Here is a 57,671-nt window from a genome sequence, read left to right as displayed (position 1 = left end):
TGGAACCGGCCGTCCGGGGCGAGCAGCGTGATCGAGACCAGGTCGGCGGCAGGTACCAGCGACGCCGCCGCATCCACGATGTGCTGCAGGACCGCGCCGACGCTCGGCGCGGCGAGCAGCCGTTCGGTGAGCGACCGGAACGCCACTCCGGACGGCTCGAGCGGGTCATCCTCGTCGGCCAGCGCCGCGGCGACCGAATCGGCGACGCGCACGCCTTCCGCTTCGAGCACCCGCCGTGCCACGCCGTCCGGCCGGCAGGCGAACACGGCCCGGCCCGCACCGGCCGACTCCCGCAGCATCGTGAGGTCTTCGCACGCGAACGCGGTAAGCCCGCTCAGCTCGAAGATCACCACTTTCGGCGCGGACGCCGACAATGCGGCCAGTTCGGCACACGACCCGGGGCAGTCGCCGCTCAGCCGCACGACCACCGAATACTCGATAGTGGTTCCGGTCTCGGGTTCCACTACTCCCTCTCCGCCGACGCCGCCCGCTGCCAACGTACCCCCCTCTGGACAGGATGGCGGTCTGTGAAGGGGCCCTTCACGGACTCTGAGTCCGTGAAGGGCCCCTTCACAGCCATAACTTGCGGACGGGGCGGGGCGGAGCGCGACAGGGCGGGACGGCGCGCGGGCGGAGCTAGCCCACCTCGATGGCGAGCTGGTGCGCGGCGGTCACCCGTTCGAGGGCTTCGGCCAGGCTGTCGGCCATCGCCAGCTCGGGTTCGAGCCCCAGCACCCGCAGCGGCCGCAGCACCGCGCGATGGCAGGCTACGACAAGGAAACCGATATTCGCGGCGGCGGCGATCCGGGCGGCGTCGGTCAGCACGCCCACGCCCCCGGCCGAGCAGAACGTCACCCGGGTGAGGTCGACGATCAGCCCGCGCGGCCGCAACGCCAGTTCGCCGGTGATGCGTTCCTGCAGCCGGCCGGTGGATCGTAGGTCGAGTTCGGCCGCCACGGCGACGACGGTCTCCGTCGCCGTGGCGGTGACCAGGATTCTCGCCGGGGTTCCCGGCAGGTCGAGGTGCGATTCTCGCGTCATGGTGCCCTCCTCGCGACACGCGAGGCCGGACCCGATGTGCACGGCCCGGCCCGGGACCCGCCGAAACGGGCCTCTCTGGGTCGGGCAACGGCACGTGGGCTGAACCGCTCCCGATCCGACCGTAGCGCAGTCCGCCCGCGGATGCACGGCATTCGGCAGGTGTGGGCCACCGCGGACCGGGGTAGCCGGATCCCCGATCGCTACGCACGGGAGGACTGCCATGACCGAAACCGTCGGCGACCACCTGCTCGCCCGGCTGCGCGACTGGGGTGTCGAGCAGGTGTTCTCCTACCCCGGCGACGGCATCAACGGCCTCGTCGCCTCGTTCGGCAAGGCGGGCAACAAGCCGCGGTTCGTCCAGGCCCGGCACGAGGAGATGGCCGCGTTCTCCGCCGTCGGATACGCGAAGTTCAGCGGCCGCGTCGGCGTCTGCATGGCTACTTCCGGGCCCGGTGCCATCCACCTGCTCAACGGCCTCTACGACGCGAAACTCGACCACGTCCCGGTCGTCGCGATCGTCGGGCAGACCGCGCGCACTGCGATGGGCGGCAGCTACCAGCAGGAGATCGAACTCCAAGCGCTGTACCGGGATGTGGCCAACGAGTACTGCATCGAGGTCAACGTCGCCGAACAACTGCCCAACGCGCTCGACCGCGCGTTCCGGGTGGCACGCTCCTCCCGTACGCCGACCGCGCTGATCATCCCGGCGGACCTGCAGGAAGAGCCTTACGAACCACCGCAGCACGTGTTCAAGCAGATGCCGTCGAGCCCGCCCGGCGCCTTCTGGCCGAACCCGGTGCCACCCGAAGCCGGCCTCGCCGAGGCGGCCGAGGTGCTCAATGCCGGTGAAAAAGTCGCGATCCTGGCCGGGCAGGGCGCGCGCGGCGCCGCCGAACAGGTGCGCCAGGTCGCCGACGTCACCGGAGCCGGCGTGGCGAAAGCGTTGCTGGGCAAGGACGTTCTCTCCGACGAACTGCCGTACGTGACCGGCGCGATCGGGCTGCTGGGCACCCGGCCCAGCTACGAGATGATGCGGGACTGCGACACCCTGCTGATCGTCGGTTCCAACTTCCCCTACAGCCAGTTCCTGCCGGAGTTCGGGCAGGCCCGCGCGGTCCAGATCGATCTCGACGGCCGGTTCATCGGCATGCGCTATCCCACCGAGGTCAACCTCATCGGCGACGCCGCCGCGACCCTGCGTGCCCTGCTGCCCCAGCTGCGACGGAACGAAAACCGTTCGTGGCGTGAAAAGATCGAGAAGAACGTCGCCGAATGGTGGGACACAGTGGACCGGCAGGCGAACGTCGACGCGACGCCGGTCAACCCGATGCGGATCGTGCACGAGCTGTCCCGGCGCATTCCGGACAACGCGATCGTCACCGCCGATTCCGGCTCCTCGACCAACTGGTACGCCCGTAATCTCCGCATCCGCGGCGACATCCGGGCCTCCCTGTCGGGCACGCTCGCCACGATGGGTCCGGGCGTGCCGTATGCGATCGGCGCCAAGTTCGCGCACCCGGACCGGCCGGCCGTCGCCCTCGTCGGCGACGGCGCGATGCAGATGAACGGGATGGCCGAGCTGATCACCATCGCCCGCTACCACGGCCTGTGGCCGGACCCGCGCCTGATCGTCTGCGTGTTCCACAACAACGACCTCAACCAGGTCACCTGGGAGCTGCGGGCGATGGGCGGCGCGCCGAAATTCGAAGAGTCCCAATCGCTGCCGGACGTCGACTACGCCGGTTTCGCCCGCAGTCTCGGACTGGCCGGGGTCTCCGTCGACGAGCCGGGCGACCTCGGCCGGGCCTGGGACGCCGCGTTCGCCGCCACCGGCCCGACCGTGCTGGACGTACGCTGCGACGCCGAGGTCCCGCCCATCCCGCCGCACGCGACCTTCGAGCAGATGAAATCCGTGACCGAGGCGGTGCTCAAGGGCGACCCGGAGGCCTTCCACCTGGTGACGCAGGGCGCCAAGACGAAGATGCAGGAGTTCCTTCCCGGACGCGCCCGATGACCGTCACCCCGGCTCCTCCGCCACCGCGCCGCTCCGCCGCGGGATAGCAGGCTACGGAAGGGCATGAGTCGGTGGTGACTCGGCGACGGCACACCGCCGCCGGCCCGCGCCCGAGGCCCGAGGTTCACTCGTCCCGCGGCCGCAGGCGCCACGGGAGCACCAGCCACAGCAAGCCGAACCCGAGCAGGGAGACTCCACCGACGACCGCCATCGCGACCGTCCCGTAGACCACCTTCGCGATCAGCGAAACGGTCACCGTGATCGCCAGCGCCAGGCAACACAGTCCGGCGATGACCGTCCGGTTGCCGGCGCGGAGAATCCAGTCCCGCGCACCGCTGCGGAACAGCACCCGATGCCACGCCGCGGGCGCGGTGAGCAAGATGGTCGAGGCGACAGCGAGCAGTACAGCGGTCAGGTGCAGGCCCTTCTCGAAACCGTCCGCCCCGCGGAACTGGGCGGTGAACACGACCGAAAGCAGGAACCCGAACAGGATCTGCACCCCGGCCTGCGCGACCCGCATCTCCTGCAGCATCTCCGCCACGTTGCGGGTGAGCCGATGCTCGCGCGTTTCCCCGGTCGATTCCGTCATCCGGCGAGTGTAGGCAACCGCGCGCCGACTGCGGTCACCCCGGGACAGGGCAGGCAGGGGCTCGTGGTGTGCTCCAGACCTGTTCTCAGGTCCGTGAAGGGCCCCTTTACGGACCTCCGCGGTCGCACCGCGGTCGACCGCATTGGCCGCCGATGGCAAGCAGCCCGTCTGAGCGCGTACCCCGCCGGCCGGTATCCGGGCGAAGCACGGTGGTCATGCGGACGCGCGGCCAGGTGAAACCGGGGATGCCCGCGGAATTCCCGGACCTCGTCCGGCGGCAGGCAGGGCGCCGCGAGAGGCCGGGACCGCACTGCTCGCCGCGGCCGAACTGCCGTGATTGCCCGGCCCCGCAGCGGGTACCCGATGCGGGAAAGGAGGGCCGTGCCATGCGCATCGTGATCATCGGTGGCGGGTTCGCCGGCTACCACGCCGCGGAGACGCTGCTGCGGACGCTCCGCGACCGCGCCGAAATCGTCGTGGTCAACCCCACCGACTACTTCCTCTACCTGCCGCTGCTGCCCGAGGTGGCGGCCGGGATCGTCGAACCCCGCCATGTCGCGGTGTCCATTCCGGACACCCTGCACGGGGTACGGCTGGTACTGGGCACCGCCACCTCGGTCGACTTCGACGCCGGTGCGGTCACCTACGTCGATCCGGAGTACCGGGAACGGAAGCTGAGCTACGACCGGCTGATCCTGGCCGCGGGCAGTGTGACCAAGCTGCTGCCCATCCCGGGCATCGCCGAGTACGCGCACGGATTCCGCGGCCTGCCCGAAGCGCTCTACCTCCGTGATCACGTGACCCGGCAGATCGAACTCGCCGCCACCACCGACGATCCGGCCGAGCGCGACGCCCGGTGCACGTTCGTCGTGGTCGGTGCCGGTTACACCGGAACGGAGGTCGCCGCGCAGGGTCCCGCGTTCACCGCCGCGCTCGCACGACGGCACCCCGAACTCGACGGGCAGCCGATCCGCTGGCTGTTACTGGACGTCGCCGAACGGGTGCTGCCCGGCCTGGACCGGCGGCTCGGTGAGACGGCGGACCGGGTACTGCGCGAACGCGGCGTCGACGTCCGGATGAAAACCTCCGTGGACGAGGCCGGCAGGGGCGGGGTCACCCTCACCACCGGTGCCGCGGTGCCGACGCGGACGCTCGTGTGGTGCGTCGGCGTCCGGCCCGACCCACTGGTCTCCGAACTCGGCCTGGAGACCGCGCACGGCAGGCTGGTGGTCACCCCGGAACTGAACGTACCGGGCCGGGCGGACGTCTTCGCCTGCGGGGACGCCGCGGCGGTGCCCGACCTCGCCCGCCCCGGCGAAACCACCCCGATGACCGCGCAACACGCGCAACGGCAAGGAAAACTCGCCGCCCGCAACGTCGCCGCGTCGCTCGGCTCCGGCCGCCTGCGCCGATACCGGCATCACGACCTCGGCTTCGCGGTCGACCTCGGCGCCGGGCAGGGCGCGGCCAACCCCCTGCACGTGCCGCTGGCCGGCCTGCCCGCCCGTCTCGTGACCCGCGGTTACCACCTGCTCGCCCTTCCGGGGAACCGCCTGCGCACGGCCGCGGACTGGGCTGGGGAGGCGATCGGCCGGCGGCAGACCGTCCAGCTCGGCCTCGTCCGCTCCGGCGCGGTCCCGTTGGACACCGCCTCGCCCGAACTGCCGCGAACCCGCTGAAGAACGGCCGTAAACCGGAGGAGGAATCCAGAATGGACACAGCCGACCTACGCACTTTGCTGACCGGCGGCCCGTTCGCCTCGGTACACTTCGACGAAACACACGACACCGAAGACGCCGGCCAGCAATTGCGCTTGCATCTCAAGGAAATCACCGCAGCGCTCAACGAGCAGGACGCCGACCGGCCGACCGTCGACGCCGTCCTGCACGCGGCGGAGACCGGGCAGCCCCCGGTCGGGCGCGCCGGACGCAGCCTCGTCGCCGCCCGCGGCACGGTCCTGCTCGACCAGCGGCTCGCCGCCCCACCACCGGCCGGGGAAACGCGATACTCGGCACTCCCGTACTTCCTGCCCGCCTTGACCCATGCCGAGGACGCCACCACGCACCTGGTGGTCCTCGTCGACCGCACCGGCGCCGACATCGAGACGCATCGGCCCGACGGCAGCGTGGAAACCGAGACCGTGCGGGGGCGGGACCATCCCGTGCACAAGGTCCGTGGCGGCGGCGCGGGACACCGGGACGTCCAGTCGCGCGCCGAGGAGACCGCGCACCGCAACCTCGCCGAGGTCGCCGACCGGGTCTCGAAGGCCGCCGAACGCCTCCACCCGCGGGTGATCGTACTGGCCGGCGAAGTCCAGGCACGCACCGAACTCCACGACCGGCTGCCCGCACCCGTCCGCCCGCACACCGCCGAAGTGGACACCGGCAGCCGAGCCCCGGGTGCCGGGCGGGCGGAACTCGACCGTGCGATCCGCGAACTGCTCGCCGGGCAGTATCTGGCCGAACTCGACGACCTCGCCGAACGCTTCCGCGCGGAGGCGGCGCGCGAGCCCGGCCTGGCCGTCGCCGGCCTACCGGCCGTCACCGCAGCGCTGGTGGAGGCGAACGTGACCACCCTGCTCGTCGGCGATCCCGGGGACGCCCGGGTCTACACCGGCGCGGAACCGGGCCAGATCGGAGTACACCGGTCCCGTCTCCGGGCACTCGGCGCCGACGACCCGGTCGAGCATCGCGCGGACGAGGCCCTGCCCTACGCCGCCGTCGCGGCCGGCGCGGATGTCGTCGTCATGGACGAACGCCTCGATCTCGCCGACGGTTTCGGCGCGCTGTTGCGACATTCCTGAGCCTGCCGCCCGACCGGCCGCGGGCCACGGCCGGTCAGCGAGCCCAGCATCCCCTTCCCCGACCGGCCCGCATCACCGAACCGCGAAAGGCCTGCCGACCGGGACGCACCTTCGGGCTGCGGCAGGCACGCACCCGCCGGGCCGTGGCAAGCCCACCGCCCGACATACGTTCGGACCGCGGCATTCCTGCACCACCACCCCGCGACAGGCCCGCTGACCGACACACCCTCACACCGCAGCACACTCGCACCACCACCCCCACGGCAAGCACGCCGGACCGCGGCAGGCCTGCCTGGTTCGCCACGCGTTCTCGGGGCCGCGGCAGACCAGTCCGATCCGGCATGCATCATGCGTGCCTTCCCACCGGCTCACCGACTACCGCGGCGGGTTTATCACCGCCGGACGCCGGGAACTGCGGGACAGTCGTGCGAAAGGAGCAGTCATGCCCGGATCACTCCCCCCGGATCCCGTCCGCGCCGGAGGACCACCGCTGGTCACAGCAGGCCGTCCCGGGGCGCGCCGGCTGATCGTGCTCGATCCGGCCGGCTCGGCCAAGCACGATGGCCTGCCCGCCACCTGGAGGCCGCTGGCCGACCGCCACGAGATCCTCTGGTGCCGCCTCCCGGCCGCGGGTGCCTGGGCCGCCTGCGTCGAGGCACTCGCCGCGCCGGCCGGCCGGCTGCACCGGGGCGACCTGGTCGTGAGCGGGCCGTTCGCGAGCGAGGCTCTCCGCTTGGCCGCGCGATTCCCGGGCACGCTCCGATCGGTCCTGCTCGTCGACCCCGCCGCGGAGGGCACGATCAGCCCCGGCGACGCCCAGAGCGCCGACGAGACGTGGTTCGTCCGGCACGGCAACGAAATCGCCGCGCTCCGGGAGCAGGGCATCGACGTCGAGATGATCGCGCACAGCACCGACGAGACCGACGACCAGCTCCCGCTCGGCCACGGCCGCGTCGTCGAGGCCCTGCGCAGGACCCTCGACAGCCTGCCCGCCGCCGGGCGCGCCGAACTCTGAACGGCGCGCGTCAGGGCGCCCGGTTGATCGTGGAATCCACGCTCACCTCCCACGTGATCAGCCCGGCAGCGTCGGCCCAGGTCTGCAACGCCGCCAGGAACAGCGCCCACACACCGGCGCGCTGCCAGCACCGGAACATGCCACAGACGGTTTGCCAGCCCCATACACGGGCGCCACGGAGAACCGACACGAACCCGCCATCGGATGCCGTCCAGGAGTTGGCGTTTGGGTCCACAGTGGTCGGCGGCCGGGCTTCTTGCCGACGGGCAGCAGCGGTTCCACGACCGCCCACTGAGCGTCGGTCATGTCGGCTCGCCCCGGCCCCGCCAGGCTGGACACGAGGTCTCCGGTGTTCTTGATCAGCTTGGCCGTTGATCGGTCTACCGGAGACCTCGTCTATCCGATCCACGACACGCCACACCCACGACACTGCTCGACAACCTCGCAGGCCAGCACATCGAAACAGGCTCTAGCCAGGCAGCAGCGGGCAGCGAGGGCGATCGCGTCGCAGACGAGACCGGCGCGCGTTTCGAAACGCGGTCACAGTCGCTCCCCGCGAAAGTGTCGCGCGGAATCATAGAATTCCCGCAGTGCGGACAGTTCCGCCGGAGTCAGATCGACGCCCAGCGAGTGCAGGGTTTCCGCGAGTTCGACGCCGACTATCTCGGCAGTCTCGAGACGGCCGTCATCGTATTCGGTGGTGAGCTGGGTGCCGACCAGCCGTCGTGTCACCCCGTCGGCCAGCCGCATCACCACCAGCTGACCGGTGAACGGAGAACGCGGATGCGTGGAAGTGTAGTGATGGAATACCTCGTAGTCGATCTGGCGGGCGGGCAGGCCGAGGGTGGCGTGCAAGGTGTCCCATCCGTCACCGGCGCTTTTCTCGAAGAACCACTGGCCGTTGTCCCAGCGGACCCGATGCCGCCAGCCGGCCTGATCCACTTCGGCCCCGTCGATCAGTGGCGTCGGGTACATCACCCACGCCCCGAATCCGACATCCACCAGATAGTCCGCACCGCCGGTGCGCACCATCGAGAGCATATGGGTGTACGAACCGTGCTCCCGGCCCGGTCGCACCCGGGCGAAACTGCGCCGGACCGCGAAGCCGAGCTCCTCCAGCGCGGCCGCGAACAGCAACCCGTGCTCGAAACAGTATCCGCCGCGGTTCCGGCGAACGAGCTTGTCCACAATGGCCGGAAGCTCGATGCCGCGATGACGGCGCAGCACCACGTCGACGTTCTCGAACGGGATCGCCCGCACGTGCGCGGCGTGCAACGAGCTCAGCGTCTTCGCCGACGGTTCCGCGTGCGGATGACCGACTCGCGCCAGGTAAGCGTCCAGGTCGAATGCGGTGGTGTCGAAGCTCGCCATCGGGTCGGCTGCTGGGAACGAGAAGGGTTCGAGGGATGTCATGGTCCTCTCCTGCAACCTCGGCGTCGGTCAATGTCGCACGGTGCGACGGCGACGCACTGCACAAGTCGTTGCCGTCGCACCGCGGAGGAATCGGGCAGTTGGCCGCCTATTTCGTGCTGGGTCCCTCCCACCCGAAATTCGGGGCGATCGCCACCGCGCGCGCGAACTCCTCTGGGCCCCATTGCGGCACCGGAGTGCCGGGCACCGCGGGCTGACCCGACGCCAGGAAGAACTTCTCGAACCCGGCAGGAGTGTACGCGAAGATCGTATGAGCGACGTGCACGCCGACATTCTTGAAGCAATGCGGGGTGCCGTGCGGGACGAAAACGTAGTCCCCGGCTTTGCCGGTGAACCGATCTTCGCCGACCTGGAATTCCAGCTGCCCGGACAGGACGTGGAACACCTCGTCCGACTCGGTGTGCACGTGCGGCGGCGGGCCGCACCCGGGCAGGACCGAGGACTCCAGCACCGAGAGCGCGCCGTTGGTGGCGTCGCCGCTGATCTTGACGGTGTAGACGTTGCCGTCGAACCAGATCGTCTCCCCCTCGCCGGCCGGGACGAGCGCCGGCTGCTCGGGAGTTATTCCGTGCTCGCTCATGAGACTCCTCGATAATCGGACCAGCCATCGTCCGGCTGGTACAGCCGCACCTTCGTCTGCTGTTCGTACGGCATTCCCCCGGGCAGGTTGATCAGTTCCATCTGCATCCCCCACGGCGTCACGAAGTACACCCACCGATCGCCTTCGATCGGCCCGTCGGCGATGGTTTCCGGGGAACCGAGGACCCGCACGCCCGGCTGGGCGCGCAGGTAGGCGGCGGCCACGTCGACGTCCTCGACGTGGATCGCCAGGTGGCAGCCTCCCCAGTCGCTGTTGCGCGGCAACTGCCTCCGCTGGCCGGGGGCCGTGTACTCGAACAATTCCAAGTTCGTCACCGGTCCCAGCCGCAGCATGGCGACGCGCGCGGTCGCCGCGGCGTCGACGTCGAGCTTGCGGGTCATCCAGTCGCCTTCGGTGTCTTGCACCGAGTCCAGGGTGTACGCGAGCTCTGCACCGATGACTTCCGTGAAGAATTCAACCGCCTGGCCCAAGTCGGGAACCGTGTAGGCGACATGGTGCACCGCGGCAGCCCCGGGGATTCCCCTCCGGCCGGCGGGCCGCGTCACGCGACGGCTCCCGGGGCCAGCGCGGCCGCGTCCTGCGCCGGGGAGCCGGACGGACCGGGCACCTCGACGACCAGCCAGCTCAGCTCTTCGGCGCCGGGATTCGCGAAACGATGCGCTGCCCCCGGCCGGATGGCGACCAGATAGCCGGGGTGCATCGCGTGCGCGACGCCGTCGACTTCCAGTTCGCCATGGCCGGCGAGAACGAAGCAGAACTTCTCCGTACCCGCTTGCGCATCCTCCTCCAGCGATGCCCCGGGCGGCAGCGCCGACCAGGTGATGACCTCCGAGGTGCTGCTCATCCCGTCCCGGCGGATCGTACGGTGCTCGGCGGCCTCGGCCCGGACACCGACCTCCGTGACGAGCAGTTCGCCGCCCGGCTCCGCGCTCTCGTCGAGTCGCCGCAAGGCTTCGGCTGCGTCCGCGAGCTCCGTGACGGTGAGGTCATGCAGGAAGCAGGCTCCGCCGATGCCGACGGGAATCGGCATCCGCTGCCGTCCGTCCCGGTGCTGGGTGGTCTCCCGCAACGCGTGCTCCAGCAGCCCTGCTTCGAGCAACGGGTGCCAGACGGGCAGTCGAAGCCTCCGCATCAGGCCGATGATCCGCTCACGGTCCTGCGCTGACACCAGGCCGCGTGCCTCGGCCAGCATTGTGGTGAGTGCCATGTCGACGGTCACCGCCTCGCCATGCAGGAGCGCTGGAAGCGCCCGCATCTCCAACGTGGGGCTGAACGAGTGGCCATAGTCGACCAGCCGCTCCAGACGCTGCTCCCACAGGTTGGGCTCCAGTTCTTCGAGCATGCCGCCCACAGCGCGGCGGAACACCTCCCTCGTCGCGGTTTCGCCGGACGGCGTCCGCCCGGTGAGCCGTTCGGCCAGCAGGAGCTCGGCGTTGTCCTCCAGCAGCTGGAACAGCCTCGAATCCTTGATCAACGCGATCTTGAGGATCTCCGCGAGACCGTTGCTGATGTGCCGGTCGTCTACAGTGGATAGAAAGCCCCGGTCGAGCAGCGCGACGGTCGGCGCGCAGTACGTGCCGAGCCGGTTCTTGTGCGAGCCGAAGTTCACCCCGGTCTTGATGCCGACTCCGGCATCGACTAGGCCGATGAGGGACGTCGGCACCCGGACGTAGGGGGTGCTGCGCCGGTACATGCTGGCGGCGAAGCCCGCGATGTCCAGGAGAATTCCGCCGCCGATGCCGATGATCGGCTCGTGCCTGCGCGAGATGCCGAACGCGTCGAGTTCCTTCGCCACGGTGAACACCGCGTCCATCGTCTTCGCCTCTTCCGAGGCCCGCAGCACGCACAGGTGATACTCGCAGCCGTTGAGCTCCAGGTACCGGCGGAGGGCGTCGCCGTAGATCTCGTGCACAGTGGCGTCGATCACGATGAACCGGCGGAGCCGCTCCGCCCGGACGGTGGCTCCCGCCTCGAGCAGTGCGGCGTTGGACGGATCGAAGACCCCCTTGGTCATCCGGACTTCATAGGAAATGGACTGTTCCGCCTCGACCTTCCAGCGGAAGGAATCGACTGACGTGTCCGACTGTGCGGATTCGACTGGGAATGCGTTCATTTCCTCGCAACCACTTCATTGACGGCTAACTGCACGGACTGGGCCGCAGCCGTGATCTCGGCCGGGGACGACAACGGGGTGATGCCGACTCCGGAACCGAGGTAGGCGTCGACGACCCCAACGGACAAGGTGATCGAACGGGCGAGAATGTCGTCGGTGCGGGGCAGCATGTTCGCCTCATACCGACGGCCGGTGGGGTGTGCGGGACAGGAGAACGGATGCTCCGCCGGCGTGGGCGTGCGGCGAGCCAGCAACTGGGGCATGTTCCCGTAGTAGTGCCGGCCCGAGTCGATGAGCGTGGACGTGCCGAGCCGCGCGGCCACGCCCCGCGCCACCGCCACGGATTCGAACCGCAGCACCAGGAAGGAGCAGCATTCGCCGTCCGGATCCGTGATCCGCCTGCGCGTCACGCCCGGAAGCTCGCCGAGCGCGTCGAGGAATGCCGTCTTCTGCTTGCGCAGCGTCGCCAGGATGTCGTCGATCTTGCGCAACTGGCCGAGCGCGACCGCTCCGCTCAGCTCGTGCATCCGGAGGTTCATCCCGAACAACGAGTCCGCGTCGGCGATTCCCTGGCGCAACGGCTTGAACCCGTGGTCGTGGAAAGCGAACGCGCGTTCGTAGGCGTTGTCGTCCGCGAGCGTCAGCAGACCGCCGTCGCCACTCGTGATGATCTTGAACAGATTGAGCGAGAACGCACCCGCGTCCCCCACCGTGCCCAGCGCGCGACCCCGGTACCGGCCGCCGCAAGCCTGGGCAGCGTCCTCGATCAGGAACAAGCCGTGCTCGTCCGCAATCCGCCGCAACTCGCCGAGATCGGCGGGGGCGCCGAGCATGTGCACCGCGAGAATGGCCTTCGTCGCGGGCGTGATCCGGCGCGTGACGTCCTCAGGCGAGAGGGTGAGCGTCTCGTCGATCTCGGCGAGAACGGGGATCGCACCCCGGTGGACGATCGCGGCGATGGAAGCGATGAAGGTGTATCCGGGGACGATCACTTCGTCACCGGGGCCGACGCCGAGCGCCGTGAGCGCGGTGAGCAGAGCGGAGGTGCAGCTGTTGACCGCGAGGCAGTGAGCAGCACCCGTGCGCTGCTCGAATTCCCGCTCCAGAGTGTGCACCATGGACGGTTCGGCCGATTCCCCGAATCGGTACCGGTTCAGCTGCCACCCGTCCAGCGCCTGCTGGACCAGTGCCTTCTCTTCGTCACCGAGAAACAGGTATCCCGGGCCGCTCATGTGAACTCCTTCCTGCTGAGAATGGGTGGCCGGCGCGGAGAATTCCCCGTGCGGCCCGTAGCGCGGTCGCCACGCTGGTCAGCGTGGGGTTGCTCGCGGTGCCGGTCGGGATGAGGCCGTTTCCGCCGAGATAGAGGTTTTCCATCCCCCAGACTCGGGATCCGGGATCGACCACGCTGGAATCGGGATCGGGCCCCATCCGCGTGGTTCCCGCGATGTGCAACGGCAGGGTGGGGACGACGAACCGGGGTTCGGAACCGGGCAGGTACGGTCCGAGCGCGGCGGCCGCTCGTCGCAGGTCCGCCATCATCCGGTGCTGCCGTGCGCGATCCTCATCGCTGAGCGCGAACTCGAAGGAAGCCTCCGGCATGCCGTAGACGTCCTTCGCCGTGTCGGAGAAGCGCACCCGGTTCGCCCGCGCCGGGTCGACCAGCCCGAACCAGCGCAGATCGACCACGAGCCGCCCGTCCGTGCCCGGGTCCGCCGCCATGTCGTCGTAGGGAAGATCTCGATGAATCTGGCAGTGCCACGGACGGTCGCGCGAAACCGGGATCCACACGTTGGGATCGAGGTCGTCCGCCGGGATCAGGACCGGGTCGGCCGGATGACCGGCCCGCTGAGCGGCTATCCGCCCGGCGAAGCGCGGATCCGTCGCGGCCCGTTCGAGCAGGTCGTCCCCGAACACGATCTGGCAGAACGCGACCGGTTGCTCGGTGAGGTAACGGCCGAGCGCGGCGGGGCGGATGCCGGAGGCGTAGAGCAACTGCGGCGTCAGCACCGCCCCGCACGCGACGACGTAAGTGTTCGCCTCGACGCGCAGGGTCTGCGAGGTGGTGTGGTCCACGATCTCGGCGTGGTCGACGCGGGACCCGTCCTGCGCCGGCACGAGCCGCGTGCACTGGTGCTGCTCGCGCAGGACGAACCCGCTGTGGTCGTCCTCGGCGAGCGGGCCGAGGACGGTGTCCGCGCCGGTCCAGCGCACCAAGCGGGGGTTGTCCGCACGGCGTTCCGCGGCGATCGGGAGGTCCTGAACGCGATCCGGGCCCGACAGTTCCGCGTACTCGGCGGCGAGCGTATCCAGCACGAGCAGATGAGAGATGGCGTCGGCCGTCAACCCGGTGTCCGTTCGGAGGAGCGTCTCCGCGTCGCGGTAGAGCGCATCCCATTCGCCGGCCGGAAACGCTCCGGATCGCTCGACCACCGGATGGTGCCGGGGAGTCACTCCCGTCCAGTGGGTGGCCATCCCGCCTACCGCGTACGTGGCGACACCCGCGGCCAGGCTGATCAATTCCCCGGCGCGATCCGCCGCCGGGGCGGGTCGTGACAACGGGTGCAGATGCCCGCGGACCAGCGTGCCGAACCGCTCGTGGCTGTGCTGATAGGCAAGGTGGTTCTTCAAGTGCTCACCCGGCCGCCGGGAAAGCTGCGGCCCGGCATCCACCATCAGGACGCTGCGGCCGCCGTCGACGAGCGTGCGCGCGAAGGTGGCGCCCACCGGTCCGGAACCCACGATGAGGACGTCGGTCTCGATGTGCGGACGTCTCATGATCCTCCATTCCCTGGTCAGTCGGTGCTCGGTCACTCGGCCGGCGTGCGCGTGGGGAGCCGCCGGCTCACCGCGGCCGGCATCAGCGCCATCAAGAGCAGTTCGAGGGGCGAATCCTCCGCAGCACGCCATTTCCCGCCGCATCCGTGGGGCACGATGACGAGCTGTCCCTCGCGAACGCGCAGCGGGGCTTCCCCGGCTTCGGAGTACTCTCCGCGGCCGCTCACCACGAACCACGCCTCTTCGAGGTCGCCCCGGCCTCGCCCGTCGAGGGCGGTTCCCGGCGCGAGCCGGACGTAGTCAAAGGATTCGCACTCGCTGAACAACATTCCCCGGCGCCCGAGACACCGCCAGCTCGCGCTGCCGAGGCCGCCGTCGAACGTCTCGGTGAGACCGTCGTGCGTTCGGGAAACAATCACGCCGCACCTCCTGCGGGATCGGACGCGGCGAGACTCACCACGAAGAACTCCAGTCCTTCCGGCCCGCCCTCGATCGACACGGCACCGAGAAGAGGCAGCCCCAGCGAGACGCCGTAGCGGAGCGGCACGGTCGTCGACCCCGCCACGGCGGTCCCGGTGCCGCTCAGGGTGAAGAGCACGTGCTCTTCACCCTGAGCGGCACTCACGGATTCGGTCTGGGCCGGTTCGAGGCGGGCCAGCCGGGCGCGGCGCAGCGGTCCGGCGAGAAAGCCCTCCGGATCGAAGCTGCCGGTGCCCCGCAGGTCGATGACCTCGGAGCGGACCGTCGCGTCCGCCCGTTCCGGGACGCCCGCCGCCATGCCCGGACCGGACACCTCGATGACGAGCCAGATCAGATCCTCGGCCCCGTCGTTGCGAATCCCGTGCCGGGTACCGAGGCACGTCGTGATCAGATCGCCCGCGCCGACCTGGTGCTCCACGCCGTCGATCGTCATGACGCCGCGGCCGGACACGACGTAGTCGAACTGTTCGGTCCGGCTGTGCAGGTGCACGCCGCTCGCCGCGCCCGGGGGCAGGAACGAGCATTCCACCGCTTCCCACGGCCCGAACATGTTGTTCCGCCTGACCAGGCACTTCCATCGGGCGATCTGCTCGCCGCCGTGCATCTCGTGCACCTCGGACGGCTCGTCCAGGGTCGTCGTCACCAGGCGCTCAGTCATGTGCGGCTCCGGTCAGCAGCCACTGCGCCACCGGGATCCGCGCCGGGAGCTGATCAGCCACCGTCGCGGCCAGTACAGTCAGCGCGAGCAGTTCGAGGTCGCCTGCAGCGTCGTTGCGCACGGTGCCGGGCGCGCCGGCCGACAACAGGACATCGCCCGCGCGCAATGGGACGGAGCGACCCGAGCAGTCGTCGAATCGCCCCTGTCCGGCAACAACGAACCAGGCCGTCTCGACGCCTTCCCGGCCCCGTCCGTCCCGCGTGCCGCCCGGCGGTACCCGGACATAGTCGACGGCTTCGCATTCGCTGTGCAGCATGCCGCGACGCGCCAGGCAGCGCCACGCGTTGCCGTCCGTCGCCCGGCTCAGGCCGCGGGCCTCGGTGACGATCATCAAACCGCCTCGCCGGCCTGCGGGACGGCGAGGCTGGCGATGAACAGTTCCAGGCCCTCGGAACCCGCTTCGACCGTCACGCTGGTTCCCCGCGGCAAAGTCAGAGCCACCCCGGGACGCAGCGCGACGGTCGTCGATCCCGATGACGCGTTTCCGCTGCCGCCGACGATGAACAGAGTGTGCTCCTGGTCTTCGGCGAACAGCGACTCTTGCTGCCCCGGCTGAAGATGCGGCAGGCGAATGCGCCCGAGCGGACCGCTGAGGAAGTTGCCCGCGTCGACCTCCCGCACTTCGCGCAGATTTATCACCACGGCATTACTCATTTTTTCCCCCGGTTCCGATCTGTTTCCGATGGTCGAAATAGACAGCCGCCGTCGGCGGTCCCACTACTTCGATGACGAGCCAGTGCAGCCACCTGTCGCCCGCGTTCCGCAACCCGTGCCGCGTGCCGAGGGCGTTCAGGATGAGGTCGCCGCCGCTGACCTGGTGTTCCTTGCCGTCGAGAAGCATGACCCCGGTGCCGGAGACGATGAAGTACAGCTCCTCGGTGCGGGTGTGCACATGTGCGCCGCTGATCCCGCCGGGCGGGAGTGCGGCCCATTCGATCGCCTCCCACTGACCGAACAGATTGTCGCGGCGGGCGAAGCACTTCCACGCGGACACACCGTCCGCTCCGTGAACTCCGTGGACGGCCGAAGTCTCACTGGTATCCGCGATCACCATAGTGCCAGTCATATCTCCTCTTCGCATCCTTTTATATCGGGGACAAGAAGCCGAAAGTCCGCCTCGGAACATACAGATTCCGGGCACAGTGAAACGATTGTCCACTTCGGATGGCCAGACGGCAAACTGCTCGCCGTCCAGCAGTTGTCCGATGATTCTCGGTCACCCTGAATGGTCATCAATGCCGGCAGCGCGGGCCGCCACCCCTATCGGATCCACGCCGACCGGACGCCCGAACCGCCGGGAAGCGCGCAGCGCGCCGTCCTGCCGAACCGAGGATGGCGCTCGATACGCAGACCGCCCGGCTCCCGGCGGTGGAACGCACCGGCCGAACAGGCCAGGGTGTCGGCAAAGTCGGTGTGAGGGGCCCTGCACCGACCGCGGAGGTCTGTGAAGGTCGTCCGTGAAGGGGCCCTTCACGGACTCTGAGTCTGTGAAGGGCCCCTTCACAGACCCGAGACAGGGCCGGCACACACCACGAGGCGGTCGCGCCTCGAACACAACCGCATCGCCCGCTGCCGGGCGCAATCGACGACGATGGCAGGTGTCGTCGATGATGACGCGGCAGCCACGGCTCACTCTGCTGATCACGGGGCCACGAGCGACTTTGCCGGGACCCTGGGCCGAACGAGCCCGAGGCGGGAACGCTCGGCTCGCCGGGACCGGCGGCCGCCCGCGTGACGGGGAAGCGCTTACGCGGTCCTGTCTCGCCGGCGGGACAGGACCGCCTCGCCGACCAGGCGCTCTCGCGGCAGCTACGCTACTGGGATCGGCTGCGATTCCACGCCCAGCACATGCTCGGCGGCACGGTCCAGGGCGAGCAGCATCCAGCCCTCCAGATGGTCGTCCATCCGCTGCGCCGCGGCCCGCCAGCGCTCGACGCGTTCTCGCTCCACAGGAACGCGCGGCATCATCAACGTCGAATCCTCGGCCGTTTGCCTGCGCTGCCTGCGGCCGCGCAGCCGGCGCCTCAGCTCATTGCGCGACCACTGCCCCGCCTCCGCACTGGTGAGCCACTCGTCCTGGTCCTGGACCGCCAAGGCCGCCACCTCGGCATGATGCTGAAAACTCAGGACTTCCCGCCGCCGCCCGATCGGGAAGCGCCGGGCCACCCAGGCGTAGTTCCGCAGTGTCTGGTAATCAAGGTCCGCCGCTTCGACGGCCCGGACGTAACGGTCCGGATATTTGTCCTGGCCGCAGGCCAGCCAGTCGCCAAGGCACCAGGCCGACGAGCTGACGACCCGCGACAGCTTCAGCCCGGCGCGTTCCCAGCTGCCGTAGGTAAGGTTCGCCGAAAAAAGCAGCCCGAGCCGCGAGATCATCACTTGATCGTCACGGCTGCGCGGTTTTCTCGGCTCGGACCTCGGCTGCGGAGCCGCTTCTCCAGTTCGCAACGGCACATTTCCCCCCCGGAAACGCTCAGTGTTTCGGCCGGTGAACTTCTCGCGACCAGCGAGGAAGAATGTGGGTTGACCAGCCACGCTCCCCTGCCACGGTTCTGGCAGAGTTCAGCGATTCTCCAGCGTGCAGGCAACTGAGCCCGACCGCATTTACCCCCCAGGTCACGCGCTGACCACACTACCACAGACGGGAGTTGCCCGACGAGCGACAACGACCAGGCAATGCGTGCAGATTTCGTCGAACGGTGGCGTCGATTCACCGCCTGCCCAGCGCTGCCGCGCTTTCCGGTCCCCCATTCGACAGCAGGCCAAAGGCAACGCCGGAGGATCCTGGCCAAGCGCGTATCGCGACAGGATACGCGCAGGCGGGAGGGTGCATCCACACCGATTTCGCGACGATCCGGGAAAGTCCGGCCGCCGCCCCTGGCAGGTCCGGGGCCTGATTCGGCGAGCGCCGGCAGGTGTGCCGCCCTGCCCTCCCAGGGTGTCGGCAAAGTCGGCGTGAGGGGCGCAGACCGCAGAGAGAGGTCCGTGAAGGGGCCCTTCACGGACTCAGAGTCCGTGAAGGGGCCCTTCACGGACCCGAAACCGGTCCGGCGCACGCCACAAGGTGGTCGCACACCTCCGCATCGCCCGCCGCCGGGTCCCGACCACCTTTGCCGGAACCCTGCCTGCCCTCCTGCGACCGCCCTGCTGTGACGTTTTCCAGAACGGCAGCGGATGCTCGCAACGATTCATCCCTTTACAAGGAGCCGTTTTCAACGGAAACCGTGGCTCACTGAGCGGCACTTTCTGCCGCACGCATGCGTCCATCGGCCCGCCGTGGACCGGGTGCCGATATTCGTTTCCGCCGATCCGCCGGATGGTACATCGGCGGATCAGCGCCCTGCGGTACCGGCCGATGCGCTAGGGTGAAATTACGACGTGGGATCGCGGCAGACGAGCGACCGCGCCGGCAGAAGATTTGCTTGCACGGTCGCGTGCTGCCTGTGCACGTTTTATCTGATGTGCGAAACAGAGAGCTTCTTGGGGGACTGCATGACCGAGACGACAACGGAACCGAACTTGCCCGCGGAACTGCCCGGCACGACCGGCAACGGACACCGGCCCGCTCCGGTTCGCGTGTCCGCCCGCGACGCGAGGTATGGCGATCTGGTGCGCGGCAAGAACCAGCGGTGGGTCGGCCGGCCCGACTATGTGTGCCTGCCGGTCTCCACCTCGGAGGTGCGGACCGCGGTGCAGGACGCGGTTTCCGCCCGGAAACGCATCTCCGTCCGCAGCGGCGGCCACTGCTACGAAGATTTCGTGTACAACCCGGACGTCGAGGTCGTCATCGACCTGTCCGAAATGACCAGGGTGTCCTTCGACCGCGAGATGAATGCCTTCTCCATCGAGGCAGGCGCGGAGCTTCTCGACGTTTACGAGACGATCTACCGGCTCCGGGGAGTGACTTTCCCCGGCGGGATGTGCTATTCGGTAGGCGCGGGCGGCCACATCTGCGGGGGCGGGTACGGCTTCCTGTCCCGGAAGCACGGGCTCGTCGTCGACTACTTGTACGCGGTGGAAGTAGTCGTGGTCGATCAGCGTGGCAAGGCGAAGGCGGTCATCGCGACCAGGGAGGCCGACGACCCGCGACGGGATCTGTGGTGGGCGCACACCGGTGGCGGTGGGGGCAATTTCGGCGTGGTCACCCGGTATTGGCTTCGCGCTCCCGAAGCGGACACCGATCGCACCGCACCGCTGCTTCCTTCGCCCCCGGCGGAAGTGCTGGCCAGCGCTGTCTCCTGGGAGTGGGCTTCGATGACCGAAGCCGCTTTCCGCAGGCTGCTCGGCAACTTCGCCGACTGGCAGGTCCGCAACCAGGACCCTGAGTCACCCGCCGCGTCGTTGTTCGCGACCCTTTCGCTCAACCACCGGTCGAACGGGCAGATCGGGATGATGACGCAAATGGACGCGTCGGTGCCCAACGCGGACAAGGTCCTCGCGGAGTTCCTGGACGCGGTGGCAGCCGGCGTCGAGCCTCCGGCCGGCCCGATGACCAAGGCCATGGGAGACCACTTGCCGAGGCCGGAGCTCGCGACGCCGCGACGGCTGCCCTGGTTGCAGGCGACCCAGATGCTGGCCACCGGCACTCCGACGCTGACCAATCCCAGCCTGCGCGCCAAATATCGGTCGGCGTACCTGCGCTCGGTACTGACCGACGACCAAATCGGCACCATCTATCGGTGCCTGACCAGCACCGATTACGAGAATGCGAGCGCCCTGCTGCTGATCTCGGCGTACGGGGCCAAGATCAACGCGGTTCCGCCCCGGGAAACCGCGGTGGCCCAGCGCGACGCGGTGATGAAACTGCTGATCCAGAACTACTGGTCCGATCCGGCCGACGACGCCTACCACCTCCGGTGGATCCGCGAGTTCTACCGCGACGTGTTCGCCGAGACCGGTGGCGTGCCGCCGCACGACGACCGCACCGCGGGCTGCTACGTCAGCTACCCGGACGTCGACCTGGATTCCCCCGAGTGGAACAGCTCCGGGTTGTCCGGCGTGCAGTTGTACTACGGGGTCAACTATCCCCGGCTGCGAGCGGTGAAACGCCGGTGGGACCCGGGTAACGTCTTCCGCCACCGGCAGTCCATCCGGCCCTGACCGCCGTTGTCCGGGCCGGCGGAACGCCTTGTGCGTTCCGCCGGCCCGGGCAAGCGAGTCGCTCAGGCCGGGAGCCGCAGGGTTCCGGCAAAGGTGGTCGAGGCCCCGTGATCAGCAGAGAGAACCGTGGCTGCCGCGTCATCATCGCCGACACCTGCCATCCCGATCGATTGCGCCCGGCAGCGGGCGATGCGGAGGTGTTCGAGATACGCGACCACCTCGCGCTGTGCGCCGGACCTGTCTAGGGGTCTGTGAAGGGGCCCTTCACGGACTCTGAGTCTGTGAAGGGCCCCTTCACAGACCTTCACGGACCTCCGCAGGCTGCGTAGAGCCCCTCACACCGGCTTTGCCGACACCCTGCCGGGAGCCGGGTCAGAGCTGCTTCAGCATTCCCCCGTCGAGCACCAGGTCCGAGCCGTTCATGTTCGGCACCCGCCCGGACGCCAGCAGCACCACGAGCACGGCCACCTCCTCCGGTTCGGTGAACCGGCCGGTGTTCAACCCGGTCATCGCCGGCACCTGCGCGACGAATTCCTCATGGTCCATGCCCGCGCTCCGGGAAAGGCCCGATGCCATTCCATCGGTCGACGTCCAGACGGCCGTCCGCGTCGGACCCGGGGAAATCGTATTCACCCGGACGCCCGCCTCGCCCAGCTCCTCGGCCAGCGACTTGCCGAAGTTGACCAGCGCGGCCTTGGCCGCGGAGTAGTCGATCAGCCGGGGCAGCGCCAGCTTGGCGTTGACCGAACCGATGTTCACGATGGATCCCCGGCGTTCGAGCAGGCTCGGCAGAGCCGCCCGAGTCGTGCGCACGGCGCTGAAGAAGTTCAGCTCGAACGCGTGCTGCCAGTCGTCGTCGCTGATCTCCGCGAAACCTTCGGTGCGCGCGGGCGAACCGCCGACGTTGTTGACCAGCAGGTCGATGCCGCCCAGTTCGGCGAGCGCCCAGTCCATCATTTCCGCCGTCTGCTCCGGAGACGTCAGATCCGCCTGCCGGGTCAGCGACGTCGCCTCGGCGAGCGGTGCGCTGGTCGTGCGGGCACACGCCGCGACGTGCGCTCCCTCCTCCGCCAGCGCTTGCACGACCGCGAGGCCGATGCCCTTGCTGGCCCCGGTCACCAACGCGGTTTTGCCCTTAAGCTCGAGTTCCATCCCACTCCATTCGCTGACTATTCGCTCACTGCGCCGACAATGGTCATAGTATGATCAAACCACTGATCGTGTCCACATGCTCCGAGGCAGATAAAAACGCATCAACAGCGTTCTTTGACTGCGGATATCGTAGGCAGGCCAGGGGTTCCGGCGAAACCTGAGCATCGTGTCGGCCCGTGCACCTACCCCGCCCGTGTGCGCAGTTAAGCGCGATCGGCCGGCGGTACGGTACGTGGCCGGTCACCTTGGTGTCCGCTAACATCGGCAGGGGGACGGGTGCACGATCGGGCAATTTCGGCCGGCCGCTTTTTCGGGGGAGTCTTCTGACATGAAACGCTTCGCGATGGTCGTCGTCTCGCTGACCGCGCTATTCCTTGTTCCCTTCACCCTCAGCGGAGCATCGGTCGCGCTCACCCGGATTACCGCCGACCTCCACACCACGCTGCCGGCGACGCAATGGGTCGTCAACGGATACAGCGCGACCTTCGCCGGCTTCATGCTGATGACCGGCTCACTCGCGGACCGGTACGGACGCCGCAGAGTGTTCCTGTCGGGAGTCGGGCTGTTCTCCATCTGTGCGCTGGTGAGTGCGGCTGCCACCGATATCGTGGTACTCGATCTGGCCCGTGCCGCGGCGGGGGTCGGAGCGGCCGCCACCGTGACGGGTGCGAGTGCGGTGCTCGCCCAGGCTTTCACCGGCGCGGCGCGGACCAGGATATTCGGGTTGTTCGGCACGACCGTCGGGCTGGGTCTCGCCTTCGGGCCCACCCTCGCGGGGTTGCTGATGGAATCGTTCAGCTGGCGTGCCGCGTTCGGCCTGCCCGGGGTAATCGGCTTGATCACCTTGGCATTCTTCCGGTTCCTGCCCGCATCGGGCACCGCCGCGGCAACCCGGACGGACTGGGCGGGAGCGGCGACCTTCACGGTGGGGCTGGTGCTGCTGATCCTCGTTTTCTCCGAAGGCCCGGAGCTTGGCTGGACATCGCCGCTCGTGCTGACCGCCTTGGCGGGTGCTGCGGTCTTGTTCCCGTTGTTCGTCAGGATCGAGCGGCGCACCGCCGATCCCTTGGCGGATCTGCGGTTGCTGGCGTCGCCGAGATTCCTCGCGCTGTGTGCCGCCAATGTCGCCATCGTCGCGGTGTTCGGCCCGCTCGTGGTGTACCTGCCCTCGTATTTCATGGCCACGCAGGGGGTGCCGGCCGCCGGTGCGGGAGCACTGGTCATTCTGCTGACCGGGCCGATGCTGGTGCTGCCGATCCTCTGCGGTCTCCTCGCTCGCTGGGTGAGTCCGTCGGCTCAGGTGGTCGCGGCGCTGGTGCTGGTCGGCGCGGGCGCCGTCTGGTTTTGCGTCGCCGCCGACTACGCGGGGCCGCTGCTCACCATGGGTGCGGGGATCGCCATCGCCACCGGTTTGCTGGACGGGCTGGCGGTCAGCAGCCTGCCGGCCGATCAAGCGGGCATGGCGGCGGGGATGTTCAACACCGTGAAGCTGACTGGCGAGACCCTCGGCATCACGGTAGTCGGATCCGTACTCGCCGCCCGAACCGCCGGCAGCCTCGGCGGCGCGGCGTACCCAGCAGCCATGGATCTGGTGCTCTGGGCGCTGGCCGCGCTGTGCTTCGGCGTGGCGTTGCTCGTCGTGATGCTGTTCCGTATTCCCGAGCCCGCCGCCCCGCGGCGGTTCACGACGACGCCCGGTTGACCCGAACCGCACCTCCACCGCTGATCTGGACGCCGCCCGTCCTGGCAGTCCACGGCTTCGCAGGCCCAGCCACGACCGTCGTGAAGGGGCCGCCGGTTGTCGAACCGCGCGTGGGGTGCCGCTTGCGGGTTTCGCAGCGGAATCGGGACCAGCGATCAGCAAGCCTGAACGCATGGAATGTCCACTACAACTACCAATCGGCCCCACACCGCCGCGAAAGACCAGCCGCCGGTGATCCGGGCTCGACACCAACGTCAGGGCCTCAGACAGACGGCTGTCCCGAACTGGAACCGGCATTGAGCGCCCGCAGCAGGCCAGGATCAAGACCCGAACCCGGACAGCGAGCCCGACGACGAGACCCACCGCGACCCGTGACCAGCCAGACGGGTCACCGCAGGTGAACGACCGTCGGCGCCGGATGCATGAGGAAGTCGTGGTGGCTGATGTTGTAGCCGTAGGCGCCGCACATCGCGAACACGACCAGGTCGCCTGCCGCGATGCCGGGTAGCCGGACCTGCCGGGCCAGAACGTCTTTGGGGGTGCAGAGTTGTCCCACGAAGGTGACCGGTTCGGCGGTCACGCTCGGGCGCGGCCACGGATGGTCCCACTGCTCGGCCGGGACGACGACGACCGGCTGGTCGTGGCCCTTGGCGGCGGGGGTGCGCAGGTGGTGGGTCCCGCCGGCGCACACCGCGAACCACTCGCCATGGCTGGGTTTGAGGTCCAGGACACGGGTGGCGTACCAGCCGGAGTACGCGCTGATCGCTCGTCCGGGCTCGATCCGGACGGTCAGTGACGGGTGCCTGGCCGCGACCGCGGCCAGACGGCGGGCATAGTCGGCCCAGTCGAAGATCTGGTCCGGCCGTCGGTAGTCCACGGCCATCCCGCCACCGACGTTGACCTCACGCAGAGCCAAGTCGTGCCGGCGGCCGAATTCGGCAGCCCAGGACAGTACGACGTCAGCGAGGGCGGCGCAGCCCTCCGGACCCAGGCCACTGGCCAGATGGGCGTGCACCCCCACGACCTGTATACCGGGTAGCTCAGCCAGGTCGGCGGTGGCTGCGGCGGCCTCCGCCGGGTCCATACCGAACGGGCTGGGCATGCCGCCCATGGTCAACGCCGCGCCTCCGCCGAAACCGGTGGGCAGGTTGACGCGCAACAGCACCTGCACCCGCTGCCCGGCGGCACGGGCCAGGGTGTCCAGCCGACGCAGCTCGTGCCGGCTCTCGACGTGGTAGCGGTCGACACCGGCAGCCAGTGCGGCGGTCAGTTCGGCGTCGGTCTTGCCCGGACCGCCGAAGGCGAGCGGCACACCAGGCAGGTGTGCCCGGACGTGGGCGAGTTCGCCACCGCTGGCGACCTCGAGTCCATGGACGTGCTCGGCGATCACCGTGAGCAGTGCGGGGTCAGGGTTGGCCTTGACGGCGTGCAGCAACTCGATCGGCGCGTCCACCCCGTCGAAAGCTGCCCGGATCCGCGCCAGGTGGTCAGCGAGGTGCCGCAAATCGTAGAGGTAGGCGGGCAGCGTCCGATCTGCAGCGGCGGCCAGTACGGCGTCGGTGACCGGTGTTCCCGGCGGCGACGAGGTCCAGGTCATCGGAGGTCCTCCGGCAGGGCTCGGCCGAGGGGGTTGGGGAACGGCACATAACCAGCATGCCGGTCGGCCGCACGCTGCCAGCGGATCAGCAGATTTGTCTTGGCCGGCAACGGAACACCGGCCAGCAGCGCCCGCAGCCGGGGCGGTCCGCCGAGATCGGTGCCGGTGGTGGCGACAACGTCGGCGACGGTGTCCCAGAGCTCGTCCTCGAACCGCGGCCGTGCGGGCACGAGATCGGCGAGCGCACCGGCGATCTCCGTGAGGTGATTGACGAAAAGGCAGTAGGCGACGCGATTCCAGCCGTTCTCCCCGCTGTAGGCGGCGGCGCCGGCCACCTCGGCGGGCAGCGCGGCGAGCAGGTCGGTGTGCCGGTGGGCCAGCAACTTCGTGCCTTCGAGGTCGCGCACCAGCACCTGGGTGGGCATACCCTCGGCGTCCAGGACGGCGAGCACGTTCTGCAGGTGCGGTTCGAGGACGATGCCGTGCTCGGCCCACAGCCGCAACACCGGTGGTACCAACAGGTTCAGGTAGCGCCGCCACCACAGCCCGGCCCACGCGGCCGGGTCGCGGTGATCCACGAGGTCGGCGAGCCGGGTTCGGGTGCCGGCGGGATCGAGCTGCGCGGCGGCCAGCGCACCGGCGAGGTGGACCTGTTCACCGGGCCGCAGCCGGCCGGTGATCCCCGTCCGCACGATGGTGCCGAATCCTTCGAGGATCGCGTGACGCTGCCGCGCTGTGCCGAGATGTCCGGGCAGCACGACGCTGCGGGCGGCGGGTTCGGGGAGCGCGCCGAACCCGGGATGACGGGCGGCGACCTCGGCGAACGGCGTGGCGAGCGCGCCGGTCAGCGCGACCGCGCCACGCAGTTCGTAGGCGGCGTTCTTGCGCAGGCAGTTGGTGATGCGCACATTGAGACTGGTCTTGAGGAAGACGTCGAGCTCGGGCTGGTAGAGGGTGCGCACGCTGGCGGTGGGGTGACACGGCTGCCCGGTCTGCCCGAGGTCGAGCAGCGCGCCCTCGATGCGTGCGGCGGCCAGCACCGGTGCCAGGTCCGGGTCATCGGACAGCAGCTGGAACTGCCACGGGTGCACCGGAAGCGCCCGGTACCCGGCCGGCAAGGGCCGACCGAGCAGGTCGGAAGTCCTTGCGTGCTGGTCGAAATCGCCGCCGACAGCGTGTTCGTGCACGAGTTCCGCGGGCACGGCGAGCCAGTGCAGCGGGAACGCGGTGCGGGTCTCGGGCGAGAATCGGCGCCACCGGCTGGGTTCCCCGGACCGCCACTTGGGTGCCGGGTGGCGCGGGTGTCCGGCGAGCAGGGACTGTTCGGAGTCCAGGTAGGTGGCGGCCGGCTCGGCGACCGGACGGTCGGGGCGATCCGGACGCCTGGCCAGGGTGTCGTGCAGGGCGTCGCGGCTGGCCCGGACCTGCGTGGCGAACTCGTCGTTGCCGTGGCCGGTACGGGCGGTCAGCTCGGCGTCGACGAGGTCGGCGAGTTCTGCCAGGCCCAGGTCCACCCACGTGGTGCCGCCGGCGTGCCGTTGCACCGGACCGGTGAAGCGGTGGGCCGCGACCGTGGAGACCCGCAGCAGCGTGGCGCGCAGCACCTGGCCGATGTGCGGCAGGCGCAGCAGCAACCGGCCGGTGTCCACCGTGACCTGGCCGTCCGGACCGGCGAGTTCGCGGACCAGGCACCCCAGCAGGGTGTGCGCGGAGAGCAGGTCGGCATCGGTGTCGACGCGGAAGGAGGTGGTGACCTCGACTGTCACAACGAAACTCCGTTACAGGGATCGGGATCAGGACGTGGTCGTGGGCGCGATGAGCGGCCCGGGAGCGGGTCTGGTGAAACCGGCGACGGCGGCGGCCAGCGCGAGACCGGCCACGACCGGGACTGCCAGTGGCGCGGCAGGGCCGAAGCCGGCCAGGGCGGAAGCCGCGACACCGGCGAGCACTGCGCCGCTCTTGGACGCAGCCTCGACAGTGCCGAACAGCTTGCCGGGACGACGGCCGGTGGCGGCTTCCGTTGCGAGCAGCGACAGGGAGGGCAACCCGAGGGCAAGGGCGGCGCCGAGCACCAGGCGGCCGAACACCAGCCACGCCAGTGCACCAGCGCCGGGGGCGACGAACAGGTGCACTGCGGCGGACACCGCCGCCAAGGCGTAACCGGCGGTCAAGCCGGCCCGTGCCCGGCCCCTCAACCAGCGCAGCGTGAAGGCGCAGGCCAGCAGGTAGCACAGGTGGGGTGCGGCGAACAGCAACCCGATCAGCACGGGAGCCAGTCCGGGCGCGATCTGGTGTGCCAGCGGCAGGAAGTACGGGAAGGTGATCACGGTTACGAGCACGAATCCGCCTTCTGCCAAGCACATTCCCGCCACGGTGATGCCTGTACGGGCAGTCGTGGGCTCGGCTGCGGCCCGCACCGATCGCCCGGCACCGGTGGGCGCGGGAAGGATCAGCGTCGCGATGGCGGCGGCCAGTGGCAGCAGTGTGGCCATCCCGTACATCTGCCGGACATCCAGCATCGTGGACAGCAGTCCGGCCAGCACCGGTGCACCTGCCAGCGCGGTCCGGGCCGATCCCTGCATCAGGGCCAGTGCGCCGGACAGGCGGGGACCGCGCAGACCCGCCGCGAGGTACGCGGTACTGGCCGAGTAGGTGCCGCCCAGCAGGCCCTGTGCGATGAGTGCGATGACCAGACTGGTCATGTTCTGCGCGATCGCCGCGAGCCCGAACGCCACGGCGAGCCCGAACTGGGCGCGAACCAGCAGAAGTTTGGGACCGTGCCGGTCGGCCAAGCGGCCCCAGACCGGCGCTGCCAACGCGGTGCACAGGGTGGGCAGCACGTAGAGCAGACCGGCCCAGCGAGCGTTCGGGTCGCCGAGTTCGGGCAGTAGCCGGGGAAGGTAGGGCGGCAGGCCGAGTGCGGCGAACGCCGACGCGCAGTGCGCGGCCGTGATCGTGACGACGTGCGCGCGGCCCGGACCGTCGGAGGGCTGGTTCACCGGGCGGCCGCAAGATAGTTGGGACCGGTACGCAGGTAGTACTTGTTGACGTCGATGATGCCCAGGCGGGTCTTGGGCAGCAGGGTGCCGGCGGTGATCATGGCCTTGATCGGAAGCCGATCGGCCGCCAGTACCCGGTCACGCAGCAGCACAGCGGCTTTCCGGGAGTGGGGCTTGCTCAAGTCGCACCAACGCTCGGTTGCTTCGACCAGACGCGTACGTGCCAGGTCGAACAGTTCGGCGCGGCGCCGGCGATCGGGACCCGCTTCCTCAGCGACCAGCGAGGCGACGCACAGGTGCAGCGTGATCGTGGTGACCATGTCGGCCAGCTCGGCGGGGTCGCTGACTGCGATACGGCGGTCGGCGAAGTCTTCTGGCCGCACAGGCAGGCCCAGCGCTGCCGACGCGTGGGCACAGTCCACCCGGCCGCTGTCATTGTCCTTGTAAACCAGGCGAATGCCCGGGTTCTGGGCGACAGTGACGTTCTGCTGGTGGGCTTCCAGCGCGATGCCGTAGCGCAGCCACAACGCCACATGCCAGTCCAGCAGGACCGACAGGTAGCTGTCGAACCAGGACAAGACGTCGCCACCGGAGAGCCGGTCGATGATCCGAGCTTCCGGCCGGCCAGGGTCCGGCGCGAGCAAGGCCGCGACCGGAACCAGGGTGCTGCCGGCGATCGCGGGCGGATAGCGCCGGACGAGCACTGCCAGCAGGTCGCTGTCGCTGTCCGCCCACTGGGATTCGTCGGCCAGCAGCACACGGCCGGCCAACTCCGGTTCCCGCTCCAGCACGGCGCTCAGCAGGCGGTGCATGGTCTCCCCGTCTGCGAGCGTGCCCGGCTTGATGGTGCGGCGGTTACGCCGGCCCAATGTCGCTGTGGGCAAAGGAAGTTTGAGGTGTACGCCGGGGTCGTCGGCCAGCGCGACCGTCCGGGTGGACAGCGTCGGCACCACGGTCGGGCCAAGGTGTGCCACCGCGTCGGCCTCGCCGCGGTCGACGGTCAGCGGGTGCACCGGGATGGCCACGTGGTCGTCGGAGAACCCCAGGTTGGCCGGCGACGGCCACCACTCGGGCGCGGCGAAGGCGTCCGACAGTCGCATGCGTGTCCTCGGCACGACGGTCCAGCGCAGCGGGAAACTCGGCAGGTACTCCGGTGCGTAGCGGCGCAGGTCGCCGGCGGTCATCCCCCACCGGCACCGGCCGGTGGGATGGACGGGATGGTCGCGTAGCGCGGCCAGCGCCTCGTGGCGCAGCAGACCGTCAAATCCCTTGTGGTCACCGCACTTCAGCTTGGCCATCAGGTCAGGTTCGGCCGCATCGTGCAGGTTCAGCACGGTCGAGGTCTGGGCGCACTCCTCGGTGAACTCCTGCCAGCCCCGCTCCGCCTCCGCGTCGCCCTGCGGCGCGAGGGAGGCCAGTACACCATCCACAGTGGACTCCACGCGCACGGTCGCGGCGTCGGTGACCACCAGGCAGCCGAGGGCGACGGCGTGGTCGGCGAGGACGCCGTCCGGCCGGACCGCGAGCCAGCCGGCGCGTCCGCCGGGCAGCGGGAACCGCCACCACGTGTCGTGCGCCGGGGCGCCGGGCGGCGGGCCGGTCACCCCGCCGTGGGTGAGCATCCCGAGGTGATCCTCACGGAACAAGGCGTCGAGCACGCGCTCCAGCAAGCTCACGCCGTCACCGACCACTGGTTGGCCGCGACGAAGTCGTCGATCGCGGCGCCGACTGCTTCCGGCCCCGGCCCGATCGCGTGGACGACGCCGAGGTAGTCGCGGTTGGTGCCGTGCAATGCGGCGGTGACGCCGAGCGCGCGCAGGCGGCGGTGCCCCAGCCGGATCCCGTCCGGCAGTTCGGCCGACGAGGTCGGCGGGGCCTCGGTGAACCGGCCCGCCTGTTCGGCGGCGACGTAGCGGATCCGGGCATGCCGGTCCACAGTGGACGGTACGGGCAGGCCGGCGGAAAGTGGCCGTCCCAGGTGCAGCCGGATCACCTCGGCGAACAGGTCGACCCCGAGCAGCTCAGCGCAGATGAGGTCCATCGTGTCGCCGATCAACCGGTAGTTGACCTCGATCAGGCGGGCGCGGGCGCCCTGGATCACGAACTCGGCGTGGCAGGCGCCGAACCCGACATCGAGCGCGCTCAGCTGGGCGCGCAGGTCGCGTTCGACCGGCTCCGGCAGGCTCGGCACCCAGTCCCGGCCGGACTCGACGAAGGACGGCGGTTCCCCGAGGCTGGTGCGCCAGGACCCGAAGTGGTGCAGGCGCTCGCCATCGCCGAGCGTGTCGTAGGTGTGCAGTTCCCCGGCCAGGTACTCCTCGGCGATCAGGGTGCACGACCCGCGCCGGGCACGGATCCGCGCCACCTCCGTCACCAGCTCGCTCCGGTCTCGCACGAGCAGGACGTCCTCGCTGGCCACGCCTTCCCTCGGCTTGATCACCGCGGGAAACGGCAGCTCGGCGGCGACCTCGGTGACGTCGTCGGATGGTCCGATCTCGAAGCAGGCCACGGTGTCCAGGCCGGCCGCGGCCAGCGTGTGCCGGGTGAGGAACTTGTTCTTGCACCGCTGCGCTGCCCGCCACTGCTTGTGCGGCAGATCGAGCAGCTCGGCCGCCAGCGCGGTGGCGGTCTGGAGGTGATCGCTGTTGCTGAACAGGGCGGCCGGGCGGCCGTGGCGTCCGGCCAGTGCCAGCACCCGGGTGGCCACCGCGCCGGGGTCGCGGACGTCGACCGGCTCGACCGCCGACGGCGGGTGCGCGTGGCCGGCGTAGGCAGCGCGGTGGGCTTCCGGCTGGTCGGTGAGGATCACCATCGGCATCCCGAGCCGGGCCGCGGCGGGCAGCAGCCCGTGGGTCACGGCGTCGGTCGGGTTGAGGGCGGTGAGGTACAGGCACACGGGCGGGACTCCGTCACTCAATGATATTGGTTAGCCTTGCCTAACTGATAACCGGCGGGCCTCACACAACTTCATCCAGCGACCAGGGTCAAGTGATCGACGCCGTGGCATAGAACACGCTCGCTCGACTTGCTAAGGCTAGGCTTGCCTACCCTAGAATCCTGCGACGTTCTCCTCCTTCGCCCCCTTCGGAGCCGTTGTGCCGCATGCCACCCGAGAGGGCCGGTCGTCGCCGCTGGTCTGGACCATCGCGGTGGCCGGCCTGCTGCTGGCCGTCGGGGCCAGCCTGTTCCTGGGCGCCCGGCTGCTCTCACCGGCCGAGGTCCTCGACGGCCTGACCGGCACCGGGGACACCACCGCCGTGCTGGTCGTGGCCGACCTGCGCCTGCCACGCACCCTGCTCGGCCTCCTCGCCGGTGCCGGACTGGCCGTCGCGGGGGCAGTGATGCAGGCGATCACCCGCAACCCGATCGCCTCGCCCAGCGTGCTGGGCATCAACGCAGGCGCAGCCTTCGCCGTGGTCGCCGCGGTGGACCTGCTCGGCATCACCAGTGCCCTCGGCTACACCGGGTTCGCCCTGCTCGGCGCCGCGGTGACGGCGGTGCTCGCCTACACCCTGGCCACCGCGGGCGGCAGCGCAGGCCCGACCCGGCTCGCCCTGGCGGGAGCGGTGATCGCCACGATGCTGTCCGCCTGGACCACGACGATGCTCGTGCTGTCCGGGCAAACCCTGGAGGAAGCCCGGCACTGGCTGGCCGGATCGCTGGTCTCGCGCGGCACCGATGCGCTGTACGTCGCCGCACCGCTGATCGTGGTCGGTCTCGTGCTGGCCGCCGGGCTCACCCGTGGTCTGGACGCCTTGGTCCTCGGTGACGAGCAGGCCGCGTCACTGGGCCTGCGTCCGGCCCGCATCCGGTTGTGGGGTGCGCTCGCGGTCGTGCTGCTGGCAGGGGCCTCGGTTGCCGCCGCCGGGCCGATCGCGTTCATCGGGCTGGTCGTGCCGCACGCGGTGCGGCTGGTCGTGGGCAGCGGCCACGGACGGCTGGTGCCGGCCTGCGCCTTGGCCGGGCCGATCCTGTTGCTCGGCGCGGATGTTGCCGGCCGGCTGATCGCACGGCCGGCCGAGCTGGAAGTCGGTATCGTCACCGCTGTCATCGGTGCCCCGGTGCTCATCGCACTGGCCCGACGTGCCGGGGAGCCGGCCCAGTGACCGCCACGCTGAACCGTCCGCGTTTCGCGGTGCCGGGTATGCCGCATCCACTTCGGACCACCGCGTTGTGCGTTGCGCTGCTGGCCTTGCTGGTCGTGGCCGTGGTCGCCGCGCTGTGTCTTGGCGACGTCATGCTGAGCCCCGCGGACGTGCTCGGCGTCGCCACCGGCACCGCCGACGGCGGCACCACACTGATCGTCACGGATTTCCGGCTCCCCAGGGTGTTCGCCGGCGTGCTGGCCGGCGCCTGCCTGGCCTGCTCCGGCACGCTGCTCCAGTCGTTGCTGCGCAATCCGCTCGCCTCCCCCGATGTGGTCGGTGTGTCGCACGGGGCATCCGCGGGCGCGGTGTTGCTGCTGGCCGCCGGTATCTCACCCGGGTTCGTACCGCTCGCCGCGCTGGCCGGAGCGATCGTCACCGCGACCGCTCTGGTGCTGCTGGGCTGGAAGCACGGCCTGTCCGGGGAACGCATCGTGCTGATCGGCATCGGCTTGTCGTCGATCTTCACGGCCGTGATCACCTGGGCAGTGGTCACCTTCCCGATTACCGTTGCGCAGCAGGCATTGTTGTGGACCGCGGGTTCGCTGTTCGGCCGCACCTGGACCGAGGTTGGCTGGGCCGGCCTCGCCGCCGTGGCCGTGCTCCCGATCGCCCTGGTCCAGCTGCGCCGGCTCGGTGTGCTGGAGCTGGGCGACGACCTGGCCCGCGGCCTCGGTCTGCGCGCCGACCGGGCGCGGCTCGGCCTGCTGGTCACGGCCGTGGTCCTGGCCGCGACCGCGGTCGCGCTGGGCGGGCCGATCACGTTCATCGCGCTGGGGGTGCCGCATCTGGCTCGCGCGCTGGCCGGGCCGCCGCGCCCGATCACGCCCACGCCGGGAACCCTGCTGCTGGGCGCGTTGCTGGGTGCGGTCCTGGTCGTCGCGGCCGACATCGTCGCGGAATCCGGCCTGCCCCAACCTGTTCCGGTCGGCGTCATCACCGCCACCCTGGGCGCGCCGTGGTTCTGCTGGCTGCTGGTGCGTTCGGCCCGCGCCGAACGCCCGGCCACCGAGAGGAGGACGGCGTGACCCTGTCCGCGCACCGGCTCACCGTCGGCTATCCGGGCCGGACCGTGCTCGACGACGTCGACGTGGAGATCCCGCCCGGTTTGATCACCGCCGTGGTCGGCCCCAACGCCTGTGGCAAGTCGACCTTGCTGCGCGCCCTGGCCGGCATCAGCCGTCCCGGCGGCGGCGAGGTCCGGCTGGACGGGACCAGGCTGACCGACATCACGCCGAAACAGCTGGCTCGACGAATCGCACTGCTCCCCCAGTCCCCGCCGACGCCTGCGGGCATCTCGGTGGAGGCCCTGGTCCGGCGCGGTCGTCACCCCCACCAGCGCTGGCTGACCCCGTGGTCGGCCGGCGACCAGGAAGCCGTCGACGCCGCGCTGACCCGTACCGGACTGACCGAGCTGCGTACCCGTCCGGTCGACCGGCTCTCCGGCGGCCAGCGGCAACGAGCCTGGATCGCGCTCGCCCTCGCCCAATGCACCGAGTACCTGCTACTCGACGAACCGACCACGTACCTGGACCTGCGTCACCAGCTCGACCTGCTCAACCTCGTCGTCGACCTGAACACCGTCGACGGGCGCACCGCCGTGCTCGTCCTGCACGACCTCGGCCAGGCCGCCCGCTACGCGCACCACCTCGTGGTGGTCGCCGACGGCCGGATCGCCGCCGCCGGACCGCCCGCCGAGGTGCTGACCGAGGACCTGGTCGAAGCCGTCTTCGACGTGCCGTGCCGGGTCGTCCCCGACCCGACCTGCGGCAGCCCGCTCGTGCTGCCGCTGCCCTCGGTCGCCCATCTGCCCCAGAACCCAGTGGAGGAACAACGATGACTCGACGGATCACCCGCGTAGTCGGCGCCTTGGCCGCCGCGGGCGCCTTGGCGCTCACCGCCGGGTGCGGCAGTGCCCAGCCCGCCTCGTCCGGCACCGCCGAGACCGGGGCGGGGTTCCCGCGCACCATCGCCACGGCCAAAGGTGAGGTGACGATCCCGAAGAAGCCGGCCCGGGTCGTGGTGCTCGACACCGCCGAACTGGATTCGGTCACGCTGCTGGGGATCACGCCGGTCGGCGCCATCCCGCCGCACCTGTCCGACGGGTCGAGCTTCCCGTCGTATCTCAAGGACAAGCTCAAGGGCACGGTGGACGTGGGCACCTCGGCCGAGCCGAAGCTCGACCTGATCGCCTCGCTCAAGCCGGATCTGATCCTGAGCAACAAGGTCCGTCACGACAAGATCTACGACCAGCTGTCCCGCATCGCTCCGACGGTGCTGACCGAGACGACCGGGCAGCCGTGGAAAGCCAACCTGGCCGTGCACGCCAAGGCGGTCGGCCGGGAGCAGGACGCCGCGGCCGAGCTGAGCCGCTACGAGGCCAGGGCGAAGAAGGTCGGAGCCGAGATCGTCGCCGGAAACGGCGCCACGGCGCCGACCGTGTCGGTGACCAGGTTCATGGCGGGCAAGATCCGCATGTACCAGAAGGCCAACTTCTCCGGCGTCATCCTCGCCGACATGGGCCTTGCCCGGCCCGCGTCGCAGAGCGCCGACAAGTTCGACAACGAGATCAGCCCCGAACTGATCGACAAAGCCGACGCCGACGCCCTGTTCCTGACCACGGCGGTGTCGCCGGACAAAACACAGCAGCAAGCCGTCCAGGCGAGCCCGCTGTGGGCCCAGATGAGTGCCGTCAAGAACCACAAGGTGTTCCCGGTCAAGGACGAGATCTGGATGTCGGGCATCGGTGTGCAGGCGGCGAACCTGGTGCTGGACGACCTGGCCGCCGCGTTCGGCGTTGCTCCGCACCGGGCCTGACGTTGTTGCGGGTCAACAAGGTCAGGGCGAAGCTCGCGGCCGGCGAACGGGTGTACGGGCTGTTCAGCGTGATCCCCGAGCCTGTGCTGGTCGAGATGATCGGCTGTGCCGGCTACGACTTCGTGGTGCTCGACAGCGAGCACACGCTCGTCGACCCGCAACAGCTGGAGAACCTGATCCGAGCCGCCGAGGCCGTCGACCTCACGCCCTTCGTGCGGGTCCCCGTCGCCGCGCCCGGCGCGATCCTGCGGGCGCTCGACGCGGGCGCGATGGGCGTGGTGATACCCCACGTGCGGTCACGGTCCGATGTGGACGAAGCGATCCGAGCCGCCCGCTACCATCCCGAGGGCTTGCGGTCGCTCGGCGGCGGCCGGGCGCCCGGTTTCGGCGCCATCGACGGCACCGGATACCTCGCCCGGGCCAACGCCGAGATCATGGTCATCCCGCTGATCGAGGACGCCGAAGGCGTGGCGGCGATCGACGACATCGTGGCCGGCGGCGGTGTCGACCTGGTCATGCCCGGCCCGGCCGACCTGTCCCAGTCCTACGGAGTGCCGTGGCAGGTCCGCCACCCGCTGGTCCAGGAGGCCCTGAAACGGCTGCACACCGCGTGTGCCGGGCACGGCGTGCCCTACTGCCCGATCACCCGCAACCGCGACTCGCACCGGCGATGGCTCGAAGCCGGCGTCACCGCCTTCGTGCTCGGCGAGGAGCGCGACCTCGCCGCCACCGCGTTCCGGCAGCACCTCGCTACCGTCTCGCCCCGAGGTCTGTGAAGGGACCCTTCACGGACTCAGCGACCGTGAAGGGGCCCTTCACAGCCTTGGAGCGACTAGAGGCCCGGCAATTCGGTCCCGGACCGCTTTGGCGCGCCAGCACGAGAGATCTACCTACTCAAGGCGCGAACAGCAGCCTTCCACTGAGGCAGGAGGCTACTCGCTGCCGATGACGGTCAGGTCGTCCCAGTGCGAGATGACCGTTCTCCGCGCGCTTCGGAGCAGGCCGTCCAACAGCGCCAGGCTGCGTGAGTCGCGGGTCGGTTTGCCTTCTTCGGCTGCTTTTCGTGCCGCATCGTGCACGGGGCGCAGTAGGTGTGGTTGCACGATCACCACCTGGGTCTTGTTCAGGGTGGTCCGCGCCCGCAACGCGGATACGAACCCCGAGAGGTCCGTGTGCCGGGTGCCGTCGAGCCAGGCCGCCGGGCGTGCGATCCGCGGGGTGGTGAAGCGGCCGACGAGGGCCCGGTTGTCCAGCAAGCGCAGGTTCTTCACCGCTTGCGCCACAACCTCCTGGTACGCCGTCACCGCGACGTTTCGAGTCGACGAGGTGCTTTGTGCACCCTTGACGTGGATGGCGGTCAGCGTGCCGTTGACGAGGTGCAGAAAGTCGGCGACCTCGCCCGCGCCATCGTCACAGACGAGCCACCCGGTGGTGTAAGTCGTGGTGACCCAAGCGAACAACGAGTGGTCATTGTTCCGGCCGATTGCGTCGTGGATGGCCTGGTCGCCGCGCACCAATGGCTTTTCCTGGTGCACCCGGTGATCACCGAAATCGGCGAAGTCCAGGTTGGCGAACGGCGGTGCGGTCTGATTCTGCAGATGGATCTGGTGCTCGTCGAACGTATGCCCCGACTCGTAGTATATCCTCAGCAATTCACCGGTGCCGACGGCGTCCCGGATCTGCCGTGCCATCGCCTCGTTCGACGGCGTTCCGGCGAAACGAATGTCCAGATCGAAACCGCTTCCCCGGGCGACTGGTGTGATCGACAGTGAGCCGGCCTCGGTCCCTTCGAACCCGACGACCGCGGTGAACGCCGGGGACTTGGGGTGCCCGCGCACTTCGAGGAACGAGTTGCGCAACAGCTCCATCCGTTCCGTCAGTTCCCCGTCCGGGTCTGCTGCGGCGGGGAGTTCGTCCGGTTCGGCGATGGTGACGTCGTACGCCCCGTACACGTTGGACAGTTCGGTCTCCGGCACCGCCAGCTGCCAGAATTGCTCCTCCGGCGGCTCGACTGTGAGAGACTTCTCGAACAGGCTGACGGTTTCGGTGGCGGCGGCAAGGAACGTCGCCAGATCGACCTGGATTTTCCAGTAGAGACGCGACTTCGCCAGGCTGACCGTCAGCCTGCCGTGCACTACTGCCGATTCGTCCAGGGGCACGTAGTCGATCACGGCCGCGCTCAACGCGAAGCTGCCGTCCTCATCGTCGAGCGCCTCCTGGATTCGCAGCCCACCCAGGGTTTTGCTGTCAGCCTTGGTGGCGCGGCGGCGATGTACCCCCCGCAGCCACACGGTCTTCCCGTCACCCTGGAGCGTCCTGCGCAGGATCGCGCCAGGCAGATACCGATAGCGGTCGTTGGACTTCTGCGACCACCTGCGCAACGCCTCGTCGCTCACCGGCGCATGGATCACCACGAAGGCTCCACGGCGCACCACGACCGTCAGCTGGTTGGCGACGTCGAACACCTGGTGGTGTTCTCCGGACCAACTCGGCATCGTGCGACGCTCCCGAGCGGACACATACAGGCCATCGATGCCCAGCTCCACCAGTGATCCGATGCCTTCGATCCGGTCGGACTCGGCGAGCACGACCTCGCCGAGGCAGCGAACCGATTGTGCCCGGCCCCGCGACTCCAATGTGGTCCGGAGGAAATTGACGAGCGAGCGGAAGGCGGCCTTCGGGTTCGCGTCCGGGTGGCAGTGCAGCACGGACACCGAGAACGTCGGTGCCAACTCAGCCAGACCCTCCAGCCGGGGCACTTGTGAATCCGCAAGGGATTTGTCGAGGTCCATCGCACTGCCATCCTTTCACCACCGTGACGGCGCCTTCTGGAAGCATGAACTCGCCAGGTGGACCGAGTGTGGATCAGATGTGGACCAACCGACGAGACGCCGGCGCGTGGGTCACGTGCGTGCGCGGAAGCTGTCGCCGGGAATGTCCGCCCCGCGACGTAGAGCACCGGCGGCGCCCCGGCGTAGCGGCGGTCAGCCGACACTGCCGTTCGGCGGCGAACAGCAGGTTGGCCGCCTTCGAGTTCGCAAAGGCGCGCGGGGAGTTGCGGGGCGTGCGCGCCCAGTGCAGGTCGTCGAAGTCGCGCTTCCCGGTCCGTTCGACCGGGGAGGGCGTGGCGACGACGCGGCCAGGCCGGCACACCTCCGTAGTGCCCGGGACGCCCGCGACTGCGAGATCATCCTGGTCGGTCGACGCGCCGGGAGGCTGAAGCCGGAGGATCTGCACCGGCTCCTGCTTGTGGCCGCTTTCCACGGCATCACGGCCCTGTCGCCGGCCGGACGCGCGGCGGCCCCGCCAGCTCGGCGATCTCACCTCCTACGCCATCACCGTGCTCACCGACTGACACCGGCGGAACACTCCGGTCAGCTCACGTTCCAGACCCGCGTTTCGGCGAAATCGCTGTTCCGCGGCGCGCTCCGATCCGCACACGAACAGTGGTGCCCGGAGAATTCGTTCCCCCCTTCATCACCGTCCCAACGCGCGCCGTAGGAGCGGCCTGGTAGAAGTCTCTGGAATCGCTGATATATTTCTCCCGCACGGTCCACCGCTTGGTGATGACCACCGTGCGGACCGGTGACGTCGCGTAATGTCCACACTTGGCGCGGAATGCGATACCTGGCAAAACGCACGCGCAGATCGAACAGCTCGCAGGGCTGTTCCAGCTCATGCACCACGTATGACCGCAGCACCTGCGGCCGAGGAAGGCGGTACCTCATGGCGAAGGCATGCGTGTCGCCTTTCGCGAGTGGTTCGGGCGGGGTGAGGGACAGGCGTCCCCGCGCCGTGCCACCGGCGCGCAAGGTGCCCCCATAGAGCACGTCCACGTCGAGCAGGCCCCGCAGTTCGAACGCCGGCGAGGTGAAGTCGAGTTCGTGCAGTCCGTCGTGGTCGGCGACGATGCGGTACTGCTCCAGCACTTCGTGCTGCGGCCGGTCCAGCGTCACCACTACGTGCAGTTCCGCGATGTGCCAGGCCCCGTCCGGCCGGAGCGGGATGGTCACCACCAGTTCCGCGAGCAGGTCGATGGCCTCGTCGACCCGGCGGCGGACGGTACGCGCGTCGCGATCGATCCGGGGTGCGGCCCAGCCGACGCGGTCCTGATACAGCGGCATGCGCACGTCGGCGGTGAGCCCGAAGGCGGCGACGGTGGCCAGGCGCATGTCCTCCGGCAGCTGCTGGGCCAATCCGGTCAACCGCGCCACGAGCTTCTCCCGGATGGCGACCGGACCGTCGTCCTCCGTCACACCGCACAGCACGCGCAGCGTCGGGCCGATCCGCTCGCCGATCCTCCCGGCGTGCACCCCGCGGCCCTTGCGCAACGACTTGAGTTCCCGCACCAGTTCGTCATGGGTGCTCATCAGCAGGCCTCCCCGTCGATCTCCGATGACCGGCAGCTTGCGACGGGTAAGTGGACCAGAAGTGGACATGTCGTGGATCAGTCCGCACGGCGGTACCCAGTACTCGTTCCGCCCGCTCGCGCTAGCCCGGAAACGAAGGTGCGCGCGCCCGATTGCAGGCAGGCCGGAAATATGTCGTTTTCGGCGCCACACGAATGGGCGCTTGCACCGACACAGTGATGGACATCAAGCTCGCACCGGGAGGCGGAGTGGATTTTCGGATGTTGGGTCCGCTGGAGGCGTGGCACGAGGGCGCTCAGGTAGATCTGGGCAAGCAGCAACAGCGCTTCGTGCTCATTGTACTTCTGTTGCACGCCAACAAACCGCTTTCCGCCGACCGGCTGACCGAGATCATCTGGGGGGCCACCCCCGAGCGCCGGACCCTGATCCGCGGCTACATCAACAAGTTGCGCAAGGTCTTCGACCCGGCCGGCGACGTCGCGATCGAGACCACCGCGACCGGCTACCTGCTGCGGGTTTCCCCGGATCAGCTCGACCTCCACCGCTTCGACCAGTGGCGTGAGCAGGCCCGTCGGGAGCAGGAGCCACGCCGTCGGATCGAGCTGCTCCGCGCCGCGGTCGACCTGTGGCGCGGGCGCTTTCTCGAAGACATCGACATCGACCGGGTGGGCGGCACGGACGTGATCTCGCCGGCCGAGGGCTATTTCGACACCGTCGGCGATCTCGCCGAACTGGAACTGGCCACCGGTGATCATCGATCGGCGCGCGACCGGTTGCGCCGCATCGTCGGCAAGGAACCGGACCGGCAGCGCCACGCCGAGTTGCTGATGCGCGCGCTGCTCGCCAACGGTGATCGCGTGGAGGCGATCCGGATGTTCCACAGAACCTGCGCCGCGCTCGCCGAACTCGATCTCGAGCCGGGGCCGAGGCTGCGCACCATCGCCGCCCGGGCCGAACGCGATGAGCCCGCCAGCTCTCTGCCGTCCCGGCCCGGTAGTTTCATCGGCCGCGAAAACGAACTCGACCTGATCGCCACGGCGGCGGGCACCGGCGAGAAAGCCGTGTGGGTCAGCGGCGCACCGGGGGTGGGCAAGACCGGCCTGGCACTGGAAGCCGCGCACCGGCTGCGGGAGCGATTCCCTGACAGGCAGGTGCTGTTACGGCTCAACGGGTTCACCCCGAACGTCGCCGCGATGTCCACGGGCGACGCGCTCACCCAGCTCCTGCTCGAACTCGGGGTACCCGCCGAGCAGATCCCCGCCTCGCCGGGGCGCAGGATCGCGATGTACCAGAACGAGTTGTCCGGGACCCGGACGTTGATCCTCCTGGACAACGCGCGGTCCGCCGAGCAGGTCCACACCCTGCTCCCGGACGCCCCGGACTGCTTCGCGATCGTGACGAGCAGGCGGGTGGGCGAGCCGGACACCGGGCAGCAGGTGCGGCTGGCTCCGCTGCGGCCGGACGACGCCGCCGCGTTGTTCTGCACCCTCACCGTGCCGCGGCGGGTCGCCGGTCGCGCCCCCGAGGTGGCCGAAGTGGTCAAGCGGTGCGGTCACTTGCCGATGCCGATCCGCGTCTCCGCCGCGTTGTTCCGCCGCCACGACCGGTGGCCGCTGGAGCACCTGCTCCGGTTGCTGGCCGAAAGCGGGCCCTGGCACGCCGGTACCGGCAACGGCGCGGGCGCCGCGGCCGTCCGGGCCTCCTACCAGCAGCTGGGCGAGCACCAGCAGGAGATGTTCCGCTTGCTCGGGCACACACCGGGACCGCACGTCACCGTGGCGGGTGCCGCGGCTCTGGTGAACAGCACCCTCGCCCACGCCCGGCTGGTGCTCGACGAACTGCACGAGGTGTGCCTGATCGAGGAGCTCACGCCGGAGCGATACCAGATGCTGGATCCGCTCAAGGAGTTCGCCGCGGCCGAGCCCGGCGAGCACACCGGCCCGGTGCTCCGGCTGCTCGACTTCTCCCTGGTCACCCTGGCGGACGCGGCAGGGACGGCCTATCCGTTCGAGCGCGCTCGCCTGCCCGCGGTGACCCGCACGTCGCCGGTGGCCCGGACCTTCGAGACCACCGACTCCGCGACGGCGTGGATCACCGCCGAGCGGGACAACCTGGTGTCCGCCATCCGCTACGCGGCCACGCACGACTTGCCCGAGCATGCCTGGCGGCTGGCGGTGCTCATCTGGCGCTACTTCCACACGACGAGCCAGTTCGACGACTGGGCCGAGACGATGGAACTGGCCCGGCGGCTGGTGACCGCGGACGAGGACAACACGGTCGGTCAGGCACACGTGCTGCTCAGGCTGGCCACCGTGTACAACCGCCGCGGCGAACTGGCCGCGGCCCTGGAGCTGGCGCGGCGAGCGCTGGCCTGCTGGGTGCGCCTGGGCGAGGCCAGGGGCGAGGCCACCACGTTGTGCGCCATCGCCATCCCGACCATGGAGCTCGGCAGGCACGCCGAAGCGATCACCCACTTCGAGGCAGCGCTGGAGAAATACGAGGAAGCCGGTGATCTGCGCGGGCAGGCACACGCGCTGAGCAATCTGGGATACCTCAACGAGCTGCACGGCAACCTGGACGTCGCGCTGCGCCAGCACCGCGCCGCGGTGCCGATCCTCCGCGAAACCCAGCACACGCTGGGGCTGGCGCACGTGCTGAACAATCTCGGCTCGGTCCGGCAGCGTCTCGGTTTCCCGAGCGAGGCGCTGGCCGACCACCAGGAGGCGCACCACCTCGCCGCCGAAGTGGGTGACGTGTGCGTCATGGCCTACGCGCTGTCCAACATCGGCAACGTGCACCGGTCGGCCGGCCGGATCCCGGAAGCCGAGCGCTACCAGGAAAAAGCCGCCGGCATCGCGGCCGGGGTCTTCGACGTGGACCTGCGCACCCGGCTCTTCCGCGACCGCGCGGCGACTGCCCAGGCCAAGGGCGACAACGTCGAGGCGTTGCGCCTTTACGAGGCCGCACTGGAGCTGGCGGCCACGTCAGGGAACCGGGGCCATCGGGCGCACGCCGACCGGGGCGTCGCGCAGACCCTGCACCGGCTGGGCCGGCACGGGGACGCCGTCGCGAACTGGGAGGCGGCCGAAAAGGAGTTCACCGAGCTCGAACTGCCCGAAGCCGGCCAGGTGCGGACCGAACGGGCGGAACTGACCTGCGCCTGCCGCGACGGGGTGCGTTGAGCTTCAGCCTCGCTGGTGCAGCACGCGCCGCAGTTTCGGGTAGACCTCGCGGACCGAGGCGTGGTTATGCCACCGGCCTACGTTCCTGGCCAGTTCCCGCAGGTCGAGCCGGATCGTCGCCGAGTCGACCTGGGCCGCGTCCTCCAGTGTTTCGGTCAGGGTTCGGCAGCTCTGCTCGACCTCGCCCGCCAGGGCATAGGCCAGCGACCTGCGGACGCCGAACCGGGCCCGCGTGCGCCGCGAGTCCGTGAGCAGCCGGGTCAGCTCCCGGTCCAGGAGTTCGGCCGCTTCACCGGGCCGGCCGAGGTCGCACAACGACCAGCCCCGGGCCAGCCCGATCGGGTCGGGAGCCGTGGAGCCGAGCACCGGGTACGCCGATGGGACCGTGCCCGCCGCGTCGAGGTGAAACAGCGCCCTGTCCAGCGCGCGTTCGTATTCGCTGCGATCGCCGGCCAGAGCGTGGCCCTGTGCCTCCCGCCGTGCGGCCAGGGCTAGGACGCGCGAACCGGCCGGTCCCGCCTGCTGGGCACGGCGCGCCAGTTCGATCGTGGCGATCGGATCGTGCCGGTAAAGCGCGAGCCCGGCTTCCCGTACGAACGCATAACTGGAGATCTCGTGGTCCCCGCCCGCGACGGCCAGTTCCGCCGCCGTCCTCGTCCAGGACAGCGCGCGCTGGTCGTCCCCGGCTTCCTGCTGCATCCACCCGGTGTACTCGGCGATCCGCGCGGCCAGCAGCAGCAAGCGCGACCTGGTCGGCTCCGGGTTCTCCCCGGCCAGCGCGCCGAGCATCTGCACCTGCGCTGCCAGCGATTCCAGCACCACCACCGGACTGGTCTGCATACCGAGGCTCCGCAGGTGCTCGAAGGTAGTCCGGATCCCGATGACCACCCGTTCGTCCGGCACCGGCCGCGGCCCGCCCGCTAGCGTCACACCGAGCACGGTGCCGGCCACCAGCACCTGGCGGCGGTCGACGGTCACCGCGCTCTCCCGCGCCGACCGCGCCGCCGCCAGCAGTGCGCCGCCCGCGCCGAGCTCTCCGTCGCAGAGCCGGGCCATGGAATCGTGGGGTGGTTTCACCCCGTTTTCGATCTTGCTGAGATATCCCTTGCTGTAGTGGATGCGCTTGGCCAGCTGGCCCATCGACAGGCCAGCGGCAATGCGGTACTCACGCAGCAGTTCCCCAAATGTTCCGGTCACCAATTCCTCCCGCTCCGATCGACTTCGAGTACAGCACCTGCCCCGAACCCACGCAATCACCCGGTCGCCCGCGAAGTGAGCGCGGGCGACCGGGGCGGCACTTTTGCCGGTAAATCAGTCTTGCCAAGGGTTTCCGTCCGACTCCTGCGCAGAGGTGGCGGCCGGCGACGCCGCAGACTGTTCGTCCGAGGGCAAGGCGAAACCGCCGATGAAACCGGCCATGGCCAACCACGGCGCGGCCGTGACCGAGGCGATGATGGCAGCAAAAGTGGACATGAATTTGGACATGACGAATCCTCTCGAGGAATCAGTGAATTGATTTCTGGCTTTCCGGATCTGTCCCGGTGCCCATATCGATGATTCATCAGAGCCCGGACGGCCAGCAAGGAGGTGACCGTTTCCCCCGCGGCGGTCAACGGGAAACGGGCGGGATCCACACCGCGTCCACTTCTGGTCGACAGCGGCAGTGGAGTCTCCCCCGGTACTCGCCGGTGTGGTGCCGGTGACGACCAGGAAGGATGAGTTATGAAAGAAAACGCGGCCTATGACGTCGCCGTTTCGTTCACCGAGCAGTCGCGGTCCGCGGTCGGCGAGGTGGTCGAGACGAGCCGGCAGCGCGGACTGACAGTCCTGCACGGGCCCGACCAGACCCACGAGTGGTGGGGGCACAAGGACCAGGGAGACTTGCCGGCCACACCGGTGCGCTTCTTCCTGCCCTTCGTCTCCACTGTGGACGATTTCGGCGCCGCGATGCTGCGCGCGGTCAAGAACGGGGACGAGCACGTGCTACCGGTGCTCGTCGGTGAGCTCACCGTGCCCGCCGAGCTGCTGCACCCGCATGTGAGCTACCTGCGGTTCGACCCTGCGCGGCCCGACCTGCTCACCGATGCGCTGGCTGCCCGGGTCGAGGCCGCCGAGTCGGCGGGGGCCGAGCAGGCATCGATCGCCGAGGTGGTGACCGGCGCCCGGCGGCTTACCTGTTCACCAGCTGTGCCCGCCACGTTCAGCCGGTACGCCGAACAGGATGCCACCCTCCGCTATCTGGGCGACCAGCTCACCGCGGCGATGCCGGGCCTGGAGCGCAGCGGGTTCGTCGGCACAGTGCACCGCGGTGTCTCGCGCATCAGCGTCCGGGTCGAGCAGGCCGGTGACACGGTGTACTCGCTGGACATCCAACGTGGGGGCATCGGCGGGGACGAGACCGTGAACTTCGTGGTCGGCAGGCACCAGGCCGACACCGGCAGCGGGTGCAGCAACGGCTGGGCCCTCCCGGTGTACAGCATCGAAACCGGTACCGCCGTGCTCGAGCTGCACGACTTCTCGGTCCTCGGCCGCAGCACCGGCGAGCCGCGGGTCTACCGCCGGGAAGACCTGTTCGCCGCACTGTGGCAGCGCATCAACACCGTAGTCGCCGCCGTGGCGCGCTGACCTCACGAGAAAAAGCGCCCTTCACCCGAAACGGGTGAAGGGCGCTTTTCGCCGCGGTCACCGGTGCTCGTGAGACCGGTCCAGTACTTCTTCGAGCCGCAACGGACTCGGCGGGTGGTGGCTCAGGCACAGCGGCACCCGCATCCGGCGGAACGCGAAGTTCTCGCCGGTGGCGTAGAACTGCCCGCGTTCCAGCCTCGAGATGTTGCCCACTGAACTGCTCTTCGCCCTGGCCATCTCGGTCGCCGCGGCCACCTGCGCCGGGCTGTTCAGCCTGCCGAAGAACTGCGTCGTGGCATTGCCGACCACCTGGTTGTGCACGCCCTTCGGTGCCTGGGTGGCCAGCACCAGGCCGAGCCCGTACTTGCGTGCCTGGGAGGCGAGCAGGATGGTGCTCTGCGTGCTGGCCGTCAACGCAGTCGACGGCGCGATGGTCTGCGCTTCGTCCATCACGAACAGGCCGCCGAGCGGCCGGTCCACGGCCGGGTGGCGTTTGATCCAGGCGAACACCTCCCACTGGAGCTGGCTGACGAAGCCCTGCCGCTGCTCCTCCGACGGCAACCCGATGAAGCTGATCACCGAGATCCGGGCCCGCCTGCCTGCCGACGGCGTGAGCAGGACCCCCGGGTCGGTCGTTTCCCCCGGCCCGCCGAGGAGCGGGTCGTTGACCACAGCCGCCCGCAGGGTCTCCGCCAGATCGGCGGCCATCGCGGTGCCGGTGCTGAGCTTGCTCACCCCCTCCGGCAGTTCGGCGAGCAGTTCGATGAACCGGTTGAGGTCCCGCTTCCCGGAACGGGCGTAGTGCGTCAGCGCCTCGCGCAGCACCGCCCGGCCGCGAACGGCACCCTTGGTACCGTTGACGACCCTGGCGTGCGGCACCAGCCGGGCCACGGCGGCTTCGACCGAGACCGCGAACTCGTCGGGGTCCTCGCGAACGTCGGCGAAGTCGGGCAGCGGGTGGAAGCTGAGCGGACGTCCGCCCGCCCGGCCCGGCGTCCACACCACGACCTCGGTGTGGGCCAGGTATTCCGCCGACTTGCCCGCGTCCCCGGGCAGCCAGTCGCCAGGCGGTTCGGGCCAGGCGTCGCCCAGGCGGGCCAAGTCGTTGTTGGGGTCCAGCACGATCGCCGACACCCCGCGCAGTGCGCACTCCTCGACGATCCGGCGCAGCAGCACGGTTTTCCCGCTGCCGGACCCCGCGAACACGATGACGTGCTTGCGCAGCGACGCCAGCTCGATGCGGATTTCCCCGTTGAGCCCGAGCACGAATTCCTCGTCGGCCGGTGCGGCCGGTTCCACGACCGGGGCTTCGACCGGTTCGGCAATCGGGGCCTTTGGCGGGGTGGGCTTCGGCTCGGCGGGGGGTGGGGTGGTGAGTCTGGCCGGGGCGAGGTCCGGCGGCGGCCGCGTTTCCTGGTGGCCGTTCCTGGGCGGGGTGGACTGGGGCAGGACGTGGCGCAGCAGTGTCCGGCCGCTGGCCGGCTTGCGCGCCACCAGCCAGGTGATCAACCGCCGGTTCGGCGTGGCCAGCATTTTCCGGAGCGCGCTGAAGGTCCGCAGATCCTCGTCCGACATGTCGAGGCGCCGCACCCCCAGCTGCTCCAGCGCAGTGAACTCCTTGCGGGTGGTCGGCCCGGTCCAGCCGCGGTTGCCCCAGCGGATGAGCACGAGGTACCGGTCCTTGGCCCCGGCCCGGATGCCCGCAGCGTCGCGGGCGTTGCGCAACCGGCGCAGCACTGTCGTGCCGTGGCCCCCGGAGATGACCCGGAAGGTCCACTGCTCCTGGAGGTCAAGCGCGTCGTCGAGGTGCCGGCGCAGGCTGGCGTGCAGCCTTTTCTCGTCCGACAGCGACTCCGGCTGCCACTTCAGGTCGTCATTGCCGATCTCGGTGATCCACGCCTTCAATCCGGCCAGCAGCAATGGTGGGGCGACCTCGTCTTCATTATCCTTGCTGATGTCCAGCTCGCTGAGATCGACCGCACTCCGCAGCCGGGCGAACTCCTCGTCGAGTTCGTCCAGGGAATGATCCGGCAGCAGGCCCACTGGTACGGTCTCGGCCACCTTCTCGTCGAAGGAACCCAGTTCCCGGATCTCACCGTGCAGGCAGGCTTCGGCGTGGGCATGGATCCGCTTGAGCAACTGCCGCGGTGTGTAACTCGTCCAGCTCTCACCGAACGCGCTGGCGGCCACGGGCCAGGTCGAGTGCGGTGGTGTGACGCCGTGCTTTTCGTAGATCACCCCAAGCCACTTCTCGATCAGTTTCCTGCCCAGTTCCGGATCCTGGATCGCCCCCAGGAAGGAGGTCTGAGTGAACCGGTCGCCCACCGTGTCGCTGGCCACGGCCTTCAACCTCATCCAGGTGTTGGGCAGGCACGCCACGATGGTCAGCGTCCGCTGGGTGGATTCGCGCAGCGCCATCAAACCGTCGGAAATCAGCGCGATTTCCCGGGTCGCCCCGGCGTCGGTCTCCTGGGTGTCGAGGGCGTCCTGCCCCTTGTTGACCAAGGTGTCCAGCTGGTCGACCCCGACGACGCACGGACCCGTCAGGGCGAGGACGCGGGAGATGTCGCGCACGAGCACGCGGGGTGACTTGGCGCGGTGCTGCATGCCCCACAACCGGCGGTCATCCTTGCTGCCTTGGTGGCCCTGGAGGTATTCCAGGCCGATGTCCGCGGCGTCGGACCCGTAGAGCACCAGAGCTCGGATGGTATCACCGCATTCCACGGCGATGCGGCTGTCGGCCTTCCTCAGGCCGTTGAGCAGTGCACGCAGGTGGTCGGGCTGCAGTGCCGATTCGCCCACGATGGCTCGGCTGACCTCTTCGGACACCGCGGCACCGGCACACAACTGCCGCAGCAGCACGGTGAGCTGGCGCTCGCCCTCGTCGTTGGCCCGGTGCAGCTCGCCGCGCATCGCCTCGGCGAGGTCATCCCAGAACGCGTCCCCGGTGGTGAGCTCGACCAGGAAGAAGTAGCCGCCCTCACGCTGCACCATGCGGCGCACCGAGCCGAGCAGGTGGGTCTTGCCCACTCCCTTCTCCCCCTGCACGGCCACGCCCACCGGGCTCGGGCCGGTGCTGGCCCTGGCGTCCTCGATGCCCGCCCCGATGGTGTGCTCGACCCTGGCGTGCAGGCCGTCGATGTGCGAGGGCGAAGTGTGCCAGACGTCGTCCGGGGTCTCGGCGGAGTTGAATCGCAGTACGGCCAGGACCTCACGTAAGTCGTCGGTCATGATTCCTCGATTACGATGAGGTGCTTGTCCTCGCCACCGACCCGGACGGCGGCGGCGTGGTCGACGTCGGTGAGCACCTTGCGATTGGAGTCGGGGGCCAGGTGGACCGTGCCCGTCTTCGCCATTTTGACCAGCACTGCGTCCACCTCGTCCTTGCCCGCACCGTTGAGCTTCGGCCGCAGCCGGGCCAGGCGAATCCAGTCCTGCACGCCCACCGACAGCTCGGCGTAGACGCCGCGGATGAGCGATTCCAGGTCACCGGACCGCAACGCCTCGGCCAGCAAGCCGCGCTGGCGCAGGAACGGCACCAGCCTGCGGAGCAGGTCGAGCTGCTGCCGGGCCTGCGGCCCCGCGCGAGGCGGTAGTTCCGAGCGGACCAGGTCGGTCAGGCACCAGTCGATCCCGTCGTCGGTGATCCGGTGCACGAACGGCCGGACGTTCGTCGAACTCTCCAGCAGTCCGGCGGTATTCAGCCGGTCGCGGTCGGCGGGACCGAGCCGGACCTTGTGGTCGTTGACCAGTTCGGTGTTGAGCATGGCCCGGTTGGCCAGCGCCAGCGCCAGTAGTGCGGCCCTGGCATTCGTGGAGTACTGCTCCGGCATTTCGCCGCCTTTCATTCGGTGAACGCGTTGATCCGTCGATCGATCCGGCTCAGCAGTGCCCTCGTCGCGTCGAGGAGCGCACGGGGTGCGGGCACCCCGGCACCGTCGCCGTGGGCTCTGCCGAGGAAGGTCAGGTCCGCCGACCGGTCGAGCAGCAGGGTCAGGTCGCCGTGGTCCAGTGCGGCGGCCATTCCGCGCACGGTTTCCTCGACCAGGACGAAGCGTTCGGCGTAGGGCAGGGTGTCCGGCAGCGCGCGGAGAGCGGCCGCCGCGCCCCGCAGCGCCTCCTGGTCCGGCTCTGCCCCGGTGGCGGTAAGCAGATGGTGCAGTTGCCTGGCCACCTGGACGGGCCGCACGTCCGGGGTGAATTCCAGGTGGCGCAGATTGCGCACGAAGCCCGGCAGTTCGTCGCGATCGATGCCGCGGGCGAGCAGGCAGAACAGCTGCCGATGCCGGCCCTCCGGCCCGAGCGTGTGCCGCAGGAATCGTTCGGACTCGGTGATCTGCCAGCGGCTCAGCGGTCCCTCCACCACCAGGCACAGGTGCTGGGCCGATTCGGTGGCCTCGGCCAGGAATCCCGGGTCGCCGGACAACGACCGGTCGGCGCGCACCCCGAGCAGGTGCAGTTCTTGGATCAGTTCCGCGGCGACCTTGGACTGCCGTGCGCTCGACACCAGCACGTCCAGGTCGAACTCACGGCACCGGTCCCGCGCGGCGGCCACGTAGGCGTCACGGTTGTCGGCCAGCACGTCGGTACGGTCGAAGTCCTGCGCGATGACCGAAGTGACCGTCTCCAGCGCGTAGGAGATCTGGTCCGCTTTGGGCACCTCCTCCTCCAGGACCGGCAACTGCTCGCCGAAGCTCCAGTAGGAGACGTAGGGCACCGTGAGGTGGCGCATCATCAGGTCCACCGGGACGGTCTGCGCCAGCCAGTTGCCGAACAGCGGCGCCACGGTCTCGGCGCACTTGCGCTGCCACTGCTCGGCGCGCTCGTACTCGACTCGATTGTCCAACCTGGACAGAATGGGAAGTACCGAGTGCCGGGGCCGGTCGTAGGGCATGCGGTCACGGGCGCGGTCGGCCCGCCGGGCGACGTCCACCACGTCGTCGAGGTTCTGGTCGTTGGCGGTGAACACCACGACCAGCCGGTCCGGCAGATGCGCGGTGCAGATGCCGGCGATGTCGGAGACACCGGTCCGGCTGTCGAGCAGTACGAAGTCGTAGTCCTCGGTCCACGCCGCACGGCACCGCTCCAGGTACGCGGCGAACCCGCGCTGGTACAGGTCCTCCCAGTTCAGCGCCTGCATTCGCTTCGAATAGGAGTCTTCCAGCTTGCCTGAAACCACGCGCCCGGCGGCCAGCAGATCGAGCCGGCCACCTTCGACGCCGACCCGGACGGCGTAGGACTCCAGATCCCGCGGGCCCTCCGGTGCTCCGGCACCACGCAGGAAGTCGTGCGCGAGGTCGACGACGCCGCGTTCCGGCTGCTCGATCAGCTTCGGCCCGAAGTAGTGGTGCAGCCCGGGCGCTTCGAGGTCCCAGTCCACCGTGAGCACCCGGTACCCCCAGCGCGCCAGCAGCACGGCCACGTTCGCCAGCGTGAAACTGCGACCCACCCCGCCCTTGTACGAATAGAAGGTGAGCACGGTGCCGGTCGTCATTCGAACCTCGGCAGCGGAGGAGTCGGCAGCAACACCGGTTCCGGTACTTCGACGAGCGGCCAGTCCGGCCGCCACGGTGGCGCCTGGGCCACCAGCTGCGCCAAGTCCCTGGCGAGCTCCTTGACCTTGTGGTGGAACTTGTTGTATTCAACACTCTGCTGATAGGAAGGATCCGGATAGGCCACGTCCTTGAAATCCCGCCAGGCGCGCACCTTTCCCCAATCGGGGAAATTTTCCGAGTCCCCGTACAGGATCGGGTAGATCAACCCCTGGGAAGAGCCACCGTGTCCCGCGAATCCGAGCATCTCCTCCCTGGCTTGCATGCTACGCGTCTCGGCCATGCACCAGGAGGACTGAAAGTACGGCGGGGTGAGCAACTGAACCATGATCTTGCTGCGCTGCAACGCGTCCCGCAGGTTGGACGGCCAGTGCACCGCACTGGGCATCTGCCGATCCACGTACACGTTCAGGCTGCCGTACTCGTCGGCGAGACATTCACGCAATTTGCCGTAGAAGTGGTTGAGCAGCCATTTCTGCACGCTGCCGTGACGGCTGTAGCTGATGAACAGATCGAACTCGTACTCGGACACGCCAACGATGATATGCGGCGGGCAGCGGGCGGAAATCGACAGATAATGGCGATTATCGGGACAACTGGCCAGTCAACTGGCCACAAAGTGGACAACGACCAGACCGCCGGCACAATTGACCTGCACGAATACCTCGACAGAATCCGGCACGCGCGAGCCCAAGAAGTGCCCGAGACGTCACGCACGCTACGACAGCTTGCCGCATAGCCGGACGTAGGTGATGGCCGACTACCAGCAGAAAGGGTATTTTTCGGCATCGCTCAGCACCGCCTGACACATCGAAAAGCGATCCCTTAACCAGCAGGCTTGAGAGGATGGATACCAGGCAGTACGAGCGCCCCAGGCGAGGCGAATCCCCAACCCGGAAACTACGGCCCCGCAAGCGTCTCTTTCGGCCATGCAGCACACGCACCGTCACAACCGGCATGACCTACCAGTTCAGCGTCGACGTTGATCGGTCTGCCGTCGCGGAAGCGCCCGGACGGGTGCGACGTCGATGTCCGACGCACTCGATAGTCAGCCGGCGAGACTTCCTTGGCCTGCGGCGAGTCAAGGCCGGTCCGGCTCAGCCGTAGCAGAACCACGGCCAGCTCGGCGCCGGCCGCGCCGAGCGAGCGGAAGCCCCTGATGAACGCCAGCTCATCCTGGTGCACAGTTCGGGGATGCCCGGCGTCAATCCGTGCGTTGCCGAGGTCTTTGGTCAGGTCTATCCAGTTCTGGATGGTGTCGATCAGCGTGGTGTCGAGCGCCCGCAGCTGGTCGGCCTTCGCTTCGATGATCCGGTCCGCATGCTGTGTCACGTATCCCCCGTTGTTCGGATCAGCCGGCAGAGCTCGGCCGCGGCCGGTAAAGCCGCAGTGCGGGCTCGCCGAACAGGTCGACCGGCGGCCCGTCGATGTCGAACCGGTCGAGGTCGACCAAGTGGTACTGGACGCCGAACCACAGCGGCAGCAGTGGCAGAGCCGAGCACACTACCTCTTCGGCCGCCCGATAGAGCTTGGCGCGTTCGGCCGGGTCCGCGGTTGATCGGGCGCGCTGGATCAGCAGGTCGAACTCGGCGGAGGAAAACCCGGTGAAATTGTCGTGGTGGATGGATTCGGAATGGAACAGCGGATAGAGGAAGTTGTCCGGCGACGGGTAGTCGATCACCCAGGTCATCCGGAACAGGGCATCGGCTCGAGGCAGCCAGCGCAGGAATTCCGGCCAGGGCAACGGGGTGAGCCGGAACCGCCAGCCGAGGGCGGCGCTGATCTGGTCCAGTGCCAGCGCCACCCAGGCGTCGTGGCCGAGGCCGGCGTTGAAGCAGAAGTCGAACTCCAGGTCGGTGCCGACGCCTGCTTCGGCCAGCAGTTCACGAGCTCGCTGCGGTGAGTACTCGATGTCGATCAGGTCGTCGCCGCCGTCGCCGCGGGCGATGGCGGGCGGCAGGACCCGGTCGGCGATCGGGCGGGTGCCGTGGAAGATCTCGTCGATGATGTGCTGCCGGTCGACACTCATCGCGACGGCCCGGCGGACGCGGGGGTCGTCGAACGGAGCGACCCTGGTGGGAAATCCGATGTATTGCATCAGCGCGCACGGCGTCCGCCGGAATCGCTCGCCGAATCCGAAAGCGTCCCCCAGCCGGGCCGGCGGGACCTTGGTGATCTGCAGGGCACCTCGCTGCCAGTCCGCGTAGCCCTCGTCGACCTCGTCGTAGACCGCCAGGTCGATCCGGTCGACGTGCCCGCCGCCGCCGTCCGGGTAGGCGGCGTTGCTCCCGTAGTAGCCGTCGAAGCGTTCCAGCACCAGTCCGATGCCCTCCCGCCACGGCTCGGCGATCCGGTAGGGCCCGGTGCTGACCGGCCGCACCCGGAAGTCCTCGGGGTCGGCCTCGATGAGCTCGGCAGGCACCGGCGCGGTGACCCGGTGCCCGAACACCGCCGCGATCTCGTGGAACGGTTCGGTCAACCGGACTTCGAGCAGGTCCGGGGCCAGCGCGCGGACTCCGCTCAACGTGTCCGAGCGGCCGGCCAGGACGGCTTCGCAGCCCTCGACCATCGCCAGGTTGTAGGCCAGCTTCGACCCGGTCTCCGGTCGGACCACCCTGGTCAGCGAGTACACGTAATCCTCGGCCGTCACGGCCCGGCCGTGGTGAAATCGGACATCGCGGCGCAGCCGGAACAGCACTCGCTTCCCGTCCTCGTCCACCTCCCAGCTCGCGGCCGCGGCCGGCCGGGGCTCGCCGGTGTCCGGGGTGAAGTCGATCAGCGGGTCGGCGAGGAACCGCAGCACGAGCGCCCCGTCGTGTTCGAAACCCTGTGCCGGGTCGATCGAGGACGGCTCGCCGATGAAGATCCGGATACTGCTCGTCACGTCTTCTTCTCCTTGTCGCCGGCCGATATCTCTTCGAGCCGGAAGTACTCGGGACCGGTGATGCGCTCGGCCAGGTCGACGAGGTCCTCGTGGGCCGGCGCGGCGGCGAATGCCTTGACCAGATTGCCGGCGGTGCCGACGGCGGAATCGGCGATCTGGCCGGCGGCGGTGATATGGACGATCTCGTCCAGCGCGGGAAACGCCGCCCGTAGCTCGGCCGTCGCCGGGGACCGCCGCACCACGTGATGTCCCTGCGGCGGCTGGGGAGTGAGAAACGACGCGTACCGGTGAAACGCCGGGCGGGTGTCGGCCGGCCGCCCGACGGCCGTCCGGGCCAGGTGGAGCGGCAGGTCGTAGTTCGCCGCGAGCCGCAGTTCCTCGGTCACGCCACCGCCGACCCGTCCGTTGACTTCGATGATCGCCGGGCCGGCCGGCGTGAGCTTGACCTCGGTGTGCGTGACCCCGTGGGTGATCCCGAGCGCTTCGTGCGCGGCCAGGACGCAGTCGGTGATCGGTGCCAGGACGCCAGGCGGCCGGACCGACGGCAGGAAATGCGCGTTCTCCCGAAACGGCGGGGACAGCGGCAATTTGTCCGACACCGCAAGGATGTTCGGGCCGTCGTCGGTCACCAGCACTTCGACCGAGACGTAGTCGCCAAGCCTCGGCTCGTCCACCGGGTCCATGCCGGGCAACAGCTCTTCCAGCAGCAGAACCGGGCTGTGGTGCGCTATCCGGCTGTCCGCGGCGACAATCTCCATCGCGGACCGCCAAGTCGCGAGCAGCTCCTCCGGACCCGGAATCAGGTAGGTCGCGATGCTGCCCATACCCACCGAAGGCTTGAGCACCGCGGGAAACGCTGCCCCTCCGGCGGCCGCGGCGCAGTCTCGCTCGGTGCGCAGGACCCACGGTTCGGGGACCGCGAGGCCGGCCTTGGCCAACTGCTCCCGCTGGATCCTCTTGTCCTGCAACGCTTGCAAGGTCTCCGGGCGGTTGGCGGGCAACCCACGCTCATAGGCGGCCGATTGTGCGACATGAACGACGCGCTCGCTCAGCGCGAGTATCCCGTCAGGCTCGTGGGCGTCGGCCACTCGCCGTATTTCGCCTGCCAGGTCCAGCGGATTCCCGACGGCGATGTCTGTCGGCGCGAGCGAGACCGCTGCCCGGCGGCGGTCCCGGCCCGCGGGCGCCTCGACGGACAACCACACCACCGTAACGCTGAATTCCTCGCACAAACTGCGCAGATACTGTTCCGGCCGTGGACCGCCCGGCGCGTCCACCACCAGCAAACGACGTTTCGTCACGAATTCCCCTCACCGTCTCCGATGCCGAGCTCCGCGCTCAGCGCCTTCTCGTGCGCTCGCGCTCGCTCCTCGCAGGCCGCGCGGTCCGCATCGGGCCAGCGCACGACGGCGTAGAGCGGCGCCGGCAGGCAGCCGCGTGCCAGTTTCGCGGGATAGCTGCTGGTGCCGAACGCATAGGACGTCATCCCGTTGCGGGAACCCCATTCAATCGGCGCGTAGAACAACACGGTGAAATAGAGGAAGTCCAGCTCCTGCGAGTAATCGAAGCCGACCAGCCGCAGGTGCAGCCGATCGCCGTCCAGCAATGCGATGCTCATGCCCAGCAGCCGTCCGTCGCGCTCCGCCCGGAACACGAGCAGCCGGTCCTCGACCGTCGCACGAAGATTCTCATAATCGGCAAGAACGGATTCGACCGAGCCGCCCACCGCATACTTCTCCCGCAACGCGACCTGGAGCCGCGCAGTGTCCTCGCCGAGCGCTTTCGTTCCACTGTGGACGGAAATCCGGATCCCGTTCTCGCGGCACTCGCGCAGCTCTCGTCGTACCTTGTTACGCCGCGAACGCTTGAGACTGGCCACATAGTCGTCGAAGCTGGACCACTGCCCGGTCAGGAGCGTCTGCGCGGCGAAGATGAACGGCGGCGAGCCACCCATCGCCGCGCTCAGCTGCCGGGCACTGTCCATCTCGTCGACATACAACGCCGCCGCGGCCGGGCAGCCAAGCTCCGCCGCAACCTCGGCAAGCTCCTTGCCGAGAACTGCGCGAACCGGAGCGGGATCGATACCGGGCAGGACACGATCGACCCAGTGCGAACCGGACACGGCGGAAACGACGTTCGGGTACAACGCCGCCGGCTTCCAGTCGTCGAACAACGTACCGAGGTCATACAGGGCCATCACCTGGCCTGGACGCACGATCCTGGTCGCCGTGAGCCCGACCGGACTGCCGTGTTCGTCCCTCGCGACCAGGTACGTCATGCGCCCGCCCGAAAGCCGCTCGCAGTAACGGAGCCAACCGGGACTCTCGTAGAGCGGTGCCCCGGCGAACAGCTCTTCGGTGCCGGCTACGTCGTCGATCCGGCTGTGGCGGGTCGCTGTCAGTCCGGTCCCCATGCCGCTGTCCTTCCCGTCAGCAGCGGCAATACCCGGCCGCCGACATGTCGTTCACTGTCCAGCGACAACAACAGGTGTCCCTGTCCGGCTGGTTCCTCCGAGCCTTGGATCACGTCGATCCGCCCGGTCCGGCGCGCACGCGCGAGCAGGACGCCGACGCCTGCCGCCGCACCACCGGTGGCGACGTCTTCCCGACCTCCCAGCGAAGTCGTGAACACCCTGGTCCGCACGGTCTCCGCCGCGGTCTCGGCGAAGAAGACGACAGCAGTGCAGTCATGCGCCCGGCAAACAGCGAGAACCTCGGCGGAGCTGAACACCGGCAACTCCGCGACGTCCGAAACCCTCGCGTACAACCTGCTTCGTCCCTGCGGCACCCGATAGACGTCCGCAGCGCTCAGCCAACCCGGCAAGTCGCCGACGCGCATCGGCTCCCCTGCTGCGTCAGTGTCGCGAGCCCAGCACAGCCATCCGTCCGTCGCACGCTCGACCTGAACGTCCAAGGCGCCGGCGGGATGCCGGACGCGCCAGGTCTCACTGTCGGCCGCGCCGAGCGCGACCGGGGCCGCCAGCGTCGTCTGCAAGCACTGGGCCAGTTCCTCGTACGGCGAGAACGTGCGAACGGTGACGGAACGTCCGGCGTGCTCTTGCACGAACGCGGTGTCCGGAAAGCCAAGGGCAGCAGCCAGATCGGCCGGTGCGCCGCACTCGTCAAGCACCACTCCGGTGTGGTTGCCGCCGCAGCCGCTCCGCACGAACACCCGACCTACCCAGAGTCGTTCGGTCACCGCGCGAGCTCGTCCCTGATTGCCGTGGCGAAAGCCTCGATGGCGGCCGTTGCGGCGTCGGCCGGCAGCGTCAGCGGCGGAGTCAGCTTCACCACCTCACCGTCCGAACCCCCGCGCAGCACGAGAACTCCGAGCTCCCGCATCCGGGCCACCACCGCCTTGACGAAGTCCGCGCCGCCCGTCGTGTGGACGCGTGCGCCCAGCATCAACCCGCGCCCGCACAACGTGATCTCGACGCCGGGGATCCGCAGGGCGGCAAGCGCAGCCGCCAGTGCGTCGCCGGTCTCGGCAGCACGCCGCGACAGGTCGTCCTCGACCACGCGCCGCACCACGTAATTGCCCGCCGCGCAGGCCACCGGATTCGCGGAGAACGTGCTCGTCTGCCGGAGCGACGCTATCCGCTTCATCACCGCGCGCGGTCCGGCGACCAGGGAGACGGGCAGACCGCCACCCAACGCCTTGCCCAGCACGACAAGGTCCGGCACGACGCCGTCGTGCTGAAAGCCGAACATCGATCCAGTGCGGCCGAAGCCCGTATAGATCTCGTCCAGAACCAGCAGAATGCCGTGTTTCCTGGTGAACTCGCGCAGCTGCGAAAGCCAGCCGGGACTTGCCGCCAGCATGCCGCCCGCGCCTTGCACGGGCTCCACCACCAGCGCGGCCACGTCGTCCAGCCCGAAATCCGGATGTTCGAGGATCTCTTTGCCCCACGCGAATTCTGCCTCGGACGACACTACTTCGGCGGTGAGGTATCCGCGGGCCGAG

At 69.2% G+C, this 57,671-nt stretch carries 50 protein-coding genes (2 of these 50 cut by a window edge); 14 read left to right on the top strand and 36 right to left on the bottom strand.

All coding sequences use genetic code 11. The annotated features are described in order from the left end of the window. Nucleotides 1-464, bottom strand: partial view of a GAF and ANTAR domain-containing protein gene (locus tag ATK36_RS04200; RefSeq protein WP_098509897.1) — the beginning only. The gene continues 580 nt to the left of window position 1, outside the view; only the first 464 of its 1,044 coding nucleotides appear in the window; its start codon is at nucleotides 462-464; its stop codon lies beyond the left edge, outside the window. Nucleotides 465-636: 172 nt separating this feature from the next. Further along, nucleotides 637-1,041, bottom strand: a complete 405-nt coding sequence (locus ATK36_RS31985; RefSeq protein ID WP_170069590.1) for an STAS domain-containing protein — start codon at nucleotides 1,039-1,041, stop codon at nucleotides 637-639. A gap of 220 nt (nucleotides 1,042-1,261) precedes the next feature. On the opposite strand from ATK36_RS31985, the gene ATK36_RS04190 reads away from it, so the two are divergent. Continuing rightward, entirely contained in the window at nucleotides 1,262-3,055 is a 1,794-nt protein-coding gene (locus ATK36_RS04190) for a thiamine pyrophosphate-requiring protein (RefSeq protein WP_098509895.1), read from the top strand. A 124-nt stretch (nucleotides 3,056-3,179) separates the two neighbouring features. On the opposite strand, the gene ATK36_RS04185 is transcribed toward ATK36_RS04190, so the two are convergent. Then, nucleotides 3,180-3,644, bottom strand: a complete 465-nt coding sequence (locus ATK36_RS04185; protein WP_098509894.1) for a DUF6328 family protein — start codon at nucleotides 3,642-3,644, stop codon at nucleotides 3,180-3,182. Nucleotides 3,645-4,030: 386 nt separating this feature from the next. Here ATK36_RS04185 and ATK36_RS04180 point away from each other — a divergent pair, with 386 nt between their 5' ends. The 3 genes from ATK36_RS04180 (at nucleotide 4,031) to ATK36_RS04170 (ending at nucleotide 7,462) form a co-directional block, all read left to right on the top strand. Continuing rightward, a complete protein-coding gene (locus ATK36_RS04180; protein ID WP_098509893.1) occupies nucleotides 4,031-5,323 on the top strand; it encodes an NAD(P)/FAD-dependent oxidoreductase in 1,293 nt (430 codons plus the stop codon). Between the two features lie 32 nt (nucleotides 5,324-5,355). After that, complete coding sequence (locus tag ATK36_RS04175) at nucleotides 5,356-6,447, top strand: Rv2629 family ribosome hibernation factor (RefSeq protein ID WP_098509892.1); 1,092 nt, start codon at nucleotides 5,356-5,358, stop codon at nucleotides 6,445-6,447. A 442-nt stretch (nucleotides 6,448-6,889) separates the two neighbouring features. After that, nucleotides 6,890-7,462 carry a hypothetical protein gene (locus ATK36_RS04170; protein WP_098509891.1) on the top strand — a complete coding sequence of 191 codons (573 nt, stop codon included), beginning with the start codon at nucleotides 6,890-6,892 and terminating at the stop codon, nucleotides 7,460-7,462. Between the two features lie 10 nt (nucleotides 7,463-7,472). Here the strand turns inward: ATK36_RS04170 and ATK36_RS34155 are convergent, their stop codons facing one another. From ATK36_RS34155 to ATK36_RS04110, 13 genes are all read right to left on the bottom strand, one after another. Beyond that, nucleotides 7,473-7,601: a hypothetical protein gene (locus tag ATK36_RS34155; RefSeq protein WP_281259005.1), complete on the bottom strand. Its 129-nt coding sequence runs from the start codon at nucleotides 7,599-7,601 to the stop codon at nucleotides 7,473-7,475. Nucleotides 7,602-8,002: 401 nt separating this feature from the next. Next, on the bottom strand, nucleotides 8,003-8,875 hold the full coding sequence (locus ATK36_RS04160; RefSeq protein ID WP_245914306.1) for an arylamine N-acetyltransferase family protein: 873 nt from the start codon (nucleotides 8,873-8,875) through the stop codon (nucleotides 8,003-8,005). A gap of 106 nt (nucleotides 8,876-8,981) precedes the next feature. Continuing rightward, entirely contained in the window at nucleotides 8,982-9,473 is a 492-nt protein-coding gene (locus ATK36_RS04155) for a cupin domain-containing protein (protein ID WP_098509890.1), read from the bottom strand. Continuing rightward, the gene (locus tag ATK36_RS04150) at nucleotides 9,470-10,039 is read right to left on the bottom strand and encodes a VOC family protein (protein ID WP_098509889.1); all 570 of its coding nucleotides are present in this window, start codon (nucleotides 10,037-10,039) and stop codon (nucleotides 9,470-9,472) included. The genes ATK36_RS04155 and ATK36_RS04150 overlap by 4 nt, the downstream gene beginning before the upstream one ends. Next, nucleotides 10,036-11,607: an iron-containing alcohol dehydrogenase gene (locus ATK36_RS04145; protein ID WP_098509888.1), complete on the bottom strand. Its 1,572-nt coding sequence runs from the start codon at nucleotides 11,605-11,607 to the stop codon at nucleotides 10,036-10,038. Before ATK36_RS04145 ends, ATK36_RS04150 begins: the two co-directional genes overlap by 4 nt. After that, complete coding sequence (locus tag ATK36_RS04140; RefSeq protein ID WP_098509887.1) at nucleotides 11,604-12,839, bottom strand: DegT/DnrJ/EryC1/StrS family aminotransferase; 1,236 nt, start codon at nucleotides 12,837-12,839, stop codon at nucleotides 11,604-11,606. Before ATK36_RS04140 ends, ATK36_RS04145 begins: the two co-directional genes overlap by 4 nt. After that, nucleotides 12,808-14,385, bottom strand: a complete 1,578-nt coding sequence (locus ATK36_RS04135) for a GMC oxidoreductase (protein WP_098509886.1) — start codon at nucleotides 14,383-14,385, stop codon at nucleotides 12,808-12,810. The genes ATK36_RS04140 and ATK36_RS04135 overlap by 32 nt, the downstream gene beginning before the upstream one ends. Before the next feature lie 32 nt (nucleotides 14,386-14,417). Next, a complete protein-coding gene (locus tag ATK36_RS04130; protein ID WP_098509885.1) occupies nucleotides 14,418-14,804 on the bottom strand; it encodes a cupin domain-containing protein in 387 nt (128 codons plus the stop codon). Then, nucleotides 14,801-15,523, bottom strand: a complete 723-nt coding sequence (locus ATK36_RS04125; protein WP_098509884.1) for a cupin domain-containing protein — start codon at nucleotides 15,521-15,523, stop codon at nucleotides 14,801-14,803. The genes ATK36_RS04130 and ATK36_RS04125 overlap by 4 nt, the downstream gene beginning before the upstream one ends. Next, nucleotides 15,516-15,914 (bottom strand): cupin domain-containing protein, encoded by a 399-nt coding sequence (locus ATK36_RS04120; protein WP_098509883.1) that lies wholly within the window; start codon nucleotides 15,912-15,914, stop codon nucleotides 15,516-15,518. Before ATK36_RS04120 ends, ATK36_RS04125 begins: the two co-directional genes overlap by 8 nt. Next, a complete protein-coding gene (locus ATK36_RS32730; RefSeq protein ID WP_211291779.1) occupies nucleotides 15,914-16,237 on the bottom strand; it encodes a hypothetical protein in 324 nt (107 codons plus the stop codon). Before ATK36_RS32730 ends, ATK36_RS04120 begins: the two co-directional genes overlap by 1 nt. Then, nucleotides 16,230-16,577 carry a cupin domain-containing protein gene (locus ATK36_RS32725; RefSeq protein WP_211291778.1) on the bottom strand — a complete coding sequence of 116 codons (348 nt, stop codon included), beginning with the start codon at nucleotides 16,575-16,577 and terminating at the stop codon, nucleotides 16,230-16,232. Before ATK36_RS32725 ends, ATK36_RS32730 begins: the two co-directional genes overlap by 8 nt. An 815-nt stretch (nucleotides 16,578-17,392) precedes the next feature. After that, nucleotides 17,393-17,959, bottom strand: a complete 567-nt coding sequence (locus tag ATK36_RS04110) for an LmbU family transcriptional regulator (RefSeq protein ID WP_170069589.1) — start codon at nucleotides 17,957-17,959, stop codon at nucleotides 17,393-17,395. Between the two features lie 1,116 nt (nucleotides 17,960-19,075). Between ATK36_RS04110 and ATK36_RS04105 the strand changes: the two genes are divergently transcribed. Together ATK36_RS04105 and ATK36_RS31980 are read left to right on the top strand one after the other, a co-directional pair. Continuing rightward, nucleotides 19,076-20,683 (top strand): FAD-binding oxidoreductase, encoded by a 1,608-nt coding sequence (locus tag ATK36_RS04105; protein ID WP_098509882.1) that lies wholly within the window; start codon nucleotides 19,076-19,078, stop codon nucleotides 20,681-20,683. Nucleotides 20,684-20,790: 107 nt separating this feature from the next. After that, complete coding sequence (locus tag ATK36_RS31980) at nucleotides 20,791-20,928, top strand: hypothetical protein (RefSeq protein WP_170069588.1); 138 nt, start codon at nucleotides 20,791-20,793, stop codon at nucleotides 20,926-20,928. A gap of 127 nt (nucleotides 20,929-21,055) precedes the next feature. Here the strand turns inward: ATK36_RS31980 and ATK36_RS04100 are convergent, their stop codons facing one another. After that, a complete protein-coding gene (locus ATK36_RS04100; RefSeq protein ID WP_098509881.1) occupies nucleotides 21,056-21,835 on the bottom strand; it encodes an oxidoreductase in 780 nt (259 codons plus the stop codon). A gap of 328 nt (nucleotides 21,836-22,163) precedes the next feature. On the opposite strand from ATK36_RS04100, the gene ATK36_RS04095 reads away from it, so the two are divergent. Next, nucleotides 22,164-23,537 (top strand): MFS transporter, encoded by a 1,374-nt coding sequence (locus ATK36_RS04095; RefSeq protein ID WP_098509880.1) that lies wholly within the window; start codon nucleotides 22,164-22,166, stop codon nucleotides 23,535-23,537. A gap of 388 nt (nucleotides 23,538-23,925) precedes the next feature. Here the strand turns inward: ATK36_RS04095 and ATK36_RS04090 are convergent, their stop codons facing one another. The 5 genes from ATK36_RS04090 to ATK36_RS04070 are packed head-to-tail and all read right to left on the bottom strand — an operon-like array spanning nucleotide 23,926 to nucleotide 31,029. Continuing rightward, the gene (locus ATK36_RS04090) at nucleotides 23,926-25,134 is read right to left on the bottom strand and encodes a type III PLP-dependent enzyme (RefSeq protein WP_098509879.1); all 1,209 of its coding nucleotides are present in this window, start codon (nucleotides 25,132-25,134) and stop codon (nucleotides 23,926-23,928) included. Next, nucleotides 25,131-26,900 (bottom strand): IucA/IucC family protein, encoded by a 1,770-nt coding sequence (locus ATK36_RS04085; RefSeq protein WP_098509878.1) that lies wholly within the window; start codon nucleotides 26,898-26,900, stop codon nucleotides 25,131-25,133. Before ATK36_RS04085 ends, ATK36_RS04090 begins: the two co-directional genes overlap by 4 nt. 27 nt (nucleotides 26,901-26,927) lie before the next feature. Continuing rightward, nucleotides 26,928-28,133, bottom strand: coding sequence for an MFS transporter (locus ATK36_RS04080; RefSeq protein WP_098509877.1), 1,206 nt, complete (start codon nucleotides 28,131-28,133; stop codon nucleotides 26,928-26,930). After that, nucleotides 28,130-29,809, bottom strand: coding sequence for an IucA/IucC family protein (locus tag ATK36_RS04075; protein ID WP_211291777.1), 1,680 nt, complete (start codon nucleotides 29,807-29,809; stop codon nucleotides 28,130-28,132). The genes ATK36_RS04080 and ATK36_RS04075 overlap by 4 nt, the downstream gene beginning before the upstream one ends. Further along, nucleotides 29,806-31,029, bottom strand: a complete 1,224-nt coding sequence (locus ATK36_RS04070; protein ID WP_098509876.1) for an ATP-grasp domain-containing protein — start codon at nucleotides 31,027-31,029, stop codon at nucleotides 29,806-29,808. Before ATK36_RS04070 ends, ATK36_RS04075 begins: the two co-directional genes overlap by 4 nt. A 199-nt stretch (nucleotides 31,030-31,228) precedes the next feature. Between ATK36_RS04070 and ATK36_RS04065 the strand changes: the two genes are divergently transcribed. Genes ATK36_RS04065 through ATK36_RS04045 form a run of 5 tightly spaced genes read left to right on the top strand, consistent with a single transcriptional unit; the run spans nucleotide 31,229 to nucleotide 35,871 of the window. Further along, nucleotides 31,229-32,239, top strand: coding sequence for a FecCD family ABC transporter permease (locus ATK36_RS04065; RefSeq protein WP_211291776.1), 1,011 nt, complete (start codon nucleotides 31,229-31,231; stop codon nucleotides 32,237-32,239). Beyond that, nucleotides 32,236-33,306, top strand: a complete 1,071-nt coding sequence (locus tag ATK36_RS04060) for a FecCD family ABC transporter permease (RefSeq protein WP_211291775.1) — start codon at nucleotides 32,236-32,238, stop codon at nucleotides 33,304-33,306. Before ATK36_RS04065 ends, ATK36_RS04060 begins: the two co-directional genes overlap by 4 nt. Further along, nucleotides 33,303-34,118: an ABC transporter ATP-binding protein gene (locus ATK36_RS04055; protein WP_098509875.1), complete on the top strand. Its 816-nt coding sequence runs from the start codon at nucleotides 33,303-33,305 to the stop codon at nucleotides 34,116-34,118. The genes ATK36_RS04060 and ATK36_RS04055 overlap by 4 nt, the downstream gene beginning before the upstream one ends. Next, nucleotides 34,115-35,095: an ABC transporter substrate-binding protein gene (locus ATK36_RS04050; protein WP_098509874.1), complete on the top strand. Its 981-nt coding sequence runs from the start codon at nucleotides 34,115-34,117 to the stop codon at nucleotides 35,093-35,095. Before ATK36_RS04055 ends, ATK36_RS04050 begins: the two co-directional genes overlap by 4 nt. A 5-nt stretch (nucleotides 35,096-35,100) precedes the next feature. Then, nucleotides 35,101-35,871: an HpcH/HpaI aldolase family protein gene (locus ATK36_RS04045; RefSeq protein WP_245914304.1), complete on the top strand. Its 771-nt coding sequence runs from the start codon at nucleotides 35,101-35,103 to the stop codon at nucleotides 35,869-35,871. A gap of 156 nt (nucleotides 35,872-36,027) precedes the next feature. Here ATK36_RS04045 and ATK36_RS04040 read toward each other — a convergent pair whose 3' ends face one another. After that, the gene (locus tag ATK36_RS04040; RefSeq protein ID WP_098509872.1) at nucleotides 36,028-37,887 is read right to left on the bottom strand and encodes a hypothetical protein; all 1,860 of its coding nucleotides are present in this window, start codon (nucleotides 37,885-37,887) and stop codon (nucleotides 36,028-36,030) included. A 582-nt stretch (nucleotides 37,888-38,469) separates the two neighbouring features. Beyond that, nucleotides 38,470-39,465: a hypothetical protein gene (locus ATK36_RS04030; protein WP_098509870.1), complete on the bottom strand. Its 996-nt coding sequence runs from the start codon at nucleotides 39,463-39,465 to the stop codon at nucleotides 38,470-38,472. Nucleotides 39,466-39,725: 260 nt separating this feature from the next. Between ATK36_RS04030 and ATK36_RS04025 the strand changes: the two genes are divergently transcribed. Beyond that, complete coding sequence (locus tag ATK36_RS04025; protein ID WP_098510326.1) at nucleotides 39,726-42,647, top strand: AfsR/SARP family transcriptional regulator; 2,922 nt, start codon at nucleotides 39,726-39,728, stop codon at nucleotides 42,645-42,647. A 3-nt stretch (nucleotides 42,648-42,650) separates the two neighbouring features. Here ATK36_RS04025 and ATK36_RS04020 read toward each other — a convergent pair whose 3' ends face one another. Together ATK36_RS04020 and ATK36_RS31975 are read right to left on the bottom strand one after the other, a co-directional pair. After that, on the bottom strand, nucleotides 42,651-43,844 hold the full coding sequence (locus ATK36_RS04020; protein WP_098509869.1) for a helix-turn-helix transcriptional regulator: 1,194 nt from the start codon (nucleotides 43,842-43,844) through the stop codon (nucleotides 42,651-42,653). 114 nt (nucleotides 43,845-43,958) lie between these two features. Next, nucleotides 43,959-44,132: a hypothetical protein gene (locus ATK36_RS31975; protein WP_170069587.1), complete on the bottom strand. Its 174-nt coding sequence runs from the start codon at nucleotides 44,130-44,132 to the stop codon at nucleotides 43,959-43,961. Nucleotides 44,133-44,369: 237 nt separating this feature from the next. On the opposite strand from ATK36_RS31975, the gene ATK36_RS04015 reads away from it, so the two are divergent. Continuing rightward, nucleotides 44,370-45,272 (top strand): hypothetical protein, encoded by a 903-nt coding sequence (locus ATK36_RS04015; protein ID WP_098509868.1) that lies wholly within the window; start codon nucleotides 44,370-44,372, stop codon nucleotides 45,270-45,272. Between the two features lie 57 nt (nucleotides 45,273-45,329). On the opposite strand, the gene ATK36_RS04010 is transcribed toward ATK36_RS04015, so the two are convergent. The 10 genes from ATK36_RS04010 to ATK36_RS03965 form a co-directional block, all read right to left on the bottom strand. Further along, nucleotides 45,330-48,503: a helicase HerA domain-containing protein gene (locus ATK36_RS04010; protein ID WP_098509867.1), complete on the bottom strand. Its 3,174-nt coding sequence runs from the start codon at nucleotides 48,501-48,503 to the stop codon at nucleotides 45,330-45,332. Continuing rightward, nucleotides 48,500-49,105 carry a hypothetical protein gene (locus ATK36_RS04005; RefSeq protein WP_098510325.1) on the bottom strand — a complete coding sequence of 202 codons (606 nt, stop codon included), beginning with the start codon at nucleotides 49,103-49,105 and terminating at the stop codon, nucleotides 48,500-48,502. The genes ATK36_RS04010 and ATK36_RS04005 overlap by 4 nt, the downstream gene beginning before the upstream one ends. Before the next feature lie 11 nt (nucleotides 49,106-49,116). Continuing rightward, the gene (locus ATK36_RS04000; protein WP_098509866.1) at nucleotides 49,117-50,766 is read right to left on the bottom strand and encodes a tyrosine-protein kinase family protein; all 1,650 of its coding nucleotides are present in this window, start codon (nucleotides 50,764-50,766) and stop codon (nucleotides 49,117-49,119) included. Continuing rightward, the gene (locus ATK36_RS03995; RefSeq protein ID WP_098509865.1) at nucleotides 50,763-51,356 is read right to left on the bottom strand and encodes a TIR domain-containing protein; all 594 of its coding nucleotides are present in this window, start codon (nucleotides 51,354-51,356) and stop codon (nucleotides 50,763-50,765) included. Before ATK36_RS03995 ends, ATK36_RS04000 begins: the two co-directional genes overlap by 4 nt. 368 nt (nucleotides 51,357-51,724) lie before the next feature. Continuing rightward, entirely contained in the window at nucleotides 51,725-52,156 is a 432-nt protein-coding gene (locus ATK36_RS03990; protein ID WP_098509864.1) for a chorismate mutase family protein, read from the bottom strand. A gap of 19 nt (nucleotides 52,157-52,175) precedes the next feature. Continuing rightward, nucleotides 52,176-53,708, bottom strand: coding sequence for an ABC transporter substrate-binding protein (locus tag ATK36_RS03985; protein WP_170069586.1), 1,533 nt, complete (start codon nucleotides 53,706-53,708; stop codon nucleotides 52,176-52,178). Next, complete coding sequence (locus ATK36_RS03980) at nucleotides 53,705-55,009, bottom strand: ATP-grasp domain-containing protein (RefSeq protein WP_098509863.1); 1,305 nt, start codon at nucleotides 55,007-55,009, stop codon at nucleotides 53,705-53,707. Before ATK36_RS03980 ends, ATK36_RS03985 begins: the two co-directional genes overlap by 4 nt. Continuing rightward, nucleotides 55,006-56,121 (bottom strand): GNAT family N-acetyltransferase, encoded by a 1,116-nt coding sequence (locus ATK36_RS03975; RefSeq protein ID WP_098509862.1) that lies wholly within the window; start codon nucleotides 56,119-56,121, stop codon nucleotides 55,006-55,008. Before ATK36_RS03975 ends, ATK36_RS03980 begins: the two co-directional genes overlap by 4 nt. Then, a complete protein-coding gene (locus tag ATK36_RS03970) occupies nucleotides 56,106-56,906 on the bottom strand; it encodes a PhzF family phenazine biosynthesis protein (RefSeq protein ID WP_098509861.1) in 801 nt (266 codons plus the stop codon). The genes ATK36_RS03975 and ATK36_RS03970 overlap by 16 nt, the downstream gene beginning before the upstream one ends. Beyond that, nucleotides 56,903-57,671 carry the 3' portion of an aspartate aminotransferase family protein gene (locus tag ATK36_RS03965; RefSeq protein WP_098509860.1) on the bottom strand. It continues 539 nt past the right edge of the window, so only the last 769 of its 1,308 coding nucleotides appear in the window; its start codon lies off the right edge, out of view — the gene reads right to left on this strand; the stop codon is at nucleotides 56,903-56,905. Before ATK36_RS03965 ends, ATK36_RS03970 begins: the two co-directional genes overlap by 4 nt.

Origin of the sequence: Amycolatopsis sulphurea (genome assembly GCF_002564045.1) — a bacterium.
GTDB lineage: Bacteria > Actinomycetota > Actinomycetes > Mycobacteriales > Pseudonocardiaceae > Amycolatopsis > Amycolatopsis sulphurea.
Note: the sequence above shows the minus strand (reverse complement) of the source record. Positions and strands in the feature narration are given on the sequence as shown.

Bases quoted from the DNA above. Each gene is read 5' to 3' on its own strand.
- ATK36_RS31985 (WP_170069590.1), bottom strand. From the start codon at position 1,041: ATGACGCGAGAATCGCACCTCGACCTGCCGGGAACCCCGGCGAGAATC.
- ATK36_RS04190 (WP_098509895.1), top strand. From the start codon at position 1,262: ATGACCGAAACCGTCGGCGACCACCTGCTCGCCCGGCTGCGCGACTGG.
- ATK36_RS04185 (WP_098509894.1), bottom strand. From the start codon at position 3,644: ATGACGGAATCGACCGGGGAAACGCGCGAGCATCGGCTCACCCGCAAC.
- ATK36_RS04180 (WP_098509893.1), top strand. From the start codon at position 4,031: ATGCGCATCGTGATCATCGGTGGCGGGTTCGCCGGCTACCACGCCGCG.
- ATK36_RS04175 (WP_098509892.1), top strand. From the start codon at position 5,356: ATGGACACAGCCGACCTACGCACTTTGCTGACCGGCGGCCCGTTCGCC.
- ATK36_RS04170 (WP_098509891.1), top strand. From the start codon at position 6,890: ATGCCCGGATCACTCCCCCCGGATCCCGTCCGCGCCGGAGGACCACCG.
- ATK36_RS34155 (WP_281259005.1), bottom strand. From the start codon at position 7,601: ATGTTCCGGTGCTGGCAGCGCGCCGGTGTGTGGGCGCTGTTCCTGGCG.
- ATK36_RS04160 (WP_245914306.1), bottom strand. From the start codon at position 8,875: ATGACATCCCTCGAACCCTTCTCGTTCCCAGCAGCCGACCCGATGGCG.
- ATK36_RS04155 (WP_098509890.1), bottom strand. From the start codon at position 9,473: ATGAGCGAGCACGGAATAACTCCCGAGCAGCCGGCGCTCGTCCCGGCC.
- ATK36_RS04145 (WP_098509888.1), bottom strand. From the start codon at position 11,607: ATGAACGCATTCCCAGTCGAATCCGCACAGTCGGACACGTCAGTCGAT.
- ATK36_RS04140 (WP_098509887.1), bottom strand. From the start codon at position 12,839: ATGAGCGGCCCGGGATACCTGTTTCTCGGTGACGAAGAGAAGGCACTG.
- ATK36_RS04135 (WP_098509886.1), bottom strand. From the start codon at position 14,385: ATGAGACGTCCGCACATCGAGACCGACGTCCTCATCGTGGGTTCCGGA.
- ATK36_RS04125 (WP_098509884.1), bottom strand. From the start codon at position 15,523: ATGACTGAGCGCCTGGTGACGACGACCCTGGACGAGCCGTCCGAGGTG.
- ATK36_RS04120 (WP_098509883.1), bottom strand. From the start codon at position 15,914: ATGATCGTCACCGAGGCCCGCGGCCTGAGCCGGGCGACGGACGGCAAC.
- ATK36_RS32730 (WP_211291779.1), bottom strand. From the start codon at position 16,237: ATGAGTAATGCCGTGGTGATAAATCTGCGCGAAGTGCGGGAGGTCGAC.
- ATK36_RS04110 (WP_170069589.1), bottom strand. From the start codon at position 17,959: ATGATCTCGCGGCTCGGGCTGCTTTTTTCGGCGAACCTTACCTACGGC.
- ATK36_RS04105 (WP_098509882.1), top strand. From the start codon at position 19,076: ATGACCGAGACGACAACGGAACCGAACTTGCCCGCGGAACTGCCCGGC.
- ATK36_RS04100 (WP_098509881.1), bottom strand. From the start codon at position 21,835: ATGGAACTCGAGCTTAAGGGCAAAACCGCGTTGGTGACCGGGGCCAGC.
- ATK36_RS04095 (WP_098509880.1), top strand. From the start codon at position 22,164: ATGAAACGCTTCGCGATGGTCGTCGTCTCGCTGACCGCGCTATTCCTT.
- ATK36_RS04090 (WP_098509879.1), bottom strand. From the start codon at position 25,134: ATGACCTGGACCTCGTCGCCGCCGGGAACACCGGTCACCGACGCCGTA.
- ATK36_RS04050 (WP_098509874.1), top strand. From the start codon at position 34,115: ATGACTCGACGGATCACCCGCGTAGTCGGCGCCTTGGCCGCCGCGGGC.
- ATK36_RS04040 (WP_098509872.1), bottom strand. From the start codon at position 37,887: ATGGACCTCGACAAATCCCTTGCGGATTCACAAGTGCCCCGGCTGGAG.
- ATK36_RS04030 (WP_098509870.1), bottom strand. From the start codon at position 39,465: ATGAGCACCCATGACGAACTGGTGCGGGAACTCAAGTCGTTGCGCAAG.
- ATK36_RS04025 (WP_098510326.1), top strand. From the start codon at position 39,726: ATGTTGGGTCCGCTGGAGGCGTGGCACGAGGGCGCTCAGGTAGATCTG.
- ATK36_RS31975 (WP_170069587.1), bottom strand. From the start codon at position 44,132: ATGTCCAAATTCATGTCCACTTTTGCTGCCATCATCGCCTCGGTCACG.
- ATK36_RS04015 (WP_098509868.1), top strand. From the start codon at position 44,370: ATGAAAGAAAACGCGGCCTATGACGTCGCCGTTTCGTTCACCGAGCAG.
- ATK36_RS04010 (WP_098509867.1), bottom strand. From the start codon at position 48,503: ATGACCGACGACTTACGTGAGGTCCTGGCCGTACTGCGATTCAACTCC.
- ATK36_RS04005 (WP_098510325.1), bottom strand. From the start codon at position 49,105: ATGCCGGAGCAGTACTCCACGAATGCCAGGGCCGCACTACTGGCGCTG.
- ATK36_RS04000 (WP_098509866.1), bottom strand. From the start codon at position 50,766: ATGACGACCGGCACCGTGCTCACCTTCTATTCGTACAAGGGCGGGGTG.
- ATK36_RS03975 (WP_098509862.1), bottom strand. From the start codon at position 56,121: ATGGGGACCGGACTGACAGCGACCCGCCACAGCCGGATCGACGACGTA.